Source organism: Streptomyces sp. NPDC048295, assembly GCF_040652135.1.
Classification (GTDB): domain Bacteria; phylum Actinomycetota; class Actinomycetes; order Streptomycetales; family Streptomycetaceae; genus Streptomyces.
In genome coordinates this window covers 1-50,903 of sequence record NZ_JBEZLL010000044.1, presented here as the reverse complement: position 1 = coordinate 50,903, position 50,903 = coordinate 1, and the positions used below count along the sequence as shown (strand labels likewise).

At 69.2% G+C, this 50,903-nt stretch carries 38 protein-coding genes and 9 pseudogenes; 28 read left to right on the top strand and 19 right to left on the bottom strand.

The annotated features are described in order from the left end of the window. Positions 1-502: 502 nt before the first annotated feature. Entirely contained in the window at positions 503-1,303 is an 801-nt protein-coding gene (locus tag AB0D53_RS39220; RefSeq protein ID WP_362454143.1) for an SAM-dependent methyltransferase, read from the bottom strand. Positions 1,304-1,589: 286 nt separating this feature from the next. On the opposite strand from AB0D53_RS39220, the gene AB0D53_RS39215 reads away from it, so the two are divergent. The 3 genes and pseudogenes from AB0D53_RS39215 to AB0D53_RS39205 form a co-directional block, all read left to right on the top strand. After that, positions 1,590-1,931 carry a tyrosine-type recombinase/integrase gene (locus AB0D53_RS39215; protein WP_362454142.1) on the top strand — a complete coding sequence of 114 codons (342 nt, stop codon included), beginning with the start codon at positions 1,590-1,592 and terminating at the stop codon, positions 1,929-1,931. Between the two features lie 187 nt (positions 1,932-2,118). Next, entirely contained in the window at positions 2,119-2,343 is a 225-nt protein-coding gene (locus AB0D53_RS39210) for a hypothetical protein (protein ID WP_362454141.1), read from the top strand. 143 nt (positions 2,344-2,486) lie between these two features. Then, positions 2,487-2,801, top strand: a pseudogene (locus AB0D53_RS39205) (XRE family transcriptional regulator); the annotation flags it as partial. 579 nt (positions 2,802-3,380) lie between these two features. Here AB0D53_RS39205 and AB0D53_RS39200 read toward each other — a convergent pair. The 3 genes from AB0D53_RS39200 to AB0D53_RS39190 form a co-directional block, all read right to left on the bottom strand. Continuing rightward, a complete protein-coding gene (locus AB0D53_RS39200) occupies positions 3,381-4,460 on the bottom strand; it encodes a serine hydrolase domain-containing protein (protein WP_362454140.1) in 1,080 nt (359 codons plus the stop codon). A 277-nt stretch (positions 4,461-4,737) separates the two neighbouring features. Further along, the gene (locus AB0D53_RS39195) at positions 4,738-7,155 is read right to left on the bottom strand and encodes an ABC transporter permease (protein WP_362454139.1); all 2,418 of its coding nucleotides are present in this window, start codon (positions 7,153-7,155) and stop codon (positions 4,738-4,740) included. Beyond that, on the bottom strand, positions 7,152-7,877 hold the full coding sequence (locus AB0D53_RS39190) for an ABC transporter ATP-binding protein (protein WP_362454138.1): 726 nt from the start codon (positions 7,875-7,877) through the stop codon (positions 7,152-7,154). Before AB0D53_RS39190 ends, AB0D53_RS39195 begins: the two co-directional genes overlap by 4 nt. Before the next feature lie 179 nt (positions 7,878-8,056). Between AB0D53_RS39190 and AB0D53_RS39185 the strand changes: the two genes are divergently transcribed. From AB0D53_RS39185 to AB0D53_RS39165, 5 genes are all read left to right on the top strand, one after another. After that, complete coding sequence (locus tag AB0D53_RS39185; RefSeq protein WP_362454137.1) at positions 8,057-9,289, top strand: sensor domain-containing protein; 1,233 nt, start codon at positions 8,057-8,059, stop codon at positions 9,287-9,289. Next, on the top strand, positions 9,277-9,912 hold the full coding sequence (locus AB0D53_RS39180) for a response regulator transcription factor (protein WP_362454136.1): 636 nt from the start codon (positions 9,277-9,279) through the stop codon (positions 9,910-9,912). Before AB0D53_RS39185 ends, AB0D53_RS39180 begins: the two co-directional genes overlap by 13 nt. Positions 9,913-10,119: 207 nt before the next feature. Beyond that, the gene (locus AB0D53_RS39175) at positions 10,120-10,287 is read left to right on the top strand and encodes a hypothetical protein (protein ID WP_362454135.1); all 168 of its coding nucleotides are present in this window, start codon (positions 10,120-10,122) and stop codon (positions 10,285-10,287) included. Between the two features lie 398 nt (positions 10,288-10,685). Further along, a complete protein-coding gene (locus tag AB0D53_RS39170) occupies positions 10,686-12,191 on the top strand; it encodes an amidase (protein WP_362454134.1) in 1,506 nt (501 codons plus the stop codon). A 63-nt stretch (positions 12,192-12,254) separates the two neighbouring features. Then, a complete protein-coding gene (locus AB0D53_RS39165; protein WP_362454133.1) occupies positions 12,255-13,085 on the top strand; it encodes an isocitrate lyase/phosphoenolpyruvate mutase family protein in 831 nt (276 codons plus the stop codon). An 8-nt stretch (positions 13,086-13,093) separates the two neighbouring features. On the opposite strand, the pseudogene AB0D53_RS39160 reads toward AB0D53_RS39165, so the two are convergent. Next, positions 13,094-13,226, bottom strand: a pseudogene (locus AB0D53_RS39160) (IS5/IS1182 family transposase); the annotation flags it as partial. Between the two features lie 406 nt (positions 13,227-13,632). Here AB0D53_RS39160 and AB0D53_RS39155 point away from each other — a divergent pair. From AB0D53_RS39155 to AB0D53_RS39145, 3 genes and pseudogenes are all read left to right on the top strand, one after another. Continuing rightward, positions 13,633-13,875, top strand: a pseudogene (locus AB0D53_RS39155) (transposase); the annotation flags it as partial. Between the two features lie 35 nt (positions 13,876-13,910). After that, positions 13,911-14,078, top strand: a pseudogene (locus AB0D53_RS39150) (IS701 family transposase); the annotation flags it as partial. A gap of 43 nt (positions 14,079-14,121) precedes the next feature. Continuing rightward, positions 14,122-14,526, top strand: a complete 405-nt coding sequence (locus AB0D53_RS39145; protein WP_362454146.1) for a hypothetical protein — start codon at positions 14,122-14,124, stop codon at positions 14,524-14,526. A gap of 152 nt (positions 14,527-14,678) precedes the next feature. Here the strand turns inward: AB0D53_RS39145 and AB0D53_RS39140 are convergent, their stop codons facing one another. Next, a complete protein-coding gene (locus AB0D53_RS39140; protein ID WP_362454132.1) occupies positions 14,679-15,035 on the bottom strand; it encodes a helix-turn-helix domain-containing protein in 357 nt (118 codons plus the stop codon). 635 nt (positions 15,036-15,670) lie between these two features. Between AB0D53_RS39140 and AB0D53_RS39135 the strand changes: the two genes are divergently transcribed. Both AB0D53_RS39135 and AB0D53_RS39130 read left to right on the top strand, forming a co-directional pair. Beyond that, complete coding sequence (locus AB0D53_RS39135) at positions 15,671-16,423, top strand: hypothetical protein (protein WP_362454131.1); 753 nt, start codon at positions 15,671-15,673, stop codon at positions 16,421-16,423. Positions 16,424-17,067: 644 nt separating this feature from the next. Beyond that, positions 17,068-18,324 carry a Na/Pi symporter gene (locus tag AB0D53_RS39130; protein WP_362454130.1) on the top strand — a complete coding sequence of 419 codons (1,257 nt, stop codon included), beginning with the start codon at positions 17,068-17,070 and terminating at the stop codon, positions 18,322-18,324. Between the two features lie 890 nt (positions 18,325-19,214). On the opposite strand, the pseudogene AB0D53_RS39125 reads toward AB0D53_RS39130, so the two are convergent. Next, positions 19,215-19,328 (bottom strand): annotated as a pseudogene (locus AB0D53_RS39125) (site-specific integrase); the annotation flags it as partial. A gap of 261 nt (positions 19,329-19,589) precedes the next feature. On the opposite strand from AB0D53_RS39125, the gene AB0D53_RS39120 reads away from it, so the two are divergent. Continuing rightward, positions 19,590-21,545: a M48 family metalloprotease gene (locus tag AB0D53_RS39120; RefSeq protein ID WP_362454129.1), complete on the top strand. Its 1,956-nt coding sequence runs from the start codon at positions 19,590-19,592 to the stop codon at positions 21,543-21,545. Here AB0D53_RS39120 and AB0D53_RS39115 read toward each other — a convergent pair. Further along, positions 21,538-22,170: pseudogene (locus AB0D53_RS39115) on the bottom strand (leucine zipper domain-containing protein); the annotation flags it as partial. The gene AB0D53_RS39120 and the pseudogene AB0D53_RS39115 sit on opposite strands and share 8 nt — an antisense overlap. Positions 22,171-22,291: 121 nt before the next feature. Further along, a complete protein-coding gene (locus AB0D53_RS39110) occupies positions 22,292-23,044 on the bottom strand; it encodes a GNAT family N-acetyltransferase (RefSeq protein ID WP_362454128.1) in 753 nt (250 codons plus the stop codon). A 660-nt stretch (positions 23,045-23,704) separates the two neighbouring features. Here AB0D53_RS39110 and AB0D53_RS39105 point away from each other — a divergent pair. Next, positions 23,705-24,538, top strand: coding sequence for an NAD(P)H-binding protein (locus AB0D53_RS39105; protein WP_362454145.1), 834 nt, complete (start codon positions 23,705-23,707; stop codon positions 24,536-24,538). A 35-nt stretch (positions 24,539-24,573) separates the two neighbouring features. Then, positions 24,574-24,939 carry a hypothetical protein gene (locus tag AB0D53_RS39100; protein WP_362454127.1) on the top strand — a complete coding sequence of 122 codons (366 nt, stop codon included), beginning with the start codon at positions 24,574-24,576 and terminating at the stop codon, positions 24,937-24,939. Between the two features lie 132 nt (positions 24,940-25,071). On the opposite strand, the gene AB0D53_RS39095 is transcribed toward AB0D53_RS39100, so the two are convergent. From AB0D53_RS39095 to AB0D53_RS39070, 6 genes are all read right to left on the bottom strand, one after another. Next, positions 25,072-25,626: an NUDIX domain-containing protein gene (locus AB0D53_RS39095; protein ID WP_362454126.1), complete on the bottom strand. Its 555-nt coding sequence runs from the start codon at positions 25,624-25,626 to the stop codon at positions 25,072-25,074. 637 nt (positions 25,627-26,263) lie between these two features. Then, on the bottom strand, positions 26,264-27,697 hold the full coding sequence (locus AB0D53_RS39090) for a sulfatase-like hydrolase/transferase (RefSeq protein WP_362454125.1): 1,434 nt from the start codon (positions 27,695-27,697) through the stop codon (positions 26,264-26,266). Between the two features lie 11 nt (positions 27,698-27,708). Then, on the bottom strand, positions 27,709-29,055 hold the full coding sequence (locus AB0D53_RS39085; protein ID WP_362454124.1) for an MFS transporter: 1,347 nt from the start codon (positions 29,053-29,055) through the stop codon (positions 27,709-27,711). A 53-nt stretch (positions 29,056-29,108) separates the two neighbouring features. Continuing rightward, positions 29,109-30,722 (bottom strand): sulfatase, encoded by a 1,614-nt coding sequence (locus tag AB0D53_RS39080; protein WP_362454123.1) that lies wholly within the window; start codon positions 30,720-30,722, stop codon positions 29,109-29,111. A 172-nt stretch (positions 30,723-30,894) separates the two neighbouring features. Further along, on the bottom strand, positions 30,895-31,476 hold the full coding sequence (locus AB0D53_RS39075) for a PadR family transcriptional regulator (RefSeq protein WP_362454122.1): 582 nt from the start codon (positions 31,474-31,476) through the stop codon (positions 30,895-30,897). A gap of 72 nt (positions 31,477-31,548) precedes the next feature. Next, positions 31,549-32,520, bottom strand: a complete 972-nt coding sequence (locus AB0D53_RS39070; RefSeq protein WP_362454121.1) for a formylglycine-generating enzyme family protein — start codon at positions 32,518-32,520, stop codon at positions 31,549-31,551. A 167-nt stretch (positions 32,521-32,687) separates the two neighbouring features. On the opposite strand from AB0D53_RS39070, the gene AB0D53_RS39065 reads away from it, so the two are divergent. The 6 genes and pseudogenes from AB0D53_RS39065 to AB0D53_RS39040 all read left to right on the top strand — a co-directional run. Continuing rightward, a complete protein-coding gene (locus AB0D53_RS39065) occupies positions 32,688-34,469 on the top strand; it encodes a sulfatase (RefSeq protein WP_362454120.1) in 1,782 nt (593 codons plus the stop codon). A 33-nt stretch (positions 34,470-34,502) separates the two neighbouring features. Further along, positions 34,503-36,998, top strand: coding sequence for a glycoside hydrolase family 3 C-terminal domain-containing protein (locus tag AB0D53_RS39060; RefSeq protein WP_362454119.1), 2,496 nt, complete (start codon positions 34,503-34,505; stop codon positions 36,996-36,998). Between the two features lie 112 nt (positions 36,999-37,110). Further along, a complete protein-coding gene (locus tag AB0D53_RS39055) occupies positions 37,111-38,784 on the top strand; it encodes an FAD-binding dehydrogenase (protein WP_362454118.1) in 1,674 nt (557 codons plus the stop codon). Between the two features lie 344 nt (positions 38,785-39,128). Then, positions 39,129-39,914 carry a transposase gene (locus AB0D53_RS39050; protein WP_362454117.1) on the top strand — a complete coding sequence of 262 codons (786 nt, stop codon included), beginning with the start codon at positions 39,129-39,131 and terminating at the stop codon, positions 39,912-39,914. 74 nt (positions 39,915-39,988) lie between these two features. Continuing rightward, entirely contained in the window at positions 39,989-40,660 is a 672-nt protein-coding gene (locus AB0D53_RS39045; RefSeq protein ID WP_362454116.1) for a transposase, read from the top strand. Positions 40,661-40,691: 31 nt separating this feature from the next. Beyond that, positions 40,692-40,844 (top strand): annotated as a pseudogene (locus AB0D53_RS39040) (transposase); the annotation flags it as partial. Between the two features lie 2 nt (positions 40,845-40,846). Here the strand turns inward: AB0D53_RS39040 and AB0D53_RS39035 are convergent. Beyond that, positions 40,847-41,302, bottom strand: a pseudogene (locus AB0D53_RS39035) (IS110 family transposase); the annotation flags it as partial. A 427-nt stretch (positions 41,303-41,729) separates the two neighbouring features. Then, entirely contained in the window at positions 41,730-43,544 is a 1,815-nt protein-coding gene (locus tag AB0D53_RS39030) for a CocE/NonD family hydrolase (RefSeq protein ID WP_362454115.1), read from the bottom strand. A 330-nt stretch (positions 43,545-43,874) separates the two neighbouring features. On the opposite strand from AB0D53_RS39030, the gene AB0D53_RS39025 reads away from it, so the two are divergent. The 3 genes from AB0D53_RS39025 (at position 43,875) to AB0D53_RS39015 (ending at position 45,427) form a co-directional block, all read left to right on the top strand. Further along, entirely contained in the window at positions 43,875-44,249 is a 375-nt protein-coding gene (locus AB0D53_RS39025) for a DUF6233 domain-containing protein (RefSeq protein ID WP_362454114.1), read from the top strand. Between the two features lie 268 nt (positions 44,250-44,517). Next, positions 44,518-45,036, top strand: coding sequence for a hypothetical protein (locus tag AB0D53_RS39020; RefSeq protein ID WP_362454113.1), 519 nt, complete (start codon positions 44,518-44,520; stop codon positions 45,034-45,036). A 109-nt stretch (positions 45,037-45,145) separates the two neighbouring features. Next, a complete protein-coding gene (locus AB0D53_RS39015) occupies positions 45,146-45,427 on the top strand; it encodes a DUF6233 domain-containing protein (RefSeq protein WP_362454144.1) in 282 nt (93 codons plus the stop codon). A 327-nt stretch (positions 45,428-45,754) separates the two neighbouring features. Here the strand turns inward: AB0D53_RS39015 and AB0D53_RS39010 are convergent, their stop codons facing one another. Beyond that, entirely contained in the window at positions 45,755-46,672 is a 918-nt protein-coding gene (locus AB0D53_RS39010; protein ID WP_362454112.1) for a LysR family transcriptional regulator, read from the bottom strand. A gap of 98 nt (positions 46,673-46,770) precedes the next feature. Between AB0D53_RS39010 and AB0D53_RS39005 the strand changes: the two genes are divergently transcribed. The 3 genes and pseudogenes from AB0D53_RS39005 to AB0D53_RS38995 all read left to right on the top strand — a co-directional run bounded on the left by AB0D53_RS39005 (position 46,771) and on the right by AB0D53_RS38995 (position 50,010). Next, complete coding sequence (locus AB0D53_RS39005; protein WP_362454111.1) at positions 46,771-47,982, top strand: MFS transporter; 1,212 nt, start codon at positions 46,771-46,773, stop codon at positions 47,980-47,982. A 577-nt stretch (positions 47,983-48,559) separates the two neighbouring features. After that, positions 48,560-48,808: pseudogene (locus AB0D53_RS39000) on the top strand (Fe-Mn family superoxide dismutase); the annotation flags it as partial. A gap of 299 nt (positions 48,809-49,107) precedes the next feature. Continuing rightward, positions 49,108-50,010 (top strand): aminoglycoside phosphotransferase family protein, encoded by a 903-nt coding sequence (locus tag AB0D53_RS38995; protein ID WP_362454110.1) that lies wholly within the window; start codon positions 49,108-49,110, stop codon positions 50,008-50,010. A gap of 193 nt (positions 50,011-50,203) precedes the next feature. On the opposite strand, the gene AB0D53_RS38990 is transcribed toward AB0D53_RS38995, so the two are convergent. Further along, positions 50,204-50,776, bottom strand: a complete 573-nt coding sequence (locus AB0D53_RS38990; RefSeq protein ID WP_362454109.1) for a hypothetical protein — start codon at positions 50,774-50,776, stop codon at positions 50,204-50,206. Positions 50,777-50,903 lie beyond the last annotated feature (127 nt).

Here is a 50,903-nt window from a genome sequence, read left to right as displayed (position 1 = left end):
CCACCCCCGCAACTACCTGGCCTTCCTCGGACTCGCCGCCGCACTCTGCTGCTACAAACGACTCGTCCGACTCACCACATAGGACACGGTCTTAGTGCTTCGCCCTCTGGCCTGGCGGTCGGCGGGCCCGCGACACGGATGTGGCACCGTGTCACCCACTACTGGCGATCATGAGGACTCACCAGCCTCCTGACAGGACCCCGGCCGTGGTGGAGATCGTGAGCCGACGCGCTCATTGGGTCATGACGACGCTCGTCCAAGTGCCGACGAAGTCGCCGCCCAGTGCGTATGCCTGTAGACGGGAATAAATCCATCCGGAAGTAAGGGTGTTCTGGGGCGGGTCCGCAATCGCGAGCTCACCACTGGCGAGTGTTCCGTCCGAGCCGCACGACTGGAATCGCACCCGCATCCCCCAGCCGTCCAACTTCCGCACGCGAGTAATGGTGGCTCTCAGCTCGCTGTCGGGCCCGCACCGTACTCCGGGCCCGTAGCCGCTGGAGGATCAGGGCTTGCGTGCGACGGCGCACCACATGGGCAGGGTGTCGTTCGGGGTGTCGGACGGTCCGGGACGCCAGCGGGTCAGGGTGACCACGCCCGGCTCCAGGATCTCCAGGCCGTCGCAGAATCGCCGCACCTCGTGGTGGGTGCGGGGGGTGGCGGAGGCGTGGCTGGCGGCTCGCTGGTTGTAGATCCGCATGGATTCGGCGACCTCAGGAGCGGTGACGTCGACGGCCGGATGGGACAGAACGAGGTGACTGCCCGGGGCGAGGCGGTCCAGCAGCCGGGTGGTGACGTCCCACGGGTCCTCGGCGTCCTTGATGTACTGCAGGATCGCCACCAGCATGAGACCGACCGGCTGGTCCAGGTCCAGGGTGCGGGCAGCCGAGCCGAGAATCGTGTCCACGTCCCTCGCATCCGCCTCCACATAGTCCGTCTGTCCCTCGGGCCCACTGACCAGCAGCGCCCGCGCGTGGGTGAGGACGATCGGGTCGTTGTCGACGTAGACGACACGCGACTCGGGAGCAGCCCGCTGCGCCACCTCGTGGGTGTTCTCGGCCGCAGGAATGCCTGTGCCTATGTCGAGGAACTGGCGGATCCCGACTCCCGCGAGGTGACGTACGGCGCGGCCGAGGAAGGCCCGGTTGGCCTGGACCGACGGCACGATCGTCGGGTTCGCCCGGGAGGCGAGTTCGGCTGCCTCCTGGTCCACCGGGTAGTGGTCCTTACCGCCCAGCCAAGCGTTGTAGACACGGGCGGGATGCGCGCTCGTCGGGGGCGGTGCGGGCAGCGTGGAGTCGTTCATCGTTTGGTCCCTTTCGTGCGGCAAAGCCGTCCCAGTGGCCTTGGTTGGGCCACGGTACCCCTGCGGTGGTCACGACTGCCTCCTCAGGGGCAAGGGCAGCCAGGGCCGCGGCAAGAAGGAACGGCTCTTCCCGCTCATCAATGGCTCCCGCGACCTGCTGGGTCACCGGGCCGCGCCGGGACTTCGACGACAAGGTCAACGACCCTCTTGCCCCGCTGTTTCCCTCGGAACGCAGATACGGTGACGGCTCCAGCAGGACGACGCTCTGCGGACCGGGCTCGCCGAGATGGTCGCCCAGTATTTGCCGCACCAGATCGACCAGCTCACGCCGCACGTGCTGCGGCACTTCGCCCCCTCCGACCTCTACCGCAACGGCATGGACGTCGTTGCCATCCAAGAGATTCTCGGACATGAAGGGCTCAACACGACCGTGATCTACGTGAACCTTCGGGAATTGCATCAGGCGGGCGAGAAGTCGCAGGTCGCGTGGTCACAGCGGGAAACGGAAGCAGTCCGCGGACTCTACGAACTGGCATTCTGGGGAGGGGCATTACCGAGGCTATCACTTCTGATGCATGATCTGCTCTTCAGAAGGGATGGTCTGGAGAGGCGCATCAGCAGAAGGTAGCCCTGGCGGGGTCGGGCTCGTATGAAGCTCGTCTCCGGGGGGTCCAGTTGCGCCCCGAGGACGCGATGTTTGACGCGATGCTGAGGGGTTGGCGGGCTCAGCGGAAGTCGCGAGGTCTGAAGGACGAGACGATCGACCCGCGGGAACGGCTGATCCGCCGTTTCCTCGAGTTCGCGAACGAGTACCCGTGGCTGTGGACACCGGCCCACCTGGACGAGTGGTCGGCCACCCTGACGAGCAGAAGCATCTGGCGCCGTCCACGATCTGCAGCTATCAGGGCACGGTTCGGCTGTTCACCGACCTCCTCATCGACACCCGATATGGCTTGGGTCCGGTATGTGAAGTAGCGTTCGGCACCTTTCCGGTGGCGATCTGCCATGAGTGGAATACGCTCCCTCACCTGCAGGATTAGGCGGGCGATCCGGAGGCGAGGGAAGAGCCGCAGCGGTTCCTCGACTTTGCCGACGACCAGGTCGCACGCGCCGTGAAGGCCAAGCGCAAGGGAGCCCTGATCAGCGGACGGTCCGCGGTGGGGTACCCGCGATTTTGAGGGCGATGAGCATGTTCGGGGACGGCCTGGACGCCGCGGTGCAGAAGGCGTTCAACCGCCCGGCGTCCAAGAGCGCGGGCGTGCAGATGCGGTACCTGGTCAAGCAGATGAAGGGCACGAAGGCAGTCGCCCAGATGCTGCGGATCTCCCAGCGCACCGTCGAGCGGTACGTGAAGGACCGGATCAGGAAGCCCTGCCCGGACCTCGCCGCGCGCCTGGAGCGCGAGGTGAAGAAGCGGTGGTAGCCGCAGATCCGGGCCAAGGCCCGGCAGCGGGCGGCCAGCACCGGCGGCTTCGCCATCGACACCCGCGCCCGCATGAGCGATACCTGCCCGAGAAGCGTGAGCAGGGGACGGGGGTCTTCGAGGCTGGGGATCGTCATGGTGGCACCGGCCGTACGCATTTCTGCCGTACTCGGCCGGCCGGAGCCCACTGCCAGAACTCGCAGACCGTTGTGTAGTGCGGCGGCGACGTCGGCTCGGGATCGCGAAGCCGACCGAGATCCAGGAGACCCTGTTGCCGGGGTTGTACGTGCTCGTGCCGGTGGAGTTCAACTCAGCTGATCCGGCGTGTGATTGTGTCGCTCACCGGTTCGGGAATGCGGCCGATCGCCCGGTGTGTGTTCGGCGGTATCCCTCGGACATGACGGGCGCGGAGTGGGTCGTGGTCCGGTCGCTGCTGCCCGGGCTTGTGATCCGGGCTTGGACAGAGCGGGGCGGCTTGATCACCCGAGGCCTCCCGCCAGGTCCGAGGGAGGCGTACATCTGGCGTGTCAGCGTCCGCCCTGCGTGCTGGTCAGCACCTGCACATTTCCACGGAACGGGGCCGGGGCCGGGGCCGGGGCCGCCGGAACGCGCCGGCGACCCTGCGGGCCGTCTTCCCGCCTGTCTCTGCCTGGATCAGCGGCACAGCGCCGTGTCGACGGCGGCCTCCACCCGCTGGGAGGCTGCACCCGTCGGGGCGGTGGTCACCGCGATGGCGGCGGCACGTCCGCCCTCAGTGACGCCTCCTCGTGTCCGGTATCCCAGGGCGGTTCCGCCGTGACCCCAGTAGACGCCGCCGCATGACACCGGCGTGCTGGTCAGGCCCAGTCCGTAGCGGACGCCGGGGCCGCGTGCCTCTGCGGGGACGGTGGTGCGCATCTGGGCGAGCTGGGCCGGGGGCAGGAGTTCGCCGCTGAGGAGGGCGGTGTAGAAGCGGTTGAGGTCGCTGTTGGTGGACACCAGAGCACCCGCAGCCCACGCCATGGACATGTCCATGGTGGTGTAGTCGATCAGAGGTCCGTCGGCCGCTTCCCGTTCGTAGCCCTTGGGGTGAGGCTCGTGGATGGTTGTCTCTCCCGGCGTGGGGAAGTAGGTGTGGCGCAATCCGATGCGGTCGATGATGCGCCGGTCGATCTCCTCGCCTATGGGGCGGCCGGTGACCTTCTGGATGATCAGGCCCGCGACCAGGTAGTTCGTGTTGCTGTACTCCCACGTCGCACCCGGGGAGAAGTGGGCCTCCTGCTTCAGGGCGCCGTCAAGCAGGTCGCGCGGCTCGAAGTACCGGTACCGGACGGCGGGGAAGTCCGCGAAGACGGGGGATCCCATGTACTCGGGCAGGCCGCTGGTGTGCTGGAGGAGTTGGCGGATGGTGATGTGGCGTCCGTCGATCCCCTCACCGCGCAGCAGGCCGGGCAGATAGGTGTCGACGGGGGCGTCCAGGGCGATCTTCTTCTCGGCGACCAGCTGCAGCGCGAACACGGCCGTGAACGCCTTGGTGTTGCTGCCCGCCCGCACCTGCCCGTCCTTGGGTACCTTCGCCCCGGTCCTGAGGTCGCCGACACCCGCGGTGTAGTTACGCGTCCGGCCCTCGCGGTCCGCGACGCTCGCCGGCGCGGCGGGCATCCGGTCGTCGAGCACCAAGGCGTTCAGGCTCTTCTGAACGGCGTCCGGCCTGGCGGCGGAGGCCGCGGGCGGGAACGGTGCACCGGTGGTCATGACGGCTCCGGTGAGCACGGTCACGGCCGGCAATGCCTTACGGCGGGACACCTTGCGAAAGGGTGGGACGAAACCTCGGCGATACACGTGCGTGCATGGAACCACTCCTGCCGGTAGGGAACAACGTCAGTGGGTCAGTGAGAGGTGGTCGTGGTGCGACGGGCCTGCCGGTGGCTCGGCCTGGTCCTGTGATGGTCGCTGCGCATGAAGGAACGGCCCTCCTCTCATGCTCCCCGCCCGAGGACGGGGAGTATGAGAGAGGCGGGATCTGGTTCCGCTACGTGATTCGAGGAGACCTCCGGCGGCGCAGCAGCCGGCGGGCGGGCAGCATGACAGCTGCCGTGCCCGACAGGAAGACCGTGCCGAGTACGGCCGCGCAGACCGAGGGGGACACCGACAGCGCGGACAGACCGGTCACCGCGCCGCCGAAGGTCAGCAGGGTCACCGCCGCGACCAGGGAGCCGACGGCGGCCCCCGTACCGAGTACGAGGCAGGTCTCCAGCCGCAGCATTGCCAGGACCTGGCCGCGGGTCGCGCCGATGAGCCGGAGCAGAGCCAGTTCACGACGGCGGGACGCGGTGGCGACGGCCAGTGTGGTCACCACGCCGATCAGGGTGAACAGGGAGATCGCCGCGACTGCGAGCAGCCCGGGCAGGCCCTGCTGGCGGGCTTTCTCGGTGAGGGCCGCACTGTACTGCCCCGCGGACGTGGCATGGGTGCCGGGGAAGTGGTCGAGCACCGGTCGCAGGTCGGCTTCTCCCTTCACCAGGAGGTAGTCGTCGTGGCCCGCGTCGGTGACGTGGGCGGCGACCACATCGTGAGGCAGCAGGACATCCCCGAAACCTTGGCCCCGGTTGTAGACGGCTACCACCTCGGGGTGGATCAGGGTGCCGTCGCCGAGCCAGAGGGACACGGTCGAACCGACGTCGGCCGTGCTGCCGACGTTCGAACTGAGCGCGACCGTGTTCTTGCCGCGCAGGTCTTTCAGCGAGCCCGCCTTCACACCTGGGTCCAGGTTCGACAGTGCGCCCTTCATCCCTTGGGTGGGCAGGGACTGGAGCTGGTCCGCGACCGACATCACCACGGTGGTGCGTTTCACTGCGGTCACGGTGTCCGGCCCGGCTGTCTTCTTCACCGCCTGGTACATGGCCCGGGGCACGCCTGGCCCGTTCGAGACGAGGACGTGGTCCGCACGCAAACCCGCGGCTGCCTGCGTCCGGGTGGCGTTGACCGCGGTGGTCTGCACGAACAGCTGGCTGGCGCCGAAGGAGAGGGCGAGCGCGATCGGGGTGATGACCGATGCGAGTCGCACGGCCGCGGCGGTGGCCGTGTCGGTGGCGAGCCGCCCCGGGACCGGGAACAGCAGACGCATGATGGGGCTGAGGACGACGATTCCCGCGCGGGCGATCCAGGGGCCCAGCAGAGCTGCGGCCCAGATCAGGGAGATCACGAGTCCGCCCATGGCCGCGGTCGCCACCTGCCCGCCGAACGCGAACGCGGTGCTGGCCGAACCGAGTCCGACGGCCAGCAACACCAGGCCGGTGACCATGCGCCAGCGCGGTAGCTGGGTCGGTTCGGTGGAGGTCTCGCTCACGGCCTTGGCCGGCCGGATCCCGGAGATGCGTCGTGCCGCGAGCCAGGCGGAACCGACTGCGGTGAGGACCGTGAGGGCCAGGGCGCCGACGACGGGCAACGGTCCCAGAGCGAGCCCCAGCCCCTGGGGCAGGACGCCCTGCTCGGCCATGAAGCGGTGCAGCAGGGTGCCCAGCCCCAGCGACAGCAGACCGCCCAGGAACGAGGCCGGTACGGCGACCTTGAGTGTCTCGCGGACAATCACCCGGCGGACCTGCCGAGGGGTGGCACCGATGGCGCGCAGGACCGCGAGCTCGCGGGTCCGGTCCCGTACGGACATGTCCAGGAGACCCGTCACGATCATCAGCACCACCAGGAGGGCGACACCGCCGATCGACGCACACACGCCGATCAGGTCGAGTCGTGCCGCGGCCACCTCCGGGTTCTCGACGTCGCCACGGTCCGCGCCGGTCGCGACGACGAGACCGGGGGCGGCGGCCCGCAGCGACTGGGCAGACGTCTCCTTCGTGCCGAGCACGACCAGCGCGTCCGCGTGCTCAGGGTGGCCACCGAGGACCTGTGCCGTGCGCTGACCGAACCAGACGTCGTGGCCTGCGGCGGATCGGTCGGCCACGAGGCCGGTGACCCGGTAGGGCTCCGGCACCCTGCCGCCGACCTGGAGGCGGACGGTGTCACCGACGGCCCTGCCGCTGCCGGAGTCCACTGCGACCTCGTGTTCTGCCTGCGGAGCCCGGCCGGCGCGCAATTCGACAGCAGTGAGCGCGGTCGCAGCCCAGCCGCGGCCGGTCCGCACGGCCCCGTCGGCGGTGACCACCGGCAGAGAGACGTCCGCGACCACCTCGGTGACTCCTGGTACTGCGCGCGCCCGGTCCGCCACCGATACCGGTACCCGGGCCCGCTCCACCAGCGGCCTGGCATCGGTCTGGTCGTCCCGGACGGTCTCCACGCGCTGGCTCGCGGCGACGACGGCCACGGCGCGCTCATAGCGGTCGGCCGATCCGTGCGCCCGTAGTGCGGACTCCAGCAGGACCCCGAACGCGCCCGTCAACGCTGCCGCGCACAACAGTGCCGCCGCCACTCCGGCGGCGATCCCGCGCCTCACAGGGTGCCCCAACGAGCCAGGACGGCTGCGGCGGAGGGAGCTGTGAGCTCGTCGACGATGCTGCCGCCGCTCAGGAAAACGACGCTGTCGGCCCAGGCCGCCGCCGTCGGGTCGTGGGTGACCAGTACGACCGTCTGTCCCATCTGGTCGACCGCGTCACGCAGCAGTTTCAGGACGTGCTCGGCCGACTTCGGATCGAGCGCGGCCGTCGGCTCGTCGGCGAAGACGATCTCCGGGCGGGTGACAAGCGCTCGGGCGACCGCCACACGCTGCTGCTGGCCGCCGGACAAACGTGCTGGAAGCCGGTCCAGGTGGTCGGCCATCCCCACCCGGTGGACCACTTCGTCCAGCCAGCGCCTGTCCACCTGACGGTTCCCGAGGGACAGCGGGAGGGTGATGTTGCGCTCGACATCCATCGAGGGCATGAGGTTGTAGCCCTGGAAGACGAACCCGATCCGTTCACGGCGCAGCCGGGTCAACTCCGTCTCGCGGAGCCCGCCCATGTCCAGATCCCCGAGCCGTACCGTTCCGCTGCTGGGCCGGTCGAGGCCGGAGGCGCAGTGCAGGAGGGTGCTCTTGCCCGATCCGGACGGGCCCATGATCGCGGTGAGACTGCCCTTGCGGAACCCCCAGCTGACCCGGTCCAGCGCGGTCACCTCGCCGTAGGACTGGGAGACCTCCTCCAGTGACACGGCGAACGGCGTGGCCAGGGTCGTCGTCATCGGTTGCATGATGGGTCCTTCGGTTCCCTCGATCGGTCAGAACGGGTACCGAAAGTAATCGCGCAAGCCCAGCGGGCGGCAGCGGTCTCTCCCCCGAACCGGGGGTGTAGCGCGCTACACCTGCCAGGTGGAGCGCGCACTTATGACAAGGGAACCCCCGTGAAGTACGGTCTTGCTCCATGGACCTGAAGGCAAGAGCACTCCACAGCCTACGATCCACGAGGTATCTGCTGGGTGGACTCGCCACCGCTCTACCTTCGCTGGTTGGTTACGTTCTGTTGCCGCTCGTCTGCTTCTCGCTGATCTTCGCGCCGATCCTTCCGTGGGCGGTGCAGCCGTTGCGCGCCTTGGCCGATGTCGAACGCCGACGCGCCGAACGCGTTCTCGGCCGCCCCGTACGCCGGCCCTACCCGACGCCCGAAGGCAATGCCTACCAACGGACGCTCCAACTGCTGCGGTTCCCAAGTACCCGCAAGGACGTGGCATGGATGCTGGTTCACGGCGTCGTAGGGCTCGTCCTTCCCGTCCTCGTTCTGGGAGTGCTGCTCAGTCTGCTGCTGACGATCTCCATCCCGCTGTGGTGGTGGACCCTGCCCGGCGGAACCCTCACCCTCCTCGCGGCCCCCCTCACCACCTGGATGCAGGCGATCGTCCTGTCCGCGGTGTGTGCCTGGCTCTTCGCCGCCCTCTTCTTCTGGCTGGCCCCCGCCACGGTGAAGCTGGAGACACGGGTCGCGGAGATCATGCTCGGTACGTGGACCGGCGCCGGCCGGCGGATCGAGGAACTGACCACCTCGCGCGCGGGAGCCCTCCAGGCCCACGAGGCGGAACTCCGACGGATCGAACGCGACCTCCACGACGGCACCCAGGCGCAGCTCGTGGCGGTGGCCATGCGACTGGCCCTGGCCGAGCGCCGGTTCGACAAGGACCCTCAGAGTTCCAGGAGAATGGTGCTCGAGGCCAGGACCACCGTGGACGAAGCACTCGTCCAATTGCGCACCGTCATCCGTGGTATCCACCCGCCGATCCTCTCCGACCGGGGACTGAACGGAGCCATCCGCTCCCTGGCCGCGGGCCGGCCGATCCCCACTACCCTGGACCTGCCCGAGACCGACCGCCGTCCCCCCGCCGCCGTCGAGGCGGCCGCCTACTTCGTCGTCGCCGAGGCGCTGACCAACATCGCCCGGCACAGCGACGCGAGCCGTGCCCAGGTGTCGCTCCGGTACGACGGCCCCATGCTGCGCGTCGTCGTGCGGGACGACGGGTGCGGCGGGGCCGCAGCCGGCTCCGCCGGGGGCAGCGGACTTGCCGGGGTGCGCCGACGGGTCGCCGCCCTGGACGGTACGACGAGGATCGACAGCCCTGTCGGTTCCGGAACGACGATTGAGGTGGTGCTGCCGTGCGGATCGTGATCGCGGAGGACAACGTCCTTCTCCGCGAGGGCCTGATTCTGCTCCTGGAGGACGTCGGGCACGAGATCGTGGCCGTCGTGGGAAGCGGGCCCGAGATTGTCCCCGCCCTGCTGGAACACCGGCCGGACGTCGCCGTCCTGGACGTCCGGCTGCCGCCCGGATTCCGCGACGAGGGGCTGCGTGCCGCCATCGAGGCCCGGAAACTCATTCCCGACCTGCCGCTCCTGGTGCTCTCCCAGTACGTCGAGGAGAGCTACGCCGCTGAACTGCTCGGACAGGGCGCATCGGGGATCGGCTACCTGCTCAAGGACCGTGTGGGACATATCGAGGAATTCCAGGACGCGTTGGAGCGCGTCGCTGCGGGCGGAACGGCGCTGGACCCCGAGGTCGTCTCCCAGCTGATGAGCCGCCGGGACCCGCTCGACGCGCTGTCCCCCCGCGAACGGGAGGTCCTCGGGCTGATGGCGCAGGGCCTGGACAATCCCACGATCGCCACGACCCTGTTCATCACCGAGCGTTCCGTCAGCAAGCACATCGGCAGCATCCTCGCCAAGCTGAACCTGCCGCCGAGTGACAGCGGTCACCGCCGGGTCCTCGCGGTGCTTGCCTACCTGAACGCCTGACCCGCGTCCCGGACGGCCGTCCCGTACGGCCGTCCTGTACGGCGACGTATCCGTCACCGCATGGGTGGGGTGTAGCGGGCTACACCTCAGGTTCGGGGGGACGGTCCGATGTGCCGACCGGGGGCGCGGGGAGAAGGTGGACGACGTAAGAGATCCCACCCCTGCCGCCCATCGGGTCGCCGGGGCGCACAACAGGAGGAACCCCTGATGAAGCCCGTGCTCTGGCTGCTGCTCTTCGTCTCCACGGTGGCGGCGGTCTACGTCAGCACCTTCGCCCACTACACCGGCACCACGAGGGTCCTGGCCGGAGTCGGAACCGGCGTCTTCTTCGTCGGATCGGCGCTGGGGCTGTGGCTGACCAGCAGCAAGAAGTAACCCAGAGCGGCGAGAGCACCTGAGGAGGGGGTGTCCGGCACTGAGCCGGACACCCCCTCCTCACGTGTGACGCGGAAAACGGACACCCCCTCGGGTGGTGTAGTCCGCACCACTCCCGAACGGGGAGTCATCCCTGTCGTTCCGAAAAGACGCCGTTCATAGGCTCATTTGTACGGACACAGGTCCTTCCTTCCCTCGCCTCTATGGAGAAGCAACTGATGCGCTCGCTCACTCGAACCACGCGACGGCACACGGTAATCGCGGTATCTGCAGCCTGCCTGCTCGTTCCCCTGGCGGCCTGCACACCGGGCGACGGACCGCGACCGGCCGCTACCGCCACCTCGACTGTCGGAGCAGCCCCTTACGCTCCGAAGAACGACGGGAAGCGCGACGGACGATTGGACGAGCGGCTGGACCGCGCCACGATCCTGGAACTCCAGGAGGACATGAAGGGCAAGCGGCTGACGTCCAAAGAACTGACCCAGGCATACCTGGACCGGATCCATCGCCTCAACCCCCGCCTCAATGCCGTCGTCACCGTGAACCCAGACGCACTGGACCTTGCACGCAAGAGCGACGAGCTGCGCCGCACCGGTGAAGTGCGGGGACCGCTGGAAGGCATCCCCGTTCTCATCAAGGACAACATCGACACCGCAGACCGCCAGCCCACCACCGCCGGCTCCACGGCCCTGTTGCACTCGAGGCCGGCTCAGGACGCCTTCCTGGTGAAGAAACTGCGCGACGCGGGTGCGGTGATCCTGGGCAAGACCAACATGTCGGAATGGGCCAACTTCAGGTCCCCCGAGCAGACGGCAGGATGGAGTGCCACTGGCGGCCAGACCCGTAACCCCTACGTACTCGACCGGAGCCCCTGCGGATCGTCCAGCGGCTCCGCAGTCGCCGCCGCAGCCGCCCTGGCCGCTGTGACCATCGGCTCCGAGACCGACGGCTCCATCGTGTGCCCCGCGAGCGTCACCTCCACCGTCGGCATCAAGCCCACCCTCGGCATGGTCAGCCGCAGCGGCATGATCCCTATCACCAGCCGCCACGACACCGCCGGCCCGATCGCCCGCAACACGACGGACGCCGCCCTGGCGCTCTGGGCCATCCATGGATCGGACACCGCCGACACGGCTACCTCCGACGCCGACACTGCCCTCCCCTCCGACTACCGCGAGGTGCTCGACCCAAACGCCCTGCGCGGCAAGCGCATCGGCGTATGGCGCAAGGGACACATCGGCATCGACCCGGACGTGGACCGTACCTTCGACGCGGCTGTCCAGCGGCTCCGAGCGCTCGGCGCAACCGTCGTCGAGGGCGCGGACGTGGCCGACTCCAAAGACATGATGCAGAAGGACATGCTTCCCGCCGTGCTGACCGAGTTCAAGCACGACCTCAACGCCTACCTGGCCGCCACCCCAGGCCCCCACCCCAAGAACCTCACCGAACTCATCGCGTTCAACAAGCGGAACTCCACCGTCGAGATGCCGAAGTTCGGCCAGGAACTCTTCGAGATGGCCGACAAGACCGACGGAGATGTCAACGCTCCGGCCTACCGCCAGCACCGCAGCGCCGCGACTCGTCAGGCCCGTCAGGCCATCGACGGCGTTCTCGCCGACCACCGGCTCGATGCCATCGTCACCCCCACCGGAATCCCCGCTCCTACCGTCGAAGCGCTCGACCCCACCCCCTTCGAAAGCTCCACCCGCAACTCCGCAGTGGCCGGCTACCCCCACATCACTGTGCCCGTCGGCTACGCACGGGACACGCTGCCGCTGGGCGTCTCTTTCCTCGGAACGCGCTACAGCGACGCGAAGCTGCTCAGCTACGCGTACGCTTTCGAGAAGGCCAACCCGGTCCGCAAGGCACCCGCCTACCTCTCCACCCTGCCCAGCCGGTCTTAGGTCGTGTCCGGCGAATCAGGACGACTGGAAAATGCTGATCGTTCGTTGAGCGCTCATGGTGCAATGCTGCGCATGGCAACACTTCTCGACAAAGCCCAGATATTCCGATCTCTGCACGTACCGGGCACACCACTGGTCCTGCCCAACGCTTGGGACGCGGCGTCCGCCCGGATAGTGGCGCACGCTGGTGCTTCCGCGATCGCGACCACCAGCGCCGGGGTCGCGTGGTCCCTGGGTCACGGCGACGGCGATCATCTGACCCGCGGCCAGGTACTGGACGCGATCACACGGATCACGGCCGTCGTCGATGTGCCGGTCACCGCCGACATCGAGCGGGGCTACGCGACCGACCCGGCAGGCGTGGCCGAGACCGTACGCGGCGTCCTGGTGGCCGGAGCCGTGGGCATCAACCTGGAGGACACCCTGCGTCCCGTCGCCGAGCAGGCCGAACGGATCGCAGCCGCACGCAGGGCCGCGGACGAGACGGGCGTCCCGTTGTTCATCAACGCCCGCATCGACACGCACCGCCTGCCGCCCGGTGACCGTACAGCCTGGCTGGACGAGACGCTGGCACGCGCCCGCGCGTACGCGGCGGCCGGCGCGGACGGCATCTTCGTTCTTGGCACACTCGATACCGAGGAGGCCAGGACGCTCGTGGGCTCTCAGCACCTGCCGGTGAACCTCCTGGCCGGCCCCGGCGCACTGCCCGTTTCCGAGCTTGCCTCCGCCGGAGTTGCCCGGGTCAGCGCAGGATCTTCCATCGCCGAGGCGGCGTACGGACTGGTCCGGCAAGCAGCCCATGAACTACTGGAGAAGGGCACGACGACATCGTTGGAGGGCGGATTCGACTACGCAACCCTCAACGCCCTGGTCCTGGCCGAACCCGCACATTGAGGACACGGTCAGGAGCGGAGCCACAGTCGGATCGCCGCTACGGTGACCGTTCCGTGGAAGACATAGGCGCGTTTGTCGTAGCGCGTCGCCACCGCCCGAAAGCCCTTGAGTCTGTTGATCACCCTCTCGACCTCGATCGCGGCGCCCATAGGTACCGCGATCGAAGACTGGGGGCGACCGCTGGCTGAGCCGCGAGACAAGCGGTGGCCGATCTGATCCTTCTTCTCCGGGATGCTGTGAGGGATCTGACGTTTGCGCAGATAGACGCGTATACGGCAGCAGCTGTACGCCTTGTCGGACACGCCCTAGCACTCCAGCAGGATTTCGCAGTCCGACCTGCAGGTTTCGCTGGGCGGCTGGAGTGTAGCGGGCTGTGGAGTGGTCAGGGGCGGCTTCACGGAGGCCGCCCCTCGACCGTGCGACAACGCCGCAGGCAAGGACGGCGGGTGGGAATGCCCCCACGTGATCACCGAGCAGGATGCCTAGCAGCGGGAACTTGAGCTGGACGACCTCTTCGTGACATCGGACTTCGCTCTGCATGTGTGACTACGTGCGGGGGCTGCTCGCCCCGGTGGCCCGCAAGAACAGCTGGCAGCTGGCCGAGCAGGCAGGCCAGGCCACCCCCGACAGCCTGCACTCCGGGATCGCCGGTCGCACCGAGAACTGCCGGATCGGCGTGTTCGCCGGCTATGCCACCGACCGCGGCCGGGCCTTGGTCGACCGTGAGCTGTATCTCCCCAAGTCCTGGGCCGAGGACCGCGAACGCTGCCGCGCGGCCAAGGTCCCCGACGATCGGGAGTTCGCCACCAGGGGGGCACAGGCCCGGTGCAAGTGTTGCGTGCTCTCGGCTCGCCGCTGCCCGTCACCCGAGTCACCGCGGATTCCGCCTACGGACAGGAGAGCCGCTTCCGCCGGCTGCGGGAGCAGTCGGGCGTCGGCTACGTGCTGGCAGTGCCCAAGTCCCAGTCCACCATGGGGTGTCCCGCATCGAGGGTCTGTTCGCGCAGGCCCCGGTCGAGGCGTGGGAGAAGGTCTCATGCGGCAACGGCGCGAAGGGACCTCGCGCCTACCACTGGGTGGCGGTGCGACTGCCGACTTCGACCACCAGGGCAAGGTCCCTCACCGGATGCGGTGGGCGCTGGCCCGTCGCAATGTCCGCAAGCCCGACGAGATCGCCTACTACCTTGCCCACGCCCCTTGGGAGACCACCGCCCAGAAGCCGGTGCGGATCGCCGGGACGCGCTGGGCGATCGAGGAGTTCTTCCAGGCCGCGAAGAACGAGTGCGGTCTGGATCAGTACGAAGTCCGTCGTTACCCGGGTTGGTACCGGCACATCACCCCGGCGATACTCGCGCACGCCTTCCTGGCAGCCACGGCACACCGGGCCCGGGAAAAGGGGGCGCAACCGGTGAGGCAGCCGGGGTCATCGAGCTCACAGTGACGGAGGCTCCGCGACTCCTGGCAGCGTATCGTCCCCGGCCCCGCACCTGCGTGGCCGTCAAGGCCGCCACCACGCGGTGAGCTGGTCGCAGTGGCGCCGACGACGCCAAGCAGTCGCCCGCCGCTGTCATTACCTGCGGCGTTGTCGCAAGGTCAGGGGCGGCCTCCGTGAAGCCGCCCCTGACCACTCCACAGCCCGCTACACTCCAGCCGCCCGGCGAAACCTACAGGTCGGACTGCGAACTCCTGCTCCGGATACGCGGCGAGTTTCTCCGGGCAGCGCGACGAAAAACGGCACCGCGACTCACTCGGGCCGCGAGAGGCCAGAGCCCGCACACCGCCGTCCCGCCACGACTGGTGCCACTGGTGGGCCGACTTCCGGCTCACCCGCAGACGCTGCGCCACTTCCGACGGCTTGATCCTCTGCTCGAACGGCCCGGCCGCCTGCATCCGCGCCGTCTCCCGGCGCAGCCGTCCCGCGGCGGTCAGCCTGAAATCCGCATAGCTCACATACCTGCCGATACAGCCATCACACCGAGCCCATCAGGGACTTCGGGAAAGTTCACCCTGATGAGCCGAAGCCAGTAACGCCAGACGTATCCGTCAATGGATATCCCGGCATACGAAGTGCACCTGCCCGACAAGCACCACTTCGGCATCCCGGACTCGGCCCAGACCAGAGCCCCTTCGGTATCCAGCGACTCAAAATCCCCTGGCCCAGTCGCGACAGCTTCCCCTCCAGGTGATGCCATGAACTCTGCTCGGCACCCCTGCCCCGATCGCTGACCCGAACCCACGAATGCGCAGGTCAGCGATCCAGCGCACCTTCGGTGCGCGCCGGGGGCGTGGTAAATCCCGTGGCGCGCTGGGGATGCTTCTGCTGCGCCTGACTTGGTGCTGGTGCTGGTGCTGGTGCTGGTTCGGGATCGTGGCGCTCAGGGCCGTCCACCGGAGGCACGGCCGGCCTCCGGGCCGGGAGTACGTCAGGCAGCCATACGGGCACCACGGCCGAAACCCTGGAGCCGTCCGTTGTCCGGATACGGCAATTACCAGTGACCTCCGACTGCCGGTCGCTCTCCTTGCCTGCTTCATCGCGGCTGGAAGAAACTGGCGCATGTCGGTGGGCGACGGCGGGGAGACGAGCGATGACCACGATAAGAAGCGGCACCATTAAGGGAGAGGACGGACCGCCGCCGAGGGCGGGCGGGAATCGGTCGGTGGGTGCGGCGCTGATCGTTCTGTCCCTGATCGCCGCGCTGAGCTGCCATGCCATCTTCACCGTCTGGCTGCCCGCTGATCGCGCCCTGTACCGGGAGTACAAGCAGGCCGAGGCGTGTCCCACCCGCAGAGTGATACCGACGGCAGAAGACTGCCTGCGGGAGGTCACCTTCACGGTCGAGGGCGCCGAGAAGCACCCCAAGCACCTGCGGGCGACCCTGCTCGGCCCGGAGCCCTTCCCGAGGATGGTCGTGCCGTTCGGCGACCGGGGACCGACGCTGAGCGGGCTTGAGAGGGGGGACCGGGTCACCGGTACCGTGTGGCGCGGCGTCGTCGTGGTGCTCGCCGAGGGGGACGTACGACAGAATTCCGCCGACGCGCCTCGCGATGAACCGCAGATGACAGCAGCCTTCGGCACGTTCGCGGGGCTGCTGGCCGCATTGGCGCTGATGTTCGGTGCGGTGCGTCTGGTCAGGCCGCGCGACCCCGGATTCTTCACCTGGCAGCCGTACGGCAAATGGATGCTCATCGTCACGGGGGCCGGCTGCGCCGTCGTGGGTCTGTCCACCGTTTGGACGGGCCTTCCGTGGTTGCTCGTACCCACGGTCTGCGGGACGGCCGTCGCGGCTACGGCGTGGTTCCTTCACCGGGACCTGCGGCTCGGACGGGTCGGTCGGTAGAACAGTCCGGCGTTGTTGGTTGTGCATTGCGAAAGCGCGCGCAGAGGCGTGGTAGGCCCCGTGGTGTGCGCCGGGGATGCTTCTGTCTGCCCCTGACGTGGGCCGGTGCTGGTTCGGGATTGCGGTGGGGTTCGTTTCGGTCGAAACCGATTGCTCTGTGATTTTGGTGAACTCGCAGGTCAGCGTGGTGCTGGGGGTCGTCCACGGGAACCGTGGAGTGTTGCTGAGAGCACGTGCGTCAGAATTCCTGATTCACCCTGGCACTCCTGGAACGGCGTACTACTCGTCCGTTGAGGGAGGGATCGGGAAGTGGACGTACTGTACAAACGCTGCGAAGCGGACCAACCGCCGTGATCACCACCGCGTTCCAGGGCCACTACCGCCGCATCGTCGACATGTCCCAGACCTGAACCACTTGTGTGGGGTCTCAAAACTCGCGGCACAATCTCACGACCTTGGCATCGAACCTGGCAGCGAACAGAGAAGCCGCAGCTATTGCCGGGACCCGGACCGGCGAGTCCGGCCACGGGCACCAGGCGGCCGGGCCGGGAGAAACCGCGGCCGTCGACGGCACCGGCCGCCGTTGCACACGTACGGGTGCTCAACCACGCGCGCCCCTCGTCAGGAACTCGTAGCCTTGGTCCATGGCGGAAGCCACATCCGACAGCGGGCCGGACAACACCCACCACAAGGGAGACGCCGCCGGGCGAACCTCTTCCGGCGGATCGGCGCCCGCACCGCCCACTGCCGAGAACGGCGCCGGAGACATCCGACTCCCCACATGGGCCAAGGCCCTCGGCTGGTTCGGTGTCGCCGGGCTGATCTACCTGCTGATCTGTGCCGTGAGCATCATCAGTCGCGGTTTCGCGGGGCTGGGCAGCGACGCTGCGCACGCCATGTTCGCCTTCGCCGTAAACCCGTGGGTCGGGCTGAGCGTCGGCGTTCTCGGTACGGTCCTCATCCAGTCGTCGACCACGACGACGGCCATCGCAGTCACCGCCGTGGGGTCGGGTGTGCTGCCCATCCAGGGTGCAATCCCTATCATTCTGGGTGCGAACGTCGGCACCACCGTGACGACGAGCCTGGTCGCGCTCACCTTCATCGGCGACCGCGCGAAGTTCCGCAGGGCGCTGGGCGCCTCGACCGTCCACGACTTCTACAACTGGCTCGCGCTGCTGATCTTCTTTCCCATCGAGCTGATCTGGCATCCGCTGCAGCACATCAGTGGGGCGTTGACCCATGCGCTGTACGGCACCGACTGGCTGCCGAACCCGGCCCACTTCAACTTCATCCGGGCAGCCACAGGGCCGGTGGAACACGCGGTGATCCACGTGACCTCTCACATCAGCAGCACACTCGGCCCGCTGTTCACCATCGTGATCGGCGCCGCGCTGATCCTGGTCGCCGTCCGCTACCTGGGAAAGCTGCTCAAACTGCTGATGGTCGGCAGGGCTCGCGACGTCCTGATCAAGGCCGTCGGCCGCAACCCCTACCTGGCCATGGCGTCAGGCATGGGGGTGACCGTCGTCACCCAGTCCTCGACCATCACCACGTCCGTGCTGGTCCCCTTTGCCGGTACAGGCATCCTCACACCGGCGCAGGTGTATCCCGTCGTCGTCGGCTCCAACCTCGGCACCACGTTCACAGTGGTCTTCGCGGCGTTCGCGGGCGTCGGGCAGGACGCGAAGATCGGACTGCAGGCAGCCTTCGTGCATCTGGTCTACAACCTCTTCGCGATCGTCGGGATCTACGTGATTCCGCTGCTGCGCCCCCTGCCGCTGTTCTGCGCCGAGAACCTCGCACTCATCGCTTCCAAACACCGCTGGGTCCTTGCCGTCTACCTCGGCGCCGTCTTCATCGCACTGCCTGCCCTGGTCATCGTGCTGGTGGGCGTGGTCTGAGCACGGCGTCCACGGCGTCCGCCGACGGGACACGTCAGAGCTCGGTGCCTCAGGGTGACCCGCCCTCCCGGACGAGCAGCCTGCGCCCCCACCCGGTCCGGACCGCTTCCCGCCCGCCGGGCCGACGATCGCTACACCCTCGCCCCGGCACGAAATGCCGTGGGCGGCGACCGGCGAGGAGCCGGAACGGACCGCCACGCCCGAGGGCGGGGGCACGCAACCGCACCGGCCGCCGCCGGCGGTTCCGGCTCGCCAACCTCGTCTCCACGACCGGCTCCGAGATGGCCCCGCTCGCGCTGGCCTACGCTGTGACCGGGCCGGGCGGCGGAGCAGGCTCCCTCGGTGTCGTCCTGGCCACGAACTCCGTGCCGGCCACCGTCGTCATCCCGGAGGGCGGGGTGCTCGCGGACGGTTCTCGCGCATCCGGAACCTGTTCCTCAGCAACCTCCTGGTCGCGCTCGCGCAAGGAGTCCTCGGTGGCCACGCATCACGCCACAACCGCCTCAGTCGCCGCGAGCGGTTTCGTGTCCGGAGACGCCGCGGCCTTCACGGCACCGGCCGCGGTGGGCGTGTGCCGTCGCCGGCCGCGGCAATGTGGCCGTCCAGGGGCAGGTCCATGCTGTAGATCAGTTTCCGCATGCCCCAGCCTTCCGTCCGTGAGTGTCGGTGCGTCCGCATTCGGGAGGGTCCTGGAGCACGGGCCCGCCTCGCGGGACGACGGGAGAAGTTGCCGACGCACCTGCCGGGACGTGGGCGACGCGATCAACGCCGGAGACGACGGGGAAGGCGAGGGCGCGGGGGAGCGCCCCCCTCCACACCCTATTGACCAGGTGCACAGCCGGATTCCGCCCGGTCCGTCGGATGGAAAGCAACCCGTGCCCGGCTCCGCAGGTGCGGCCCTTGAGCAGGCGGGGCGGCAGCCGGGCGGTCCCGGTGTCCCAGAACACGGCCCTCAGCACGTAGTCGGCGCGATCGGCGGCGCACCTTCGGCCGCGTCGTCTGGCTGACGGATCGCCTTGCCTGGCGGGGGAGTTGACCGGAGGTCGAGTAGACGGCCGCACTGGCTGAACGCTCCGCCCGGCACCGCGTGCGCGCCCCCGCGTATCGGGGAGCGCTCCTGGCGAGCAGTGGTCCCCGGCGCTGACTTGGATGCTGCTGGCAGAGTCGGCTCGGACCGGAGGAGGGACACGAGTGGACGCTGGCACAGGCTGGTTACCAGTGCGCGGGGCCGTCCGGAGAGCTTCAGCACGGGATACCGGAACCGGATGAGCATCGCCGGACGCCGTGCACCGGAGCGGCCGGACGAGCACGTCCTGGTCTCCGGTACCACACTGCGCTTCGCCGTACTCGTGGTGCTGATCCTGGTGAGCAGCGCCTGGATGAGCCTCCTGCTCCTCGCCGCGGGACACACCCCGTCCGGCAGCACACCGATCGGGGGCCCCAGCGGATGCGAGCTTGCCGCGGGGGGAGACCCCGGCCGGATCGGTGGTCCCGTCCCCCAGGAGGACACCAGCGCCTATCGCACCTGCATCGACAAGGTCTCCTCCCTCTCGGACCCTTCCCCGTGGCTGTCCGTGGTGTGGCCGCTCCTCGTCGTGGCAGTGGCCGCCGTACTCATGTGGGTGATACCCGCGTGGAAGGCACGACGAAGCCGGGTCGTCCCGCTGGAGACGGTCGATCCCGAGGGGGAGATCCACGCGGTTCTGCGTCAACTCGCCACGGTGGCCGGACTTGACCGCCTGCCGCGCGTGATCGTCGACCCTGCGGCGGTGTCAGGCAGTGCGGTGGTCTTCGGCAGCAACCGCCGGCCGACCATCCGCCTGCACGGCGGGCTCCTCGTCCGCCGGCACACCGACCCGGAACGCTTCCGAGCCGTGGTCCTCCACGAGTACGCCCACATCCGCAACGGTGACATCACTCTCACCTACCTCACCGTGGCCTTGTGGAGAGCGTTCCTCGGCCTAGTGCTGCTGCCCTACCTCGCGGTCCTCCTCACCCTCACAGTATGGGCGGCGCTGTTCTTCATCGGAGTGCGTGCGCCCTTGGACCCCGAAGTGATGCGAGGGCTCGGCGGCAACTTCCCCATCGTCCTGGTGAAGCTGCTCGCCACACCGGCGATCCTCGCGGTACTGGTCCATCTCTCGCGCGCGGATGTCCTGCGCACCCGGGAGACGTACGCCGGCCTCGCTGCGGTCCGCTGGGGGGCCGACCCGCGCATCTGGGCCGGCGCGGCCCACCTCGCTACGTCCGACAGCGGGTCCCGGCGATCTCGCCGCGCGTTGCTGACCTTCCGGGAGGCATGGCGCACCCACCCACGGGACGAGCTGCGGCAGGAGTCTTTGTCCGATCCCACCCCGCTCTACGCCGCCAGGGCCCTGCCGATGTTCCTCACCGGTGTCCTCGCCCCACTTCTCGACTTCCAACTGTCGCTGTACGGTGCGGCGTTCCACCTCAGGTGGCTTGGCAACGGCGCATGGGCCCTGCCGGCGGTGCTCGTCGCAGGCGTCGCCGGGACTGCGCTGTGGCGGGCGGCGGTCGACGCCGTCTTCACCGGGCGGCGACCGCACTCGGGGGCACGGGCCGGGCTGTGGCTCGGGACAGGCATGGCCGCCGGCGAACTGGCCGGGCACCGGGCAGGGCTGGACTCACTGCTTTTCGCCTTTACCCCGACACTGCTGCTACCGGTCTGCGCAGGCGCGTTCTTCGGCTGGTGGACCACCCAGTGCGCCCGTTTGTGGTCCAGAACGTGGCCGGGAACCACCCTCCGCCCCGTGCTGATCCTAGGAGCTCTCGTCGGGAGCGTCCTCCTTTCCGCCTGGTTCGCCTGGTGGCAGGGGTACGGAGTGACGTTCGTCGACGACCTGCCTCAATCGGCGCTGGAGATGCGGGAGTCGCTGACGAACGGGGCGGCCCCCGCCGAGGTCGCACAACAGGACGGCATCATCACAGCGATATCCACGCTGTGGCCACCGATGACCTCGTTCACGACCTGGCCGCTCACCCTGGTGTCGGTCGCGCTGCTGTGGCTGACACCGCTCGCGGCCTGGGCGGTTCGCTTCGCCGGGACTCAGCAGTTCGACCGAAGCGTTGGCGCGGCGACACGGAACTGCGGCAACTGGGGGAATGGGCATGGGGAACGAAGAGGTCGCGCCAGTCGCGTGAGCGGTAGCCGGAGCCGTTGTCGGTCAGTACGCGTTCGACGGCGATCCCTCAGGAGGTGAAGAACGCCTGGGCCCTGGTCCAGGACGCGCCGGCGGTCTCCTTCTTCTCGTCGGTGAGGATCTCGCTGTGGGTGAGGCGGGAGTGGTTGTGGACGGCGGTGTGGAGGTAGCTGTAGCCGACGTTCTTGGGGCCTGCTTGTCCGGCCGAGGGCTTTGTGGCCGCCGCTGTCGGGGATGTTGCCGCGTTTCTTGATGTCGACATGCGCCAGTTCGCCACGGCTGTCTCGCTCGTAGCGGCGGAGGACCCGGTCCGTGTACCGGTCCAGATACGTGAGGCGGGCAAGCCGGTAGCGGGTCAGGACGCGGTGGACGGTGGCGGGCGCCAGTCGCAGCAGGTGGGCGATGCGGGCCGGACCCCACCGCCGCAGAACGACCTTGGTGATCCGTCGCTCGGTGCGGGTGGGGGTCTGGCGCGGGCTGCGGTGCGGGGGTCTGGCGCGGGCTGCGGTGCGGGCGACTCGAACGGTCGGTCATGCCGGCCTCACGGAGGAGACGGTATCGGTACGCCCAGCGTTGGGCCATGGTCGGGGAGACCCGGAAGTGTTCGGCGGCCCGGCGCAGAGGCCGGCCGTCCTCTACCACGCAGACGGCCGGTCTCGGTCAGGGGTGCATTACGGTGGGGCACGAGGGCCTTTCGGTCGGTGTAGACGTCGCAATCCACACCGAACCCGGAAGGCCCTCACCTGTTCTAGATCCCTCAGCCGAGATCTCACTCACCCCGTCCACAACCTCCCGGGACAGAACACCTAGGGCACTACGACAGTCAGCGATGTGCTGGTCAGTTGGAAACCGAGCTTCTCGTAAACGCGGCGGGCCGGATTCGCATCGCTCACGACGAGCGAGACATCGGCCAGCCCGTCGGCCGCGGCATCGCTCAGCACTCGACGCAGCAGATTGGCGCCAAGGCCCGCGTAGAGCGCTTCGGGTCGGCGGAACACGTCCGCGATCCACGGCAGGCCGTCGCGATCGGTGAGGATCGCCCCGGCGACCACGCGGTTCGTCTCGTCCACCACCAAGGCGCTGCACGGAAGCACCGGCCCGAGGACGGATCCCGCCAGCATCGGCGCCAGTCTCTCGTTGAGCGCTTCTTCGTCGCTGCCGGAGTGATGGTCGGGATGGTCGGCATGAAAGGCGGCTCGCCACGCCGGGAACACCGCATCGGCATCGAGCTTGCAAGGGACTGCCCGAAGTCCGTTGCCCAGGACTCGTGATGACCAGTCGCCCGGTGGCGGACATGCGACCAGGTCTCTCCGCATTTCATGGGCATGTCGCATCACCCGGGCTCCACGGCCCAGCAGTTGCTCGCCGAGCTCCACGGATCCCGAGACCGCCCATCCGGACATGCCGGCGATGATGGTGTCCACGGGGTAGGGGCCGACCACTTCGGCCAGGTCTGCCCATGGGTGCCCTTCCCGAACACCCTCCAGATAAGTCAGTACCGGCACACCCTGCCCGTTGGTCAGGGTCTGGCGCTGCTCGTCGTTCTCAGTCAATTTCATCCTTGATAGATCACTTGTGCCTCAGCGCAGGCATTCTGCAGTTCCGCATCCGGTGTCACAACTGAATTTCCACAGTTCAGGATGTTTCATACGGCGGCTCGACGGTTGCCGACCCATGTGCACCGGCCCTCGGTCACAGGAGGTCGGCGGCTGGCCGTGCCCGGGTATCGGACCGACTGGCGCGCTGCCTCCTGACGGATCCTCCCGTCGCGGTGGCGGAGGGCAAGTGTGAGCCAAGACTCGCCGAGCCGAGTCAGGTCTGCGGGCAGGGAGGCGGAGTGCTCCCACCCCGGCAGGAACTGCGGGCGGTAGCAGACCACCTCACGCACTGCTGCGTCCAGCGCGAGCCTGTCACCGGGGTTGGCGACATCAAGCGTGCTAGGAAGCGGCACACCTCCCGCGAGCCGCGTCGCTGCCGGGCATTGTCCACCGAGCGGAACCCACGATGCTCTGCATCCAGTGGCGGCGCACGGCATCGAGTGGACGCCACCGTGGTGCGCACCATCCGACGATACCCGGCACCCTCGCGCGTCCGGTGTACCGCACCCGATGTCCCGCGCGGCACCCGGTGCGCGTACTGCCGACCGACCCCTTGACCTGAAGCGTGATTGAGGTCTTAGCGTGCCGCCTACTTGACACCTAACGATGGGAAACATGCCTGTGATCCTCGTGACCGGAGCCACCGGAAACATTGGCAATGCCCTGCTGAAGGAGTTGCACGCACACGGTGTCGGGCCATTGAGAGGGCTCACGCGTGATGCCGCACGGGCCGTCTTCCCCGACGGGGTCGAGGCCGTGCAAGGCGACTTCGTGGAACCGGCTTCGTTGAAGCCCGCATTGGAAGGGGTGCGCTCGTTGTTTCTCGTGTCGCGTCTGGGCTCAGACGCCGGCATACTCGAAGCCGCCCGGCAGGCGGGTGCGGATCACGTGGTGCTGGTGTCGTCCATCACCGTCCAGACCCACCCGCACCTCGGCCCCGCCCGTGAGAACCTGGCGGTGGAGCAACTGCTCAAGGCAAGCGGCATGGCCTGGACGATCCTACGTCCGACACAGTTCGCCTCGAACGCTCTGATGTGGGCGGCTTCCATCCGTGGCCACGAGACCATCCGTGCTCCGTACGCCGAGACCGCGCTCCCGACCATCCACCCCGCGGACATCGCGTCGGTGGCTCGGGTGGCTCTGACCGAACCCGGCCACCAGGGACGCACGTATGCCTTGACCGGTCCAGAGGCGGTGACCGCCCGACAACAGGTCGAGGCCATCGCAGCAGCACTGGGTCGGGACGTTCCCTTCGCCGAGATCAGCCGCCGGCAGGCTCGCGCGCAGATGGCCGCGGTCTTCGGGACCGAGGCCGCGGACGCGGTGCTCGACGTCACGGGTGGAGACGTGAACGATGAGCTGCTGATGGTGCGCGACACGGTTTCACAGATCACTGGAACGCCGGCCCGCCCGTTCCAGCAGTGGGCTTCAGAGAACGCCAGTGCCTTCCGATGAATCACCCGGGCTCGAGTACGCCCATCCGTACTCAGGTGCGCACTTACTTTCAGGAGTACGCCGACAACCCCGACAGCGACGTCCTCTTCCGTGACCAGGAGGCGCGGCGCCCCGTGTGCAAACGGTGCGCGCAGAAGCTGACCGATCAGCGTTGGGCGGAGACCACCGTGCGCGGCGGCGCATGGTCGGCCGGGAACCCGTCCGGGCGCGGCACCTGTCACGTCGACGACGTCGCCCGCGAGGAGGCCGCCGCCAAATCCTTCTGTCTCCGGGCTGCCGCGCCGCCGGAGCCGGACGACGACCCGGAGGAGGAGAGGGGCCGCGGCTGGTTCCGCCGACGGCCCTGGCGAAGGGGCGCGCGAAACTGCGGCCGCGAGCCTGGGCACGAAAGTTGTCGTTGACCTCCTATCCCGACCCGGCTCTTCTTGAAGCACTCAGCACGATATCTGTCGCCGAATTCGCATCGTTGTTGACGTGTTCCGTGCTTCTCGCAGGCACGTTGTCGCGGCGTCCCAGCCCGCGGGGCGGGCAGGTCAGGACTGCGTGGTCCGGAACGCGAGATACCGGCTGAAGGCTTCGTGGCTGTCGGGGGTGAAACGCCACTCCAGCAGGGCCGACTGCAGCTCCGGCTCGGTCAGCCAGCCATGCCAGGCGACCTCATCAGGATCGACGGCCACCGTGTCCGGTACCACGGCTTCGTGCACGCCGAGCCAGTGGGGGCTCAAGCCGCTGCGATTGAGGAACGTGAACAGCAAGCGCGGCAGTACACGAATGCCCAGCTCTTCGGCCAGCTCCCGCGCGGCGGCCTGTTCATAGGACTCACCGACATCCACGGCGCCACCGACCACGACCTCGTAGAGCCCGGGGAAGCGCGACAGCTGCTCCGACCGCCGGTGAACGAGGATCCGCCCACGCTCACCACGACACACCGTCACGGCGACCCGGTGCAGCCAACCCTCCTGGATGGCCTGTCGACGGCTGACCGCCATCCCCAGCACACGATCTTGGTCGTCGACACGCTCCACCAGTTCGTCCACGACGCACACCCTGGCAGAGTCCACTGACAACGCCGCTTCTCGGAGCCTCATGGAGGCCGACCCAGGAGAACCTGCGCCAGGAGGCCGAACGCGGATGACCACAGTTGTCGTGCAACGACACCTTTCGTGCTCAGGCTCAGGCCTTGACCGAGGGCGCCTGTGCGCGGGAGTGACTTCGTTCACGAAGAGCATCCCACCCGGTCAGCCAACGTGACAGTGCACGACGACGACATGACGGATCTCTGGGACAGGCGTTCAGGTCCGAGCTGCGAAGGGCTCCGAGACGTGATCGTGGAGCTGTTGAGAGCCGACCCCGGATTCGCCGCGTTCGCGGCGGACAACCCGCGGATGGATCCGCCCGGGCATGGAGGCCCCCCGCCCCGCAGCCGGTAGACGCTTGCCATCGTCGGGTTGCGTCTCCTGCGCTTGCCGGTAGGGATGATCAAGCCGGGCTGGATCTGCTCGACCGACTTGCCTACGGGGACCTCAACGTACGAGTTCACCGATTCCAAGGCGGTGCCACAGCACTTGCGCCGACGAGCAGGGCGGCCGCCCTGGAAAGGACGGCCGGACTACTTGCATTTTTCCACACATTCCGGTCAGTATGTTCCATCCGCAAGGCACGCCAGCCGGCAGTTGATGTGCGGGCACTCCCCAGGAATGGGCTCCCGGATCGCCCCGAGGTGGATCAGTGGGGCCGGGCCGTGCCTGGTGCCGGCAGGGCCACCTGGGGGAGGCGGGGGTCGGGTTCGGAGGGGATGATGTCGGTGGTTTCCACCAGCCAGCGGAGCACTGCGTCGTGCAGGCGCCGCTCGATGTCCGCGTAGGCGGGGTTGCCTGCGAGGTTGGTCCGCTCGCGCGGGTCGTTCGTGCGGTCGTACAGCTCGGGCTGCTCGTAGAGCCGCCATACGTACGTCCAGTCCCTGTCCCGTACCGCGACCGCCTTGCCGACCAGCTCGGGCTGTTCGTGCTGGAGGGCCCCCTTCAGGTCGTAGGGGAAGCCGGGGCGTTCCATCTGCGGTTCCTCCTCCACCGTGAAGCCGCCTTCGGTGAAGGCGTACGTGCGGTGCGCGGTGTCCGGGTCGCGCAGCAGCGGGGTGAGGCTGCGGCCGAAGTGGCGGTGGGGGGCCTCGATTCCGGCCAGTTCCAGGACGGTCGGCAGGACGTCGATCATCTCCACCATCGCGTCGCTGACCTGGCCGCCGGTGAATCCCGGGCCGCTGATGATCAGCGGGTCGCGGGTGATGCAGTCGTGCATCGCAGAGGGCCACTTCTCGATCAGGCCGTAGTCGCCGAGGTATTCGCCGTGGTCGGTGAAGAAGAGGGTCACGGTGTCGTCGGCCGCGCCCGCCGCCTCGACCGCCCGCGTCACCCGGCCGAGCTGGTCGTCGAGGCGGGCGATCATGCCGTAATACGTGGCCACCACCTCGCGCCACTGTTCCGGGGTGACCTCGCCGATGCCGTAGCGGTCGCGGATCGCCTGCATGAAGCGGGGTTCGCCGGAGGGGTCGCCGGGAGCGGAGGGGGCGGGCACCGTTGCCCGGTCGAACCGGGAGAACCAGGGCTCCTCGACCTGGAACGGGCAGTGCGGGGCCACAAGCGGCACGAACAGCACCCAGGGGCGCTCGGGAGGATGCGCGAGCCACTGTTCGGCGGTGCGTACAGCGGCCTCGTCCGGGTCGATCCGGCCGTCGTCGGGCACCTGCCCCCGGTAGAACAGCCGGGACCAGACGCCGTCCGGGTAGTCCCCCTTGTATCCGACGGTCGGCGGGATGGAGAAGCCGTATTCGTGGACGCTCTGCTCGGTGACGCCGGGTGCGAAGGTGTCGCCCCGGGCGCCCGCCCAGGTGACGTGGTAGCCGGCCTCTTTGAGGAGCCGGAGCAGGTTCGGCTCGTGCTCCTTGAGGAGGTTGGTCAGGGACCGGTGACCGGCGGTGTGCGGGTACCAGCCGGTGAGGATCGATGCGCGGCTGGGGGAGCACACCGGGTGCTGGACGAAGGCGTTGGTGAAGCGGGTGCCGTGGGCAGCGAGCGCGTCGATGTGCGGGGTGTCGATGTGCTCGATGGCATCGGCACGCAGCTGGTCGGGCATGAAAACCACGAAATTGGGGTGGGAGGTCATGGTGGGTCCTTTCACAGGGTCGCGGCCGTCGCCGAGCGGCGGTCGAGTGCCGCCTGGACCGCGGCGGCGTCGCGCGGGTAGGTGCGGTAGAGCAGGGTGATCAGAAGGGCGCCGATCGAAGTCAGTACGACGACGAACCAGAGGAAGGCGGTCCGGAGGCCGAAGGCGTCACCGATGAAGCCCACGCAGAGTGTGGTGACGGCCCAGCCGGCGGCCTCGACCGAGAGCATCAGGGCGAAGGCGGCACTGCGCAGTTCCGGCAGGACGGCCGCCATCATCAGTGGCCTGTTGATGCCGGGCAGGGCGCTCTGCACAGCGGCGACGAGCGCGAACAGGAGGAAGTAGACGGCTGGTGACGACCACGCGATCTGGGTGGTGACTGCCGCCATGGCGACGTACGCGAAGAGCACGCACTGCATCACCCGGATGCGTCCGGTGCGCGGGTTGCGCCGGTGCAGCCGGTCGGTGACGACGCCGCCGAGCAGGGTTCCCGCGATGTATGCGACGGCGACCGGGAGAGTGATGGTGGAGGCTGCGGCGTTGCTGAAACCCCTCTCCTCCACCAGGAACGTCACACCGAAGGCCAATAGCACGAACTGGCCGGTGAACAGGCGCTGGCCGCAGATGACGAGTAGCGTGCGGTTGCGCAGCAGTTCCCGGATCCGCGCCCAGGTCAGGTCGCGCTCGCGTACCGACGGGTGAGTGTTGGCGCCGAGCTGGGGTTCGGCGGCGCCGACGCCGGGGTCCCGCAGGAAGAGCAGGACCAGGGTGCCTGCGACGACCTGCAGGGCGCCCGCGGCGAAGAAGCCGTAGCGCCAGCCGTCCTCGGTGTCCGCGAGTTGGCCGAGCAGGGGGCCGGACACACCCACGCCGATCGCCGCCAGGCCGTAGAGGTAGGAGGAGGCCCGGCCGCGTGTGCCGTCGTCGAAGAGGTCGGCGAGCAGGCCGTTGGCCAGCGGACCGCCGCCCGCGACACCGGCTGCGGCGATGGTGAAGAGGAGCAGCAACTGGACGTAGTTCTGGGCGAGTCCACAGGCCATGGTCCAGACGCCCCACAGGCCGCTGCACACGGCGAGGACCGTCTTGCGGGGGTAGCGCTGGGCCACCAGGACCCATAGGGGGCCGAGGAACACGGCCACGAGCTTGCTGACGGAGGTGAGGGCGCCGAGCGCGGCCAGGGGCAGGCCGAGGGCGGTCCGCAGGGCGGGGAAAAGCACCGAGACAACGCTCGATTCGCCGTTGTCCACGCTCAACAGGCCGCCCAACAGGGAAACTTGCCGCCAGCGGCCGGGTGCCGGGCGGTCCGTGTCGGCCGGGATCGAGGGAGAAGGAGAGAGCGAGTCTGCTTCGGTCGGCATCGTGTGACTCCTTTGTCGGTGCCGGGCGAGGTCCGGGATTCCGGGTGGAGGGGTCAGCCGACCTGGTCGGTGGTCTGCGTGTGGGCCTGTTCTGCGGTCCGGACGTGGGTCTGGTCGCGGGTCTGCAACAGGTGCGCCCACCGTTGGAGGAGACCGGCGGTCCGGGGGCGGTCCGGGGCGTGCCAGGAGACGGGCACGTTCAGGGTCGTGAGGCGGGCTTCGAGATCCTCGGCGAGGTGCTCGCGCCCGGTGTCGCGCAGATGGCGGGCGTAGCGGACGGGGTCGGTGTAGTAGGTCGGGCCGGTCTGAAGGGTGACCTGCATGGGGTCGGGCAGGGAGCCGGGGCGGCCGGCGTAGGCGTGCCACCAATCGGCGAGGTGTGCCCGCATCCGCGCCGCGAGGTCCGGCTCCTCTGCCATCAGGTCCCGTGTCAGGTAGGGGTCTTCCGTGACGTGGAAGAGCTGTTCCCACTCGGCTCGGAACGCGCCGGGGTGGTAGGTGCGGATGTAGAGGTGGTCACGGGTGCGGACCGCGCGCTGGTAGGTGTGGGCGCCGTGGCCCAGGACGAGGTGGTCGCGGGACTCGATGGTCTCGCCGTGGACGGCCGCCGCGAACGACTCGCCCTGCCACCCCGCCGGTATGTCCATACCGAGCAGGTCGCAGAGGGTGGGCGCGAGGTCGATGTTGTAGAGGAGGGCGTCGTTGCGGCGGGCCGTGTCGGACAGCCGGTTGGTGACGCCGGGCCAGTACACGACCAGTGGCAGCCGGTGGGTGGGCTCGTTGGCGAGGCCGTGCTCCGCGTACGAGCCCTGCTCGCCGAAGGACTCGCCGTGGTCGGCGCTGACGATGACGGCGGTGTCCTCTGCGATGCCCAGTTCCTCCAGTGCGGCGAGGAGCCGGCCGAAATGATGGTCCCAGTAGGCGACCGCCCCGTCGTAGCCGTTGATCAGGTGCTCGAAGTCCGCGCGGGAGCGGATCGCGTCGGGCATGTTGTGCGGCACGGGCGAACCGGCGGGCCCGCGCAGCGAGTAGTGCAGGTCGAGCGCGCTGCGAGGGCCGTAGGTCTCGGCTCCGTGGCGGGCGATGGTCTCCGCGTCGGGCCACTCCTGCACGGGTCCCGAGGCGGCCATCCGTTCGGTCCACTCGGCGGGCTGGGTGTAGTCGGTGTGCGGGTCCCAGTAGGTGAGGTGGAGGTACCAGTCGTCTTCGTCGGCGTGGCGGCGGATCCAGTCGATCGCAGCACGGTTGACGTCCGGGGCCTCCTCGTCGCCGAACCGGTCGGTCGCGCGGATCGACTCGCGGAAGTTGCCGTGGAAGAAGTAGGCGCGATGGCGTTCGGCGAAGACGGAGACGGCTGCGGTGTAGTAGCCGCCCCAGCCGAGCCGCTGGCCCAGCAGCGGCCGGTCGGGTTCGGGGCCGTGGCCGGCATCGAGGCGGAACTGGGCGGCGGGCCCGAAGTGGCCGACCACGCCGTTGGTGATGCCGAACTGGCCGCTCGTCAGGGCGGTACGGGAGGGCAGGCAGGGCGAGTCGGAGCAGTAGTAGCGCTCGAAGACGACGGACTTGTCGGCCAGCTTCTGCAGGTTCGGGGTGGTGGGGCGGTGATAGCCGTACGGGGTGGTGTGGTCGGCGCGGAGTGTGTCCACGTCGACGTAGATGATGCGCATGGCGGGACTCCAGGTGGACGTGCAGGGGGAGCACGGGTGTTTTCGGGTACGGCCGACCGCGGGCTCACCGAGGGGAGCCCGCGGGTGCGGGCGGCGGAGTCAGGGGCGTTCACCCGGCAGTGGCGGCACGGGCGCCCGGGTGGGATCGCTTGGCGCCCGGGACCGGGTGGGGTCACTCGGCGTCCGGGCGCCCTTCGACGGCCCGTTCCAGGCGGGCCGCGGTGAGCTGGAGCCAGGCGATGTAGGAGGCGCTGAAGGCGTAACCGTGCTCATGGGCCATGACATGGACCTCACGCGCCCAGGCCGGGTCGAGTTCGGGGATCTGTGCCTCGTACTCCGCGGGGAACGGCGGTGTGGCGGCAGTGACGTCGTGCTGGAGCCGGTACTCCAGCTCGGTCCGTACGATGTCGAGCGCGATCTCCGGACCGAGCTGGCCGCCGAAGATGAACCGCAGCTTGAAGTCGGGGTCCATGGGCCGCGGCGACGGTTCGAACGGTGAGCGGGCCCACTCCAATAGCGCGGCGCGCCCTTCCTCGGTGAGGCGGTAGACCTTCGCGTCAGGGCGTCCTTCGCGTGGATCGACCTCGAAGTCGACCCAGCCGCGCTCCACCAGCTTCGACAGCCGGCGGTAGATCTGCGGGAGCTGGACGCCGTAGCCGAGGTAACGGCCGGACCGGTCCATCCATCCCCGCAGGTCGTAGCCGGAGAGCCGGCGCAAGGCCAGCGCCCCCAGAATCACATAGTCGAGGTGCATGAAAGGTACCTATGTTCCTGAGAACTGATGGGGTTCAGACTTGCCCGGTCAACCGGGCAGTGTCAAGAGTCTTCACGCGGCAGCAACGCAACGGAAACCCGCGTGACCGCTGGAGCTGTCCGGGCTGTTGGCGGTGCGGGCGGCGACACGGTAGCGGTTGCAGTAGGAGCGGTGGCACATGTGGGAGCCGCCGCGGATGACTTTGTCGGTGCCGGTGGCGGGGCCCCGGGGGTTCACCAGCGGGCGCCCGGCCCGTGCGCCGTGGTCGGTGGTCCACCAGTCGGCGCACCACTCCCACACGTTTCCCGACATGTTGAACAGGCCGAGGCCGTTCGGCTCGAAGGCGTCGACGGGGGCGGTGCCCCGGTAGCCGTCGGCGCCGTTGTTCTTCGACGGGAAGGTGCCGCGCCAGATGTTGCAGCGGTACGTACCCTGCGGATCCAGCTCGTCGCCCCAGGGGTAGCGCTTCTGCTCCATTCCTCCGCGCGCCGCGTACTCCCATTCGGCCTCGGTCGGCAGTCGCTTGCCGGCCCAGTGCGCGTAGGCGGCGGCGTCGTTCCAGGACATGTGGACCACCGGGTGGTCGCCCCGGTCGACGACGGTACTGCCGGGTCCCTCGGGCCGGTCCCAGGAAGCGCCGTCGACGCCGCACCACCAGGGGGTCCGCTCCGGCCTGGGGGCGCCACGCCGCAGTCCTGCCGGCAGGAACCCGGCGAACACGTACGACCAGCCCAGGCGCTCGGCGTCGGTGCGGTAGCCGGTGTCGGCGGCGAACGCCGCGAACCGCTCGTTGGTCACCGCGCAGGCGTCGATACGGAACGGTGCGAGCCGGACGGCGCGCACCGGACCCTCCCCGTCGTCCGGGAATCCCTCGGCGTCCTCGGTGCCCATCAGGAACTCGCCGCCGGGCAGCAGTACCATCCCCTCCGTCCCGGCCCCGGGCGCGATCGCTCGCGGCTTTGGCGCCGCGAGCCCGTTGGAGGCCGGGGCGGACCGGGCGGACCCGGGCATGCAGCAGCGTGGAGGCGTGGTGGGGTCGGTCATGACGGTGGCTCCTTCTCGGCGGATGTCCTCGGTGCGGCGGGCTTCAACAGTCCGGCCTTGGGTCGGACGATCGGATTCCAGGTCCTCCCCCGAAGACTGTTGCAATCCCATTCTTATGTTCTAACGTACATAGGTCTCCACCGACAGACCGAGCACGAGGGGCCCCCATGAAGGCCATCATGGTCATGTTCGACACGCTCAACCGCCGCTTCCTCCCGCCCTACGGCGCGGAAGGTACACGCGCCCCGAACTTCACCCGCCTCGCGGAGCGGACGGCGACCTTCGACACCTGCTACGCGGGCTCGATGCCCTGCATGCCGGCGCGGCGGGAGCTGCACACCGGCCGCCACAACTTCCTTCACCGCGGCTGGGGCCCCCTGGAACCGTTCGACGACTCCATGCCGCAGCTGCTCACCGAACACGGCATGTACACCCACCTGGTCACCGACCACCAGCACTACTGGGAGGACGGCGGCGCCACCTACCACGGCCGCTACCGCACCTTCGAGTTCTTCCGCGGCCAGGAGGGCGACGCGTGGAAGGGCCATGTCGCCGACCCCGAGATCCCGCAAGCCCGGCGCGCCCGGCGCGGCGAGACCTGGCGCCAGGACTGGATCAACCGGCAGTACCTGGCCGACGAGGCGGACCACCCGCAGACCCGCACCTTCGATGCCGGCCTGGAGTTCCTCCGTACCAACCGCTCCGAGGACGGCTGGTTCCTGCAGATCGAGACCTTCGACCCGCACGAGCCCTTCTTCAGCTACGCCCGCCACAAGCAGCACTACCCGCACGCCTATTCCGGCCCGCATTTCGACTGGCCCGACTACCAGCGCACCACCGAGTCGGACGACGAGATCACCCACGCACGCCACGAGTACGCGGCGCTGCTGACCATGTGCGACGCCTCCCTGGGGCGTGTGCTCGACGCCATGGACGAACTCGCTCTGTGGGACGACACGATGCTGATCGTGTGCACCGACCACGGACTGCTGCTCGGCGAGCACGGATGGTGGGGCAAAGGCGTCCAGCCCTGGTACGACGAGACCATCCACGCCCCGCTCTTCGTCTGGGACCCCCGCAGCCGGATCCGGGGTGAGCGGCGCTCGTCGCTCGTGCAGACCATCGACCTAGGCCCCACACTCCTGGAGTACTTCGGCATCGAGCCGACCCCGGACATGCAGGGCCGCCCGTTGCGGCAGACGGTCGCCGACGACACCCCGGTGCGCGAGGCAGGCCTTTTCGGCGCGTTCGGCGGCCATGTGAGCGTGACCGACGGCCGGTACGTCTACATGCGGGCCTGCGCCGACCGGTCGAACCGACCCCTGCACGAGCACACCGTGATGCCCACGCACATGCGCGGCCGGTTCAGCCCAGCCGAACTCAAGGACGCCGCGCTGGTCGCACCGTTCTCGTTCACCAAGGAGGTGCCACTGCTCAAGGTGCCCGGCCACACCATGTCCAACCCGTACGCCTTCGGCACCCTCCTCTTCGACCTCGAAACGGATCCGGACCAGCAACACCCGCTCGTCGACGACGACCTCGAACTGCGCATGGCAGGACTGCTGACCGAGCAACTGCGCCTGGCCGACGCCCCACCCGGACAGTACGAGCGGCTCGGGCTGCCCCCCGCCGGTCCCGTGACTGCCGAGCACCTGCTGGCCCGCACCCAGCAACCGCAGGCCGAGGCCGCCTGCGAGCCGCCGCCCCGCGCCGAGGACTTTCCCGACGGCCCGTGCAGCGTCCACGTACCGCTGCGCGAACTGCTGTCCCACCCCGGGGCCGAAGCCGTCCTGCGCCGGCACTTCGCCACACTGCTCGACAGCCCGTTCGTGCACGCCGCCGCCGACCTGTCCCTCCTGCAGATCGCAGCCGTCGCCATCGGCATGCTGCCGAACGATCTGCTGCGCACCGTCGCCGACGAGCTCGCCACTGCCGGCCCGCGTTCCTGAGACAACCTGTCATCTCACCGGGAGTTCACCACCATGGCATCCCCTGTCGACAAAGGCGCAGCCGACGCATACGCGGACGCTCCCGCCCACCACCGCCTGGTCGAGGCGGCCCTCGCCCGCCTCGACCTGGACGCCAAGGCCCGGCTGTTGTCCGGCCAGGACCTGTGGTCGCTGCCGGCGCTGCCGGAGATCGGGCTCGCCCCACTGGTCATGTCCGACGGACCGGTCGGCGTACGCGGCTCCGGCTGGTCACCGGACGACCCGTCCCTGACCCTGCCCAGCCCGACAGCGCTCGCCGCGTCCTGGGACCCCGCACTGGCGCGGACCGTGGGCCGTGTACTGGCCCAGGAAGCCCACCGCAAGGGCGTACACGTCCTGCTCGCCCCGACGATCAACCTGCACCGCTCGCCCCTGAGCGGACGCCACTTCGAGGCATACTCCGAAGACCCGCTGCTCACCGCACGGATCGGCGCCGGATACGTCACCGGCCTCCAGGAGAGCGGCGTCGCCGCGACCCTCAAGCACTTCGTCGCCAACGACGCCGAGACCGAGCGCTTCACCGTCGACAACCACGTGAGCGAGCAGGCACTGCGCGAGCTGTACCTGGCCCCCTTCGAAGAGATCATCGCGACCGCCCGGCCCTGGCTGCTGATGTCCGCGTACAACTCGGTCAACGGCAGCACCATGACCGAGCACCGCGCGCTCCAGATCGGCGTACTGCGTAAGGAATGGGGCTTCGACGGGTTGGTCGTCTCCGACTGGCTCGCCGCCCGCGACACCGTCCGGGCGATCGAAGGCGGCCTGGACGTGGCCATGCCCGGACCGCACACCGTGTACGGACCGGCGCTGGCCGCCGCCGTACGGGACGGCACGGCCGACGAGACGGCCGTGGACGAGGCCGTTCGGCACGTGCTGCTGCTCGCCGCCCGGCTGGGGCTCCTCAAAGGGGCCGAGCCCGCCGTCCCCGCCGACCGGCGTCCGGCCCCGCTGGACGGTGCCGCCGTCGCCCGCGACACCGCCGCCCGCTCCTTCGTGCTGCTCCGCAACGAGGGCGGAGTCCTGCCTCTGGATCCGGCGGACGACACCATGAGCGGTGGGGGCATCGCCCTCATCGGCCACGCCGCCCGCCACGCGCGCATCCTCGGCGGTGGCTCCGCGACCGTCTTCCCCGGCCACGTCGTGTCCCCACTGGACGGACTGCGCGCCGCCCTGCCCGCCGGTACCCCGCTCACCTGGGCCCAGGGCGCCGACCTCGGCGAGGGCCTGAACCCCGCTGCCGACGGCTTCACCCTGCACGCCGTCCTGCGTGGTGCCGACGGCCAAGTGCTCGCCGACACCCCGCTGCCCGACGGGCGAATCCGATGGACGGCCGAAACCCTCCCCGGGGGCACGGACTTCGACGCCCTGGACTCCGTCGAACTGCTCGGCACCTTCACGCCGCGCACCGACGGACCGCACAGGTTCGGCACCCGCGGCCTAGGCGCCTTCCGGCTCACAGTGGATGGCACCACCCTCTTCGACGGAGTTCACCGGCCCGCCGACGCCGACCCGCTGGAGGCCGTCACCGGACGACCGGTGCCGCGCGGCACGGTGGAGCTGACGGCCGGGCGCCCGGTCGAGGTCAGCCTGCTCGCCCGGGAGCCCCGAATGAGCTACGGCTCTCTGCGCGGCGTCACCTTCGGGCTCGCCCACCGCGAAGCCGCCGGCGAGGAGGACCGGCTGATCGAGGAGGCGGTCGCCGCCGCCCGCGCCGCCGACACCGCGATCGTGGTCGTGGCGACCACCGAGACCGTGGAGAGCGAGGGCTTCGACCGCAGTTGCCTGCGCCTGCCGGGACGCCAGGACGAGCTCGTCGCCCGCGTGGCCGCCGCCAACCCCCGTACCGTCGTCGTGGTCAACGCCGGCGCACCGGTCGAGATGCCGTGGCGCGAGGACGTGGCAGCGGTGCTGCTGACCTGGTTCCCGGGCGAACAGGGCGGCGCGGCCCTCGCCGATGTCCTGTTCGGCCGCGCAGAACCGGGTGGTCGCCTCCCCACGACCTGGCCCGCACGTCTGGACGACGTTCCCGTCCGCCAGGTCACGCCGCGGGACGGGGTACTTCGCTACGACGAGGGCACGTCCATCGGCTACCGTGCCTGGCAGCGGCACGAGGCCGAGCCGGCCTACGCGTTCGGCTACGGGCAGGGCTACACCACCTGGGAGCACGAGCACCTCGTCCTCGCCGACGACCGCACGCTCCGCGTCCGCGTCCGCAACACCGGCTCCCGGCCGGGCCGCGATGTCGTCCAGGTGTACGTCTCCGCTCCCGAGGGACCGGAGGGTCCGGACCGTAGGCTGGCCGGCTTCGCCGCCGTCACGGCGGACGCAGGCGAGAGCGTGGAGACCGACATCACCCTGTCCCGGCGCGCCTTCCAGATCTGGGACACGGCCGCCCGCAACTGGACTACCCGACCGGGCCGGTACGTGATCCAGGCCGCGCGCCACGCGCAGTCGCCCACGCTCGGCGCCGAACTGCACATCCCGGGCTGACCGCCCGGCACGCCCCCTCATGCCGCGGGGGGACCGGAAACCCTGACACCCGGTCTCCCCGCATTCCCAGCCCGCCCCCAGGGGCCACAGGAAAGAGAAGGACCCAGGACACATGGACGCCGATGTCGTCATCGTCGGAGCCGGGCTCGCCGGACTCGTCGCCGCCCACGAGCTGACCTCGCGCGGCCGGCGCGTCGCCCTCGTCGACCAGCAGGGACCCGCCGACCTCGGCGGGCAGGCGTACTGGTCGTTCGGCGGCCTCTTCCTCGTCGACTCGCCGGAGCAGCGCCGCACGGGCGTCCGAGACTCCCTGAGCCTGGCCTGGAACGACTGGCAGGGCAGCGCGGGGTTCGACCGGCTCGGCGACGAGGACACCTGGTCCGTCCGCTGGGCCCGCGCCTACGTGGAGTTCGCGGCCGGGGAGAAGCGCGCATGGCTGGCCGGCCACGGGATCTCCTTCCTGCCGACCGTGGGCTGGGCCGAACGCGGGGGTCTTCGCGCGGGCGGGCACGGCAATTCCGTGCCACGCTTCCACGTCACCTGGGGCACCGGGCCCGGCGTCGTCGAACCCTTCGTACGTCAGGCGTGGCGGGCGGCCGACGCCGGCCTGCTCACCTTTCACCACCGCCACCGGGTGGACGAACTGATCGTCGGCTCCGACGCGGTCCAGGGCGTACGGGGTGCGGTGCTGGCCGAGGACGCGGCACCCCGCGGGGCCGCCACCACCCGGGCCGAGACCGGCGAGTTCACGCTCACCGCGCAGGCCGTCATCCTCACCACCGGCGGTATCGGTGCCAACCACGAACTCGTGCGGAGGCACTGGCCGGCGCGTCTGGGCACCCCACCCTCGCACATGGTCACCGGAGTCCCCGCGTACGTCGACGGCCGGATGCTCGACATCAGCGCCGCAGCGGGGGCTCGCCTGGTCAACCGCGACCGGATGTGGCACTACACCGAGGGCCTGACCAACTGGAATCCGATCTGGCCAGGACACGGCATCCGCGTCCTGCCCGGCCCCTCACCCATGTGGTTCGACGCCCTCGGCCGTCGCCTGCCCGACCCCTGCCTGCCCGGCTACGACACCCTCGCCACGCTCCGGCACCTGCGCACCACACCAGACATCGCCGACTACGACCACTCCTGGTTCATCCTCACCCAGAAGATCATCGAGAGGGAGTTCGCCCTCTCCGGCTCCGAGCAGAACCCGGACATCACCGGCAAGGACCGTGCCGCGTTCCTCCGCGCCCGTCTCTTCGGCAAGGGCGCGCCGCCCGCCGTCGACGCCTTCCAGCGAAACGGCGAGGATTTCGTCACCGCCACCACCCTCGACGAGCTCGTCGCCGGCATGAACCGGCTCACCGGCGAGCCCCTGCTCGACGCCGCCGCCCTCCGCCGTCAGATCGAGGCCCGCGACCTGCAGATCGCCAACCCCTACAGCAAGGACTCCCAGGTCCAGGGCATCCGCAACGCGCGCCGCTACCTGGGCGACCGCGTCGCCCGAACCGCCGCGCCCCACCGTGTCCTCGACCCGGCGCACGGCCCCCTGACAGCCGTCCGTCTCCACGTCCTCACCCGCAAGACCCTCGGAGGCATCCAGACAGACCTCGACTCCCGTGCCCTCGGGGAGGACGGCCGCCCTGTGGACGGCTTGTACGCGGCAGGCGAGGTCGCCGGCTTCGGCGGCGGCGGAGTCCACGGCTACAACGCGCTGGAGGGCACCTTCCTGGGCGGCTGCCTCTTCAGCGGACGCCAGGCCGGCCGCGCCGCCGCACAGTGCGTCGCGTGACCCGACTCCACCGGCGGGATGTCGTCGTGTCACGAGCTCTCACATCCTTGGTGTCAAGGATGTGACCCAGGTTTGGCGGATCACTCTACGGAGAGCGATGATCGCGACGGCGAGGTCGAAGCCGGCGTCGAGGCGCGCGGTGATCCGTCCGCTGGCCCGGGACCTGCGGCACCCGTGGGAGATGCCGACCGCACCCGGCCGGCTCACCCCAGCCCGAGTTCGCCGGACGTTTCGGAACCTCCGCCAGCACATGCCGAGGCTGTCGCACGGTTCCCGCCGGGTGAAGGTCAAGAGCGATTCGCTGTTCGGTTCCGAGGGCCGAGGAGGCATCGGAGCCTTGGCTGGTGGAGCGGAACTTCTTGTCGTGCGACCGTGAACGTGATCTTGAGATGCCGCGGGATGTGCGGAACTGGCTGCCACCCGAGCACCTGTGCTGGAAGGTGCTCGACGTGGTCGAGCTGCTCGACCTGTCGGCGTTCGAGAACAGCTACCGAGACGACGGACGAGGCGGGGCGGCCTACCCTCCCGCGAGCCTGGTGGCATTGCTCCTGTACTGCTACAGCAAGGGAATACGCTCCTCCCGCCGCATCGAGCAGGCGTGTTGGGACGATGTGGGCTGCCGGATCCTCACCGGGAACCGCCGAGTGGACCACTCCACCGTTGCGCGGTTCGTTCGGCGCCATCGTGCCGCCTTGAACTCGCTGTTCGTGCAGGTCCTGGCACTGTGCGGCCGACGCGGACTGGTCGATCTTTCGGCGGTGGCCGTGGACGGCTCACCGATGGCAGCGAACGCCTCGCGGGACGCCAACCAGCGGCTCCAACGCCTGCAGGAGACCGTCTCCCGGTGCGAGAGGGAGATCAACGCTCTGATGGAAGACGTTGCCGACCACGCTCTGAACGTCGAGGCTGACGGGACGGTGCTCCAGGACGACAACGAGAGCACGTACGACAACTGGCCTCCCGCTTGTGCGACCGGCTCGCCCGGGCCCGACTTGCCAGGGACAGACTGCACGAACGGGCCCTGCCTTCACCCACCGAGATCCGGATCAAGGTCGAGGCCGCCGAGCGGATGGTGGCCCGCGCGGAGAAGCGTCTGGCTGCCGAGACCGCAGCTCACCAGGAGAAGCTGAACAAGTACGGGCTCCGGGCGCGAGAAGACCGTGCGGCAGGACGCCGCGGAGCCAACGGCCGACCGCCAGTCCCGATGGAGCGCAAGACTGTCCTCATCCGCCAGCGCGAGCGACTGACGAAAATGCGGGCCTGGCTGGAGCGGGCCCGCACACCCCGGCCGGTCCCCTCTCCGGGGTCCCGCGCCTGCCTGAGCGACCCCGACTCCCGGCTGATTCCCGGCAAACGTGGCGGCTACCTGCAGGGATACAACATCCAGATCACGTGCGCCCGCCGGCAATTCCTGCTGGCCATCGAAGCGCACGACAATCCCTCGGACCGAACGGCTCTCCTCCCAATGGTGAAGAAGACACAGCAGAATCACCAGACCGCAGAACTCCCCGGCGACATCGAACTCTGGCTCGCCGACAGTGGGTACGCCTCCGCCGCCGCCTTCGAGGCCCTCGCGGACCTCCCGCTGTTGGTCTCGGTCACCAGCGACGCCGACCAGGCCGGCTTCCCCGCGAAACGCCAGCAGGCCCCTGCCGGCCAACAGGACATGGCAGCCCGCCTGGCCACCCCGACAGGACGGGCCCAATACCGTCAACGAAGTGCCCTGGTCGAGCCGGGATTCGCCCAGCTCTTCCAACGATTCGGACGGCACCTCAACTACCGCGGCCGCCAGGCGGTCGACGCCGAAATCAAGCTCCTCGGGACGGTGCACAACCTCAACAAGCTCATCAGTCACATGCCCAAGAACCGCTCTTGACCTTCACCCGGCGGGAACCGTGCGACAGCCGCTGCCCTGTCCCGCCAGAGCACCGAAACCTCACCGGCCCGGCTCCGGACGACCACCCGGCACGAGAAACAGGAGGCGGGTGCCCCGCTACGACGTGGGCGAAACCGTCCGACGCGAGAAGACACTCATCGTCCTACAACGGTCGAAAGGTTAAAGAACCTTGCGGTTCTTCAGCCAGGTCCCGATCCGGCTGGCACCGCTGCGGCGGATCGCGGCCGGTGTCTGGTAGCCGGCCAGCAGGACGACCGGGCCCTTCTTGCTCAAGTTCAGCGCCCGCTCCAACGCCTGGAAGATCTCAAGAAGTTGAGCTCGGAGCCGGTTGATGTGCCGGGTGCGATCGTTGACCAGGTCAGTGCGACGGGCGATGAGAGTGCGCAAGTCAACGGCTATCTCGTCGCCGGGCCGCAGTAGACCGAGGTCCTTGCGCATGCGGGCCTGGTCGGCGATGACGAAGGCGTCCTTCTCATCCGTCTTGCCCTGGCCCCGATACGCGGTCGACGCCTGGTGCACAGCCAGGCCAGTGATATAGGCCATCGGCTGGTCGTGGCTGAGCAGCAAGCCGACGACTGCCGTGACGATCTCCGTAACCGCTTCCGGGGCGATCAGTGAGCCCGCGGTACCTGGCTCGCTGCGATGGCAAGCCTGAGTCCGCGATGCGCTCGGCGCACTCGGCACTGACGGACTTCTCGAACTGTGGGTCCGGCGCAGAGGAGGCGTTTGGCGACACGTCGAAACCGAAGCCGCGGCCCACGCCGCCGCGGGTGTACTCCTCCTGCCTGGCGGCCGACACCAAGCCGGTGTCTGCGGACGACGACCCGTGCGATGGCCGCTGAAGAACGTCCGAGCGACCGTCCGCCGCATGGCAGAGCACCCAAACCCAAGTCGGCTGGGCATGGTCCGTGCACGCTCCACCACATTTCACTGTCACGGAGCGTGAAGATCAATTGCGTCCGACTGAAGTGCCTGACGCTGTTGCAGGGGATGACCCACCGGGCGGGTTCGGTCTACGAGTGCCCGCCCGGTGGGTCCGGGGTGCCGGTCAGCCGAGCGGCAGTTCCAGGACGGCTTCCTGGCCGGTCGGGGAGGTGACGGTGGTGGTGGCGCCCTCCGTGCCGGTGAAGGAGTAGAGCCGGTCCCGGCTGTTGACGACCAGGGCCAGGCGGTGGCCGTCGGCGAGGTCGTAGGCGGCGGGCTGGAGCGTCCAGCCGACGGTCCGGTCCGTGCCGGTGTCCAGGTCCGCGGTGGTGACGGGCTCGTGGGTGATGATTCGGGCCCTGCCGTCCGGATCCACGTCGAGGAGGTAGGCGACCAGGGTGGCGGCGTCCCCTTCCTCGACGCGGACGGTGAGCCGGAGCCTGGCCGCGCCGCGGATGCGGCGTCCGCCCGCCAGCTCCTCGGTGGACCAGACCAGGAGCCGGTCCGGTTCGAAGCCGGCCGGGTCGTACGGCTTGGGGTTGCCGAACCACTCCTTCTGCCCGGTCTCCATGATGTCGTCCATGGCGGTGGCGGTGGTCTCGTACCCGGCGGTGAATGCCCGGCTCCAGCCCGTGGACGGCTTGTCCGACAGGGAGGCCCCGCCGTCCCCGTTGGTGCCGCCCAGGTACCACGTCTCGGTGCCGGTGGTGGCCTCGGACCAGGAGCGGAGCGGCTCGCGCCGTGCCGCCTCGACGATCCGGTCGCCGCCGATGCCGGTCGGTTTGGTCTTGTAGGTGAACATCACCTGGCTGTTGACCACCGGCCAGTCGGGCACGTCATCGCCCTTCCCGAGCAGGTGGTGGTCGAGCCAGGCGTAGGTTTCTGTCATCGGTGTCAGATAGCTCCAGAACGGGGTGCCGCTCGGCACGCCGGTGATGCCGACGCCTTCCGGGGCGCCGTGGTCGCCGATCCACAGGTTCAGGTGCTTGGGAACGGTGAGCTTCTCGAAGGTCGCGATCGCCTCACCGGCGGGGAACAGGCTCTCGTGCCAGGTGTTGGAGTAGAAGGTCGGGATGCCCCGCCCGTTGGTGGTGTCCACGTAGGTCTCCGGGGACCGCACGGTGCCCCACTCCACCACCTCCTTCATCTTCTCCCCGTCCTGGAAGTTCTGGAGGATGTCCCACGTCGCCTCGTCGAACTTCTCCTTCTCCTTGCCCTTCTCGGCTCCGGTGAAGCCGATCAGCAGTTCCACGGCCTTCTCGTGCCGGGTGCCGTTGTCGTAGAGGCTGGTGGCCAGGTTGCCCCAGGTGCTGAGGGCGGCCACGGCGGCGACCCGGTTCTTCTCGTCGTGCGCGGCGACCAGTTGACTGATCCCGGAACCGTAGGACAGGCCCATGAACCCGACCCGGCTCGGCGCGAACAGCCCTTCTGCGTGGTCGATCACCTTCGACCCGTCCGCCCAGTCGTCCGGTCCGGCGACACCGATGAACCCGTCGGACGTGAACGGCCCGTCCGGCTCCCCGAACCCGCGGGGCGTGTACGCCAGAACGTGGTAGCCGCGCGCCGCCAGGGAGAGGTAGCCGACCATGAACGGCATCCAGCCGTACGGGTTCCAGCCGGCGGGCACGATCACGACTGGGCGCGGCTCCGAGGTCTTCTGCTTGATCGCGAACGCGGAGAGACCGATCCCCTCCGTCACGGAAATGCGCGGGAAGCTGACCCCGGCCTCCCGCAGGACCCGCCCCACCAGCTCCCGCAGCTCCTCGGGGAGCGCCCCGGCCGGGACCGTGCCCTGGAGGGCCGCGAGCAGGGCACGGGCGACGGCGAGCACGGACGGGTTGATGTCGAGGCTCGCACCGCGCCAGATGCCGTTGGCCGCGATGTCCTCGATGGTCGCGTCGGTGACCGACGCGAGGGGTTCTCCGCCTTCGGGGGCCATGAACTGCTCCGTTCCTTCTGTTCCTGGACGACTAGGACGCCCACTGGGGCGCCAGGCAGATCATGGACTGGAGCGCACACACCGAAACGGAAGGGCGGCTGGCCGTACTCGATCGGATGGAGAACCCCCAGCCTGTGGTCCTGGCCCACTGCGCCTGCCGTGAGCGGGCTGGACCGGGCCGGTGGCCTTCTGCGAACAGGCCCGAAAGGAGTGCAGTCACCGTTAATGAACCGGTCGCAGTGGCTGCGAGCTGGCTATGGCACGGTCCTGGCCGGTTGACGCCCCTGGCACGAAACAGCCCGGTGGGCGCACATAGCTGCGACGGAGCAGATGACCACTTCCAGAACGCTCTGCCGAGGGCGAGGCCTAGCCGCGCCCGGCGCTGACGGGATACCTGACCTGGACAAGAACCGGGCGCTTGAGCAGTGGCTGGAGTGGTGGCAGTTGCGCCAGGTCCGGGGCCGGATCCGGGAGCTTGAGATCCGAGAGCGGCAGGAGGGGCGGGAGCGGGCGCGGGCCGAGCAGTCGCGGAAGATCCAGCCACAGCGGTCGGGCCGGACGGCGCTGTTGCACCGCGGCGGGTGCGGCCTGTACAACGCCGCGCTCGGCTTCCTGGACCGGGAAGAGGCACTCATCGCTCTGGCCGAGCCGGACATCGAGCCCTGCGAGGTGTGCCGGCCCGAGGCGGGGCTGGTGCAGGCGTAGGCCGGACGGGCGCCCGATGCGCTGCTCCGGGTCGGCGGCACGCTGAGCCTCCTGGACCTTCCTCTGCCGCTGCGATGCCAGCGCGCAGTTCCTTCTCCTCGCGCGCCTGGGCCGACCCGCGCGGATATTCACCTTCGTGCGGCAGCGTGGGCGCCTGCCCAGGGCAGGGCACTGACGCGGTGTGCCTACCAGACGTTCGCAGGCAGTCCGGATGTGAACGCCGGGAGATGGTTGCCGCGCCACGGGTGTCACGCCCATGATGGTGGTCATGTCGCAGGAGTGGGTGTCGGCAGGCAGTCAAGGTGCTGGCGCTGGCGCCCTGGTCTCGCTGTCGAGTGGTGAACTGCCGCGGGGCGACAGGTTCGACTGGTACGTGGAGCTGGTGCGGGAGAACGTCGCTCCCTTCTCCCTCGGAAGTTTCCATGCCCACGGTTTCGAAGCTCGTGTTGCCGGAGTGGATCTCGGTTCCGCGCAGCTCACGCACCTCGTCTTCGAACCGCTTCACGCCGCGCGGACACCGAGGCACATCAGGCGCGGTGACCCGGAGACATATCAGCTCGCCCTGATCAGCGGCAGTCCGATGATCACCCGCCAGCACGACAACGAAGCCGAGATCTCCACCGGCAGTCTGGTGTTCTTCGACACCTCCCATCCACTGGACACCCTCGTTCCGGATGACCGTGGGCAGGGCCGCGTCACGTTGTTACGGATACCCAGGGACGCCCTTCCGCGCCCGCCGGCCGGGTCGACCGGGTCCTGGCCCGGCAGCTCGTCCCGGACAGTGTGACCGGGCAGGTTCTCTGCCAGTACTTGACCACCGTCCGGGACCGTGCGGCCGATCTTGGCATGGACGAGCGCCACCGGCTCGGGACGATCGCGGTCGATCTCGCCACCGCATTCCTCGCCGAGCACGAACCGGTGGCGTAACCCTGAGCAGCCTCACCCCGCCGCGCACCCTCCCTTTCAGGCGGCGTCGGGAGCAGGCGCATGCCGCGCTGCGGCGGAAGATCCAGCCGCGGCGGTCATCATCGGCGGCTCTGGCGCACCGCGGGGACTGTGCCCTGTATCCGGTCGAGGGCGGATTCCTCACCCGGGAAGAGGCGCTGATCGCCTTGGCGGAGCCGGACATCGAGCCGTGCCAGATCTGCAAGCCCGGGACAGGGCTCGTCGACGGGTAGGAGCTGTTCGGACCGCCCGACGTGCCGGAGGGGAGCCGGCCCAGCAAGATCAGTCCCGTGAAGTTCCCGACCAAGGTGGCACTGGCCCAGGCCGTCCCGGTCCTGCCCGAGGGGCCGGGCTGGTGGTACGAACCCAACCGGAACCAGCCCCTTCCTTGCAGGTCAAAGCCGGTGTGGTCTGTCGCGATGTTGAGTGCGCCGAAGATCACGAGACACAACTGACCAGGCGGAGACAGCCAGGAAAGGGACACGACTGGGACCCGTGACACGGGAGGCGGTCTGGGCCGGGCTCGCTCTTCTGTCTGGCCCCCACCGGAAGGGGCACGACTACAGCCCCGACGTGATGCCCTTCACCGCCCGCGCGAAGGCGAGGACGGTCGGGGGAACATGGGAGCGGTGCCAGATCAGCCCCAGCTCAGAGGGGGGCAGTCCGTCGACCGGGATGAAGGTGATAGCGCTGCGCCGCCCGTGGTAGTCGGCCGTGGACCGGCACAGCAGCATCGCGCCCCGGTCCGCCGCCGTCAGACTCAGCCCCTCCTGAAGGGTGTTGACCAGTGGACCCGCCGGGATCGGCCGCAGCTCCGGGGTGTGGTCCGGGGTCTGTGCCAGGCGCCAGTATGCGGGCGCGGGACCAGGCACCCCGCCCGCGCCCACGCCGATGAGCTGGCAGCCGGTCAGCTCCTCCGCAGATACAGACTCCCGGGTCGCGACCGGGTTCCGGACGGAGACGGCGCGGGTCTGCGGCTGCCGGGAGAAGACTGGCCCGAGCACCAGGTCCTCCTCCCGTACTGGCATGAGCACCACCGCGCAGTCCACCTCCTGGCGGCGCACCGGCCCGAACGGGTCCGACAGCGGGATCTCCGTCAGCTCCAGGACGCGCCCCGGGCACTCTTCCTCGAACAGGGCTATCGCCTGGGCGAGGTAGTCGTCGATGGTGCCCTGGAAGCCGATCCGCAGTACCCCGCCCACCTTTGCCCGGGCGGCGGCCCGCACCTCGTCCAGGGTGGCGCGCAGCCCGTCGTACGCGGGCCGCAGGCTGCCGATGAAGGACTCTCCGAGCGGAGTCAGCCGCACCCGGCGGCTGGTGCGCTCGACCAGCGGGGCACCGATCCGTCCCTCCAGGCTGCGCAGCAGCTGGCTCACCCTGCTCTGGGAGACGTACAGTCGCTCGCCCGCCCGGCCGAAGTGCAGCTCCTCGGCCAGGACGAGGAACGCCTCCAACTCACGGATCTCGATACCGCCCACGGAATCCCGGCCTCCTCCACCTGATCGAGTAATCCCGCTCATAGAAGGATGAGAGATTGGCCGTTGTTCCCGAACGGCCCTGCGGCTTGGCTGGTTGTATGGCACAAACAGAGGAAATCGCAGACAAGGCGCCCGTAGAGGGGCAGCCGGCAGGGCGCGGGGGCTGGCCCGCAGTCGCCGCCGTCGCCGGGGCGACGTTCACGGTGGTCACCTCCGAAATGCTGCCCGTGGGGCTACTCACCCCCATCGGTGACACGCTCCATGTGAGCGAGGGGACCGCAGGGCTGACCCTCACCATCACGGGTCTGGTCGGCGCGGTCTCCGCGCCGCTGCTGACTCCGCTGCTCGGTCGGCTGGATCGTCGGGTGCTGCTGTGCTCCATGATGGCGCTGCTCGTGCTGGGCAACCTGCTCGCGGCGTGGGCCCCCGACTTCGGGGTGATGGTGGTCGCCCGCGTCATCGTCGGCATCGGCATGGGCGTGGTCTGGGCGGTCGCCGCCGGTCTCGCTGTACGGCTCGTGTCCGGCACCGCCATCGGCCCGGCCACCTCACTGATCTTCAGCGGGATCGCGGTGGCCTCGGTGCTGGGCGTCCCAGCCGGTACGTACATCGGCGAACTGGCCGACTGGAGATCGGCGTTCGCGGCCCTCGCGGCCCTCGCCGTGGTGGTCCTGATCGCGCTCGCGGCCCTGCTGCCGCCGCTCCCGGCCGAGCAGGTCATCCGGCTCGGCGGTGTGCTGAAGCTGATCGGCAACCCACGGGTGGCGACCGGGCTCGCCGTGGTGGCCTTGCTGGTCACCGGACACTTCGCCGCCTACACGTATGTACGGCCCGCGCTGGAGGAGATCTCCGAGGCCAGCCCCGCGGTGATCGGCACCGTGCTTCTCGTCTACGGCGTCGCCGGCGTCCTCGGGAACTTCGCGGCCGGGGCCGGGGCGGGCCGCTCCCCGCGCGGCACGCTCCTGGGGATCGCCCTCGTCCTGGCGGCCGCGGTGGGGCTCCTGCCTCTGCTCGGCGGCTCGGTGCTGACAGCCGGTGTGCTGCTCGCGGTGTGGGGGATCTCGTACGGCGGCGTGTCAGTGAGCACCCAGACCTGGCTGCTGGCCGCCGCGCCGCAGGCCCGTGAGGCGGCGGCCTCGCTCTTCGTGGGTGTCTTCAACGGGGCGATCGCGCTGGGCGCCCTGGTCGGCGGTCTCATTGCGGACGGCGTCGGGATCGAAGCCGTGATGTGGCTCGGCGGCGGCCTGGCGCTCGCCGCCCTGCTGGTCGCCGCCCTGGGCCGGGCCCCGGAGAGCGGCCGGCTCGGCTAGACCGCCGGGCCGGCCACGCTTGGACCTTCCGAGCCGGGGCTGGACCGCCGGGCCGCGTCACCCCGTACGCGGCCCGGGGTCTCCTCCACCGACGTCAGGAATTATCGGATCGACGCCACCCAGGCGGCTCTTCAGCGGCGACGGCGTGCCCGCAGCCCAGGGTCGGCACCGCGATCCGGGCCAAGTCCGGCCGTATGTCGATGTGGTCGAACAGGGCGAGCTGGGCGGTACCCGCCTGCTGCCGAGCAGCATTCGTTGCCCATGCAGCATGGGTGCGGCGTCTGCTGGCCGACGACGAACTGCTGGCCAGCCTGCATCTGAACGAGGACGACCGGGCATCACTGGTCCAGGCGGCCGGACTGTAATGTGCAAAGCCCCGGGTAACCCGACGGCCGCTGTTGCCAGGCTCCGACCCGCGACGGCCGTCCTGCTTCGGCTGCCGGCTCGGGAGCCCGTTTCCGAACAGAACGCCGGCGCGAGGCATCGGCTGGTCCTCTTGGTAGACGTGCCCGGCACGCTACCCGGACCAAGCCCGCCCAGGGAACCAAAGCCCAAAGCATTACTCTCGGATGGCCGCTCAGGACTTCAAGATCAACTCGGCCTGGAGAAGACCTACGCCTTCAACCTCTCCGGCCACGTCCTGCAATCGATCCTCTGGCAGAACCTCTCCCCGGTCGGCGACGACCGCCCCGACGGCGCCCTCGCCGAACACCTGGGCGGCTTGCGGCAGTTCAAGAAGCATCTCACCGTTGCGGCCGCGTCCGTCCAGGGTTCCGGCTGGGGCCTGATCGCCTCGGAACCCCTCGGCAAGCGCCTGATCGTCGAGCACGGGGACTATTGCTCACCCGTCTTCACCGGGTCCGCACCCGGCCGACCAGCGCGGCCAGCGGTGGCCGTCCGAAGCCTGTCGGATGTCCGGTCAGTCCGCTGCCGGTGAATGCCGACCGGGCAGCCGCGGGCACGCATGTCCGCCCTCGGGATTGGTGAGCGACGATAATCCTGAGCGCTGTGTTCGGTAGATTGAGGCGGTTGCTCTTCACGCTCGGCGACCGTGAAATGTGGTGGGACGTGCACTGAACGTGCTCATAGGATGCGCAGGATGCATCGACCACCTGCGGGGGACGTGTGAGTGAGCTGGCCTGCGTCGCGCCAGAGGTCCGGGACCGGCTCGTCGTTCGGTTCGGCGCTGATGTGCTCGGTTGGTGTGACGAGTTGACGACTCTCGTCCATGAACTCGCTGCTCGCTGGAATCTGGATCTTGTTGAGGCGGGTGGCGGAGGCACCTCGCGGGTGTTCCGCTGCTTGCAGCGTGACACCGGTACCTCGGTGTGGCTGAAGCTCACGCCAGAGCCCTTGATCGCCCGCGAGGAGGCCGAAGCCCTGCGAACCTGGGCAGATATGCCGTCGCTCGTCACTCTCCTGGCAGCAGACCTCGCTGCCGGGGCCCTGCTGCTGGAGCATGTGGAGCCGGGAGTGCCGGCGCGGCAGCTCGCTTGGAATGTGCCCGAGGTCGCAGCCCTGCTGCGGGACCTGCGGGTCTCGCTTCCCGTGCCAGGGGAGCACTCGGTGCTGCGGCCACTCTCACACCGGATCGACTTCCTGTTCGACTTGACTGAACGCAGGCTGGCGGCGGCCCGCGCGAACGGCTTGGTTGCCCCGACGGTGCTCGGTCAGGCCCGAGCGGCGGCCCTGGAACTTGCGGCCAGTGGGCCTGTGGGGCTCGTGCACGGTGATCTCCATCCAGCCAACGTGCTGTCTGGTCCGGGCGCCCGCATGGTGGCGATCGATCCGAGGCCGACGTGGGGCGACCCGGACTTCGACGCTGTGGACTGGGTGTTTGAAGGAGTTGCAGATCCAACCGTGCTGGAGCAGAGGATCGAGGAGCTGGCGGCGTTGGTTCCTGGCATGTCTCCTCGTCGTGTGCTCGGTTGGTGCCGGGCCCTGGCTGCCCTCATTGCGGTCCCGAGAATGTGTGCGGGGCGGGACGATGCGGAGACCCGGTTTCTCATGGCCTTGGCTGGCGGCTGATCCACGCGGTGGCTGTGACCGGATCCGTTCGGCCGTCTCCACTGTGTCGGGCAGCTGCTGTGGGCGCCCGGAGCGTAGTTCTTTTCGTACTCGTGGCGGGCCTTGCGCTGGGCCGGGACCGCGGGCACGCCCTGGCCGACGTCGAGCGGCTGACAGCGGGCAAGGAGCTGGCGGTGTGCGGCGAGTGTGGCGGTCACGCGCATGGTGTAGCCCTGGCCTCGCCGTACGGTCGCCCATGGTCGAGCGCGGCCCGCTCGGCGGGCTCCAGGTCGGTGGTGCGGAGGAAGTCGGCGTCCTTGCCCGGCATGTCGAGGGTGATCGGCAATTCCGGGGCGGGAGTGCCCTCCTCGATGGCGGTGTGGTCGGGCAGGAGGTCGGCGACAGCCGTACGGATCGCGCCGCGGCTGACCCCGTGGTCACGGGCGAGGGCGGCGATGGAACGGTCCTCCAGGTACGCGGCGCGGACTGTGCCGGTCTTCGTGGCTGCCACTGCGGGGCGGCGTCCGCCCTTGCTGCCCTCGGCCTCGGCGGCGCGCAGTCCGTCGTAGGACAGCTCGCGCTGGGGGTCGCGCTGGAGTTCGCCGGTGGCGGCGAGGGTCTGCATCATGAACTTCACGGTGGACAGCAGTTCGCCGGTGCGCGGGTGGCGGGCGGTCAGGTCCATCGCAGAGAACGCGCCGTCGTGAATGCGCAGCGCTACCTGGTCGCGGTGGAGGACGCCGAGCACGTCGAGGATGTGCCCGGTGCCTCGTACGAGGTGGAACATCTCGGAGATGTGGACGGTGTCGCCCGGCCGGGCTTACGAGCTGGTGCGTGATTGCGTTGGAGACGCGGGGGGTCTGGGCTGGGGTTTGTGTCAGCCGGTGGTGTTGCGGTCGGAGACGAGGCCGGCG

Bases quoted from the DNA above. Each gene is read 5' to 3' on its own strand.
- AB0D53_RS39020 (WP_362454113.1), top strand. From the start codon at position 44,518: ATGTCGCAGGAGTGGGTGTCGGCAGGCAGTCAAGGTGCTGGCGCTGGC.
- AB0D53_RS39080 (WP_362454123.1), bottom strand. From the start codon at position 30,722: ATGCGCATCATCTACGTCGACGTGGACACACTCCGCGCCGACCACACC.
- AB0D53_RS39135 (WP_362454131.1), top strand. From the start codon at position 15,671: ATGACCACGATAAGAAGCGGCACCATTAAGGGAGAGGACGGACCGCCG.
- AB0D53_RS39060 (WP_362454119.1), top strand. From the start codon at position 34,503: ATGGCATCCCCTGTCGACAAAGGCGCAGCCGACGCATACGCGGACGCT.
- AB0D53_RS39130 (WP_362454130.1), top strand. From the start codon at position 17,068: ATGGCGGAAGCCACATCCGACAGCGGGCCGGACAACACCCACCACAAG.
- AB0D53_RS39075 (WP_362454122.1), bottom strand. From the start codon at position 31,476: ATGCACCTCGACTATGTGATTCTGGGGGCGCTGGCCTTGCGCCGGCTC.
- AB0D53_RS39045 (WP_362454116.1), top strand. From the start codon at position 39,989: ATGGAGCGCAAGACTGTCCTCATCCGCCAGCGCGAGCGACTGACGAAA.
- AB0D53_RS39220 (WP_362454143.1), bottom strand. From the start codon at position 1,303: ATGAACGACTCCACGCTGCCCGCACCGCCCCCGACGAGCGCGCATCCC.
- AB0D53_RS39095 (WP_362454126.1), bottom strand. From the start codon at position 25,626: ATGAGGCTCCGAGAAGCGGCGTTGTCAGTGGACTCTGCCAGGGTGTGC.
- AB0D53_RS39165 (WP_362454133.1), top strand. From the start codon at position 12,255: ATGCTGCGCATGGCAACACTTCTCGACAAAGCCCAGATATTCCGATCT.
- AB0D53_RS39200 (WP_362454140.1), bottom strand. From the start codon at position 4,460: ATGACCACCGGTGCACCGTTCCCGCCCGCGGCCTCCGCCGCCAGGCCG.
- AB0D53_RS39185 (WP_362454137.1), top strand. From the start codon at position 8,057: ATGGACCTGAAGGCAAGAGCACTCCACAGCCTACGATCCACGAGGTAT.
- AB0D53_RS39175 (WP_362454135.1), top strand. From the start codon at position 10,120: ATGAAGCCCGTGCTCTGGCTGCTGCTCTTCGTCTCCACGGTGGCGGCG.
- AB0D53_RS39055 (WP_362454118.1), top strand. From the start codon at position 37,111: ATGGACGCCGATGTCGTCATCGTCGGAGCCGGGCTCGCCGGACTCGTC.
- AB0D53_RS39190 (WP_362454138.1), bottom strand. From the start codon at position 7,877: ATGACGACGACCCTGGCCACGCCGTTCGCCGTGTCACTGGAGGAGGTC.
- AB0D53_RS39110 (WP_362454128.1), bottom strand. From the start codon at position 23,044: ATGAAATTGACTGAGAACGACGAGCAGCGCCAGACCCTGACCAACGGG.
- AB0D53_RS38990 (WP_362454109.1), bottom strand. From the start codon at position 50,776: ATGTTCCACCTCGTACGAGGCACCGGGCACATCCTCGACGTGCTCGGC.
- AB0D53_RS39120 (WP_362454129.1), top strand. From the start codon at position 19,590: ATGAGCATCGCCGGACGCCGTGCACCGGAGCGGCCGGACGAGCACGTC.
- AB0D53_RS39085 (WP_362454124.1), bottom strand. From the start codon at position 29,055: ATGCCGACCGAAGCAGACTCGCTCTCTCCTTCTCCCTCGATCCCGGCC.
- AB0D53_RS39025 (WP_362454114.1), top strand. From the start codon at position 43,875: ATGACCACTTCCAGAACGCTCTGCCGAGGGCGAGGCCTAGCCGCGCCC.
- AB0D53_RS39145 (WP_362454146.1), top strand. From the start codon at position 14,122: ATGCGGCAACGGCGCGAAGGGACCTCGCGCCTACCACTGGGTGGCGGT.
- AB0D53_RS39030 (WP_362454115.1), bottom strand. From the start codon at position 43,544: ATGGCCCCCGAAGGCGGAGAACCCCTCGCGTCGGTCACCGACGCGACC.
- AB0D53_RS39090 (WP_362454125.1), bottom strand. From the start codon at position 27,697: ATGACCTCCCACCCCAATTTCGTGGTTTTCATGCCCGACCAGCTGCGT.
- AB0D53_RS39070 (WP_362454121.1), bottom strand. From the start codon at position 32,520: ATGACCGACCCCACCACGCCTCCACGCTGCTGCATGCCCGGGTCCGCC.
- AB0D53_RS39005 (WP_362454111.1), top strand. From the start codon at position 46,771: ATGGCACAAACAGAGGAAATCGCAGACAAGGCGCCCGTAGAGGGGCAG.
- AB0D53_RS39065 (WP_362454120.1), top strand. From the start codon at position 32,688: ATGAAGGCCATCATGGTCATGTTCGACACGCTCAACCGCCGCTTCCTC.
- AB0D53_RS39215 (WP_362454142.1), top strand. From the start codon at position 1,590: ATGGTCGCCCAGTATTTGCCGCACCAGATCGACCAGCTCACGCCGCAC.